General features: G+C 48.0%; 66 protein-coding genes, 13 tRNA genes, 1 rRNA gene and 1 pseudogene (1 of these 81 only partly in view). 8 read left to right on the top strand and 73 right to left on the bottom strand.

Features of this window, described 5'->3' with window-relative positions:
- Positions 1-25: 25 nt before the first annotated feature.
- The 40 genes from ACLIN2_RS05980 to ACLIN2_RS05785 form a co-directional block, all read right to left on the bottom strand.
- The gene (locus ACLIN2_RS05980) at positions 26-241 is read right to left on the bottom strand and encodes a WYL domain-containing protein (RefSeq protein WP_411503499.1); all 216 of its coding nucleotides are present in this window, start codon (positions 239-241) and stop codon (positions 26-28) included.
- Positions 242-341: 100 nt separating this feature from the next.
- The gene (locus ACLIN2_RS05975; RefSeq protein WP_411503498.1) at positions 342-812 is read right to left on the bottom strand and encodes an SHOCT domain-containing protein; all 471 of its coding nucleotides are present in this window, start codon (positions 810-812) and stop codon (positions 342-344) included.
- Positions 813-930: 118 nt separating this feature from the next.
- Positions 931-1,233, bottom strand: a complete 303-nt coding sequence (locus ACLIN2_RS05970; protein WP_411503497.1) for a hypothetical protein — start codon at positions 1,231-1,233, stop codon at positions 931-933.
- The gene (locus tag ACLIN2_RS05965) at positions 1,230-2,090 is read right to left on the bottom strand and encodes an N-acetylmuramoyl-L-alanine amidase (protein ID WP_411503496.1); all 861 of its coding nucleotides are present in this window, start codon (positions 2,088-2,090) and stop codon (positions 1,230-1,232) included. Before ACLIN2_RS05965 ends, ACLIN2_RS05970 begins: the two co-directional genes overlap by 4 nt.
- A gap of 1 nt (position 2,091) precedes the next feature.
- Positions 2,092-2,553 (bottom strand): phage holin family protein, encoded by a 462-nt coding sequence (locus ACLIN2_RS05960; protein WP_411503495.1) that lies wholly within the window; start codon positions 2,551-2,553, stop codon positions 2,092-2,094.
- Between the two features lie 46 nt (positions 2,554-2,599).
- Positions 2,600-3,118 carry a hypothetical protein gene (locus ACLIN2_RS05955; protein WP_411503494.1) on the bottom strand — a complete coding sequence of 173 codons (519 nt, stop codon included), beginning with the start codon at positions 3,116-3,118 and terminating at the stop codon, positions 2,600-2,602.
- 12 nt (positions 3,119-3,130) lie between these two features.
- Positions 3,131-3,745, bottom strand: coding sequence for a hypothetical protein (locus ACLIN2_RS05950; RefSeq protein WP_411503493.1), 615 nt, complete (start codon positions 3,743-3,745; stop codon positions 3,131-3,133).
- 16 nt (positions 3,746-3,761) lie between these two features.
- On the bottom strand, positions 3,762-4,313 hold the full coding sequence (locus tag ACLIN2_RS05945; protein ID WP_411503492.1) for a hypothetical protein: 552 nt from the start codon (positions 4,311-4,313) through the stop codon (positions 3,762-3,764).
- A 15-nt stretch (positions 4,314-4,328) separates the two neighbouring features.
- The gene (locus ACLIN2_RS05940) at positions 4,329-6,176 is read right to left on the bottom strand and encodes a hypothetical protein (RefSeq protein ID WP_411503491.1); all 1,848 of its coding nucleotides are present in this window, start codon (positions 6,174-6,176) and stop codon (positions 4,329-4,331) included.
- The gene (locus ACLIN2_RS05935) at positions 6,176-6,589 is read right to left on the bottom strand and encodes a hypothetical protein (protein WP_411503490.1); all 414 of its coding nucleotides are present in this window, start codon (positions 6,587-6,589) and stop codon (positions 6,176-6,178) included. The genes ACLIN2_RS05940 and ACLIN2_RS05935 overlap by 1 nt, the downstream gene beginning before the upstream one ends.
- Positions 6,590-6,601: 12 nt before the next feature.
- Positions 6,602-6,985 carry a hypothetical protein gene (locus tag ACLIN2_RS05930; RefSeq protein WP_411503489.1) on the bottom strand — a complete coding sequence of 128 codons (384 nt, stop codon included), beginning with the start codon at positions 6,983-6,985 and terminating at the stop codon, positions 6,602-6,604.
- Positions 6,986-7,042: 57 nt separating this feature from the next.
- Positions 7,043-7,894, bottom strand: coding sequence for a hypothetical protein (locus ACLIN2_RS05925; protein ID WP_411503488.1), 852 nt, complete (start codon positions 7,892-7,894; stop codon positions 7,043-7,045).
- Positions 7,894-9,075 (bottom strand): baseplate J/gp47 family protein, encoded by a 1,182-nt coding sequence (locus ACLIN2_RS05920; protein ID WP_301171021.1) that lies wholly within the window; start codon positions 9,073-9,075, stop codon positions 7,894-7,896. The genes ACLIN2_RS05925 and ACLIN2_RS05920 overlap by 1 nt, the downstream gene beginning before the upstream one ends.
- Positions 9,068-9,427, bottom strand: coding sequence for a DUF2634 domain-containing protein (locus ACLIN2_RS05915; RefSeq protein WP_411503487.1), 360 nt, complete (start codon positions 9,425-9,427; stop codon positions 9,068-9,070). Before ACLIN2_RS05915 ends, ACLIN2_RS05920 begins: the two co-directional genes overlap by 8 nt.
- Entirely contained in the window at positions 9,427-9,804 is a 378-nt protein-coding gene (locus ACLIN2_RS05910; RefSeq protein ID WP_411503486.1) for a Gp138 family membrane-puncturing spike protein, read from the bottom strand. Before ACLIN2_RS05910 ends, ACLIN2_RS05915 begins: the two co-directional genes overlap by 1 nt.
- Complete coding sequence (locus tag ACLIN2_RS05905; RefSeq protein WP_411503485.1) at positions 9,801-10,595, bottom strand: phage protein; 795 nt, start codon at positions 10,593-10,595, stop codon at positions 9,801-9,803. The genes ACLIN2_RS05910 and ACLIN2_RS05905 overlap by 4 nt, the downstream gene beginning before the upstream one ends.
- Positions 10,585-10,908: a phage baseplate plug family protein gene (locus ACLIN2_RS05900; RefSeq protein ID WP_328203502.1), complete on the bottom strand. Its 324-nt coding sequence runs from the start codon at positions 10,906-10,908 to the stop codon at positions 10,585-10,587. Before ACLIN2_RS05900 ends, ACLIN2_RS05905 begins: the two co-directional genes overlap by 11 nt.
- An 8-nt stretch (positions 10,909-10,916) precedes the next feature.
- Complete coding sequence (locus ACLIN2_RS05895) at positions 10,917-11,408, bottom strand: phage baseplate protein (RefSeq protein ID WP_411503484.1); 492 nt, start codon at positions 11,406-11,408, stop codon at positions 10,917-10,919.
- Complete coding sequence (locus ACLIN2_RS05890; RefSeq protein ID WP_411503483.1) at positions 11,408-13,276, bottom strand: phage tail tape measure protein; 1,869 nt, start codon at positions 13,274-13,276, stop codon at positions 11,408-11,410. The genes ACLIN2_RS05895 and ACLIN2_RS05890 overlap by 1 nt, the downstream gene beginning before the upstream one ends.
- A gap of 47 nt (positions 13,277-13,323) precedes the next feature.
- Positions 13,324-13,518 carry a hypothetical protein gene (locus ACLIN2_RS05885; protein WP_411503482.1) on the bottom strand — a complete coding sequence of 65 codons (195 nt, stop codon included), beginning with the start codon at positions 13,516-13,518 and terminating at the stop codon, positions 13,324-13,326.
- Complete coding sequence (locus ACLIN2_RS05880) at positions 13,487-13,792, bottom strand: hypothetical protein (RefSeq protein WP_411503481.1); 306 nt, start codon at positions 13,790-13,792, stop codon at positions 13,487-13,489. The genes ACLIN2_RS05885 and ACLIN2_RS05880 overlap by 32 nt, the downstream gene beginning before the upstream one ends.
- Before the next feature lie 27 nt (positions 13,793-13,819).
- Positions 13,820-14,215 (bottom strand): phage structural protein, encoded by a 396-nt coding sequence (locus ACLIN2_RS05875; RefSeq protein ID WP_411503480.1) that lies wholly within the window; start codon positions 14,213-14,215, stop codon positions 13,820-13,822.
- Positions 14,216-14,228: 13 nt separating this feature from the next.
- The gene (locus ACLIN2_RS05870) at positions 14,229-15,233 is read right to left on the bottom strand and encodes a DUF3383 family protein (protein ID WP_411503479.1); all 1,005 of its coding nucleotides are present in this window, start codon (positions 15,231-15,233) and stop codon (positions 14,229-14,231) included.
- A complete protein-coding gene (locus ACLIN2_RS05865; protein WP_411503478.1) occupies positions 15,223-15,714 on the bottom strand; it encodes a phage neck terminator protein in 492 nt (163 codons plus the stop codon). Before ACLIN2_RS05865 ends, ACLIN2_RS05870 begins: the two co-directional genes overlap by 11 nt.
- Positions 15,701-16,048, bottom strand: a complete 348-nt coding sequence (locus ACLIN2_RS05860; RefSeq protein WP_411503477.1) for a hypothetical protein — start codon at positions 16,046-16,048, stop codon at positions 15,701-15,703. Before ACLIN2_RS05860 ends, ACLIN2_RS05865 begins: the two co-directional genes overlap by 14 nt.
- On the bottom strand, positions 16,045-16,524 hold the full coding sequence (locus ACLIN2_RS05855) for a hypothetical protein (RefSeq protein ID WP_411503476.1): 480 nt from the start codon (positions 16,522-16,524) through the stop codon (positions 16,045-16,047). The genes ACLIN2_RS05860 and ACLIN2_RS05855 overlap by 4 nt, the downstream gene beginning before the upstream one ends.
- Positions 16,524-17,072, bottom strand: a complete 549-nt coding sequence (locus tag ACLIN2_RS05850) for a phage gp6-like head-tail connector protein (RefSeq protein ID WP_411503475.1) — start codon at positions 17,070-17,072, stop codon at positions 16,524-16,526. The genes ACLIN2_RS05855 and ACLIN2_RS05850 overlap by 1 nt, the downstream gene beginning before the upstream one ends.
- Positions 17,073-17,084: 12 nt before the next feature.
- A complete protein-coding gene (locus ACLIN2_RS05845; RefSeq protein WP_411503474.1) occupies positions 17,085-17,402 on the bottom strand; it encodes a head fiber protein in 318 nt (105 codons plus the stop codon).
- A gap of 12 nt (positions 17,403-17,414) precedes the next feature.
- Entirely contained in the window at positions 17,415-18,626 is a 1,212-nt protein-coding gene (locus ACLIN2_RS05840; protein WP_411503473.1) for a phage major capsid protein, read from the bottom strand.
- A gap of 45 nt (positions 18,627-18,671) precedes the next feature.
- Positions 18,672-19,271 (bottom strand): HK97 family phage prohead protease, encoded by a 600-nt coding sequence (locus ACLIN2_RS05835; RefSeq protein WP_411503472.1) that lies wholly within the window; start codon positions 19,269-19,271, stop codon positions 18,672-18,674.
- Entirely contained in the window at positions 19,264-20,559 is a 1,296-nt protein-coding gene (locus ACLIN2_RS05830) for a phage portal protein (RefSeq protein WP_411503471.1), read from the bottom strand. Before ACLIN2_RS05830 ends, ACLIN2_RS05835 begins: the two co-directional genes overlap by 8 nt.
- Before the next feature lie 17 nt (positions 20,560-20,576).
- Positions 20,577-22,337 carry a terminase large subunit gene (locus ACLIN2_RS05825; RefSeq protein WP_411503470.1) on the bottom strand — a complete coding sequence of 587 codons (1,761 nt, stop codon included), beginning with the start codon at positions 22,335-22,337 and terminating at the stop codon, positions 20,577-20,579.
- Positions 22,330-22,953 carry a terminase gene (locus tag ACLIN2_RS05820; RefSeq protein ID WP_411503469.1) on the bottom strand — a complete coding sequence of 208 codons (624 nt, stop codon included), beginning with the start codon at positions 22,951-22,953 and terminating at the stop codon, positions 22,330-22,332. The genes ACLIN2_RS05825 and ACLIN2_RS05820 overlap by 8 nt, the downstream gene beginning before the upstream one ends.
- 70 nt (positions 22,954-23,023) lie before the next feature.
- A complete protein-coding gene (locus tag ACLIN2_RS05815) occupies positions 23,024-23,344 on the bottom strand; it encodes a hypothetical protein (RefSeq protein ID WP_411503468.1) in 321 nt (106 codons plus the stop codon).
- Positions 23,331-23,690: an HNH endonuclease signature motif containing protein gene (locus ACLIN2_RS05810; RefSeq protein WP_411503467.1), complete on the bottom strand. Its 360-nt coding sequence runs from the start codon at positions 23,688-23,690 to the stop codon at positions 23,331-23,333. Before ACLIN2_RS05810 ends, ACLIN2_RS05815 begins: the two co-directional genes overlap by 14 nt.
- Positions 23,691-23,718: 28 nt before the next feature.
- Positions 23,719-24,318, bottom strand: a complete 600-nt coding sequence (locus tag ACLIN2_RS05805; protein ID WP_411503466.1) for a tyrosine-type recombinase/integrase — start codon at positions 24,316-24,318, stop codon at positions 23,719-23,721.
- A 169-nt stretch (positions 24,319-24,487) separates the two neighbouring features.
- Positions 24,488-25,033: a sigma factor-like helix-turn-helix DNA-binding protein gene (locus tag ACLIN2_RS05800; protein WP_411503465.1), complete on the bottom strand. Its 546-nt coding sequence runs from the start codon at positions 25,031-25,033 to the stop codon at positions 24,488-24,490.
- Positions 25,034-25,327: 294 nt separating this feature from the next.
- Complete coding sequence (locus ACLIN2_RS05795) at positions 25,328-25,534, bottom strand: XtrA/YqaO family protein (protein WP_411503464.1); 207 nt, start codon at positions 25,532-25,534, stop codon at positions 25,328-25,330.
- 607 nt (positions 25,535-26,141) lie between these two features.
- Positions 26,142-26,408: a hypothetical protein gene (locus ACLIN2_RS05790; RefSeq protein WP_411503463.1), complete on the bottom strand. Its 267-nt coding sequence runs from the start codon at positions 26,406-26,408 to the stop codon at positions 26,142-26,144.
- Between the two features lie 442 nt (positions 26,409-26,850).
- Entirely contained in the window at positions 26,851-27,663 is an 813-nt protein-coding gene (locus ACLIN2_RS05785) for a DNA adenine methylase (RefSeq protein ID WP_411504514.1), read from the bottom strand.
- Between the two features lie 109 nt (positions 27,664-27,772).
- On the opposite strand from ACLIN2_RS05785, the gene ACLIN2_RS05780 reads away from it, so the two are divergent.
- The gene (locus ACLIN2_RS05780; RefSeq protein WP_411503462.1) at positions 27,773-27,991 is read left to right on the top strand and encodes a hypothetical protein; all 219 of its coding nucleotides are present in this window, start codon (positions 27,773-27,775) and stop codon (positions 27,989-27,991) included.
- Positions 27,992-28,533: 542 nt separating this feature from the next.
- Here ACLIN2_RS05780 and ACLIN2_RS05775 read toward each other — a convergent pair.
- The 7 genes from ACLIN2_RS05775 to ACLIN2_RS05745 form a co-directional block, all read right to left on the bottom strand.
- Entirely contained in the window at positions 28,534-29,307 is a 774-nt protein-coding gene (locus tag ACLIN2_RS05775; RefSeq protein WP_411503461.1) for a DnaA ATPase domain-containing protein, read from the bottom strand.
- Positions 29,225-30,124 carry a DnaD domain-containing protein gene (locus ACLIN2_RS05770; RefSeq protein ID WP_411503460.1) on the bottom strand — a complete coding sequence of 300 codons (900 nt, stop codon included), beginning with the start codon at positions 30,122-30,124 and terminating at the stop codon, positions 29,225-29,227. The genes ACLIN2_RS05775 and ACLIN2_RS05770 overlap by 83 nt, the downstream gene beginning before the upstream one ends.
- A 453-nt stretch (positions 30,125-30,577) precedes the next feature.
- Positions 30,578-30,880 carry a hypothetical protein gene (locus ACLIN2_RS05765; protein WP_411503459.1) on the bottom strand — a complete coding sequence of 101 codons (303 nt, stop codon included), beginning with the start codon at positions 30,878-30,880 and terminating at the stop codon, positions 30,578-30,580.
- A gap of 13 nt (positions 30,881-30,893) precedes the next feature.
- On the bottom strand, positions 30,894-31,496 hold the full coding sequence (locus tag ACLIN2_RS05760; RefSeq protein ID WP_411503458.1) for a hypothetical protein: 603 nt from the start codon (positions 31,494-31,496) through the stop codon (positions 30,894-30,896).
- Positions 31,497-31,586: 90 nt separating this feature from the next.
- Positions 31,587-31,895 (bottom strand): hypothetical protein, encoded by a 309-nt coding sequence (locus ACLIN2_RS05755; RefSeq protein WP_411503457.1) that lies wholly within the window; start codon positions 31,893-31,895, stop codon positions 31,587-31,589.
- Positions 31,896-31,948: 53 nt separating this feature from the next.
- A complete protein-coding gene (locus ACLIN2_RS05750) occupies positions 31,949-32,176 on the bottom strand; it encodes a hypothetical protein (protein WP_411503456.1) in 228 nt (75 codons plus the stop codon).
- 76 nt (positions 32,177-32,252) lie between these two features.
- Positions 32,253-32,498, bottom strand: coding sequence for a helix-turn-helix transcriptional regulator (locus tag ACLIN2_RS05745; protein ID WP_411503455.1), 246 nt, complete (start codon positions 32,496-32,498; stop codon positions 32,253-32,255).
- A 150-nt stretch (positions 32,499-32,648) separates the two neighbouring features.
- On the opposite strand from ACLIN2_RS05745, the gene ACLIN2_RS05740 reads away from it, so the two are divergent.
- The 5 genes from ACLIN2_RS05740 (at position 32,649) to ACLIN2_RS05720 (ending at position 37,812) form a co-directional block, all read left to right on the top strand.
- Positions 32,649-33,230, top strand: a complete 582-nt coding sequence (locus tag ACLIN2_RS05740) for a helix-turn-helix domain-containing protein (RefSeq protein WP_411503454.1) — start codon at positions 32,649-32,651, stop codon at positions 33,228-33,230.
- Positions 33,230-33,787: an ImmA/IrrE family metallo-endopeptidase gene (locus ACLIN2_RS05735; RefSeq protein ID WP_411503453.1), complete on the top strand. Its 558-nt coding sequence runs from the start codon at positions 33,230-33,232 to the stop codon at positions 33,785-33,787. Before ACLIN2_RS05740 ends, ACLIN2_RS05735 begins: the two co-directional genes overlap by 1 nt.
- 22 nt (positions 33,788-33,809) lie before the next feature.
- Positions 33,810-35,048 carry a hypothetical protein gene (locus ACLIN2_RS05730; RefSeq protein WP_411503452.1) on the top strand — a complete coding sequence of 413 codons (1,239 nt, stop codon included), beginning with the start codon at positions 33,810-33,812 and terminating at the stop codon, positions 35,046-35,048.
- 318 nt (positions 35,049-35,366) lie between these two features.
- Positions 35,367-36,140: a hypothetical protein gene (locus tag ACLIN2_RS05725; RefSeq protein WP_411503451.1), complete on the top strand. Its 774-nt coding sequence runs from the start codon at positions 35,367-35,369 to the stop codon at positions 36,138-36,140.
- A 109-nt stretch (positions 36,141-36,249) separates the two neighbouring features.
- Positions 36,250-37,812, top strand: coding sequence for a recombinase family protein (locus tag ACLIN2_RS05720; RefSeq protein WP_411503450.1), 1,563 nt, complete (start codon positions 36,250-36,252; stop codon positions 37,810-37,812).
- Here the strand turns inward: ACLIN2_RS05720 and yhbH are convergent.
- The 5 genes from yhbH to trmL form a co-directional block, all read right to left on the bottom strand.
- A complete protein-coding gene (yhbH, locus tag ACLIN2_RS05715) occupies positions 37,809-38,867 on the bottom strand; it encodes a sporulation protein YhbH (RefSeq protein WP_411503449.1) in 1,059 nt (352 codons plus the stop codon). The genes ACLIN2_RS05720 and yhbH overlap by 4 nt on opposite strands.
- 79 nt (positions 38,868-38,946) lie before the next feature.
- Entirely contained in the window at positions 38,947-40,845 is a 1,899-nt protein-coding gene (locus ACLIN2_RS05710; RefSeq protein WP_411503448.1) for a PrkA family serine protein kinase, read from the bottom strand.
- A gap of 512 nt (positions 40,846-41,357) precedes the next feature.
- Positions 41,358-41,852 (bottom strand): hypothetical protein, encoded by a 495-nt coding sequence (locus ACLIN2_RS05705; protein WP_411503447.1) that lies wholly within the window; start codon positions 41,850-41,852, stop codon positions 41,358-41,360.
- A 155-nt stretch (positions 41,853-42,007) separates the two neighbouring features.
- Positions 42,008-42,733, bottom strand: a complete 726-nt coding sequence (locus tag ACLIN2_RS05700; RefSeq protein ID WP_411503446.1) for an HAD family hydrolase — start codon at positions 42,731-42,733, stop codon at positions 42,008-42,010.
- Positions 42,734-42,795: 62 nt separating this feature from the next.
- Positions 42,796-43,266: a tRNA (uridine(34)/cytosine(34)/5-carboxymethylaminomethyluridine(34)-2'-O)-methyltransferase TrmL gene (gene trmL / locus ACLIN2_RS05695; protein WP_092266496.1), complete on the bottom strand. Its 471-nt coding sequence runs from the start codon at positions 43,264-43,266 to the stop codon at positions 42,796-42,798.
- A 158-nt stretch (positions 43,267-43,424) separates the two neighbouring features.
- Between trmL and ACLIN2_RS05690 the strand changes: the two genes are divergently transcribed.
- On the top strand, positions 43,425-44,129 hold the full coding sequence (locus tag ACLIN2_RS05690; protein WP_411504513.1) for a hypothetical protein: 705 nt from the start codon (positions 43,425-43,427) through the stop codon (positions 44,127-44,129).
- Positions 44,130-44,143: 14 nt separating this feature from the next.
- On the opposite strand, the gene ACLIN2_RS05685 is transcribed toward ACLIN2_RS05690, so the two are convergent.
- The 4 genes from ACLIN2_RS05685 to rnhA form a co-directional block, all read right to left on the bottom strand.
- Positions 44,144-45,121, bottom strand: a complete 978-nt coding sequence (locus ACLIN2_RS05685) for an amidase domain-containing protein (protein WP_411503445.1) — start codon at positions 45,119-45,121, stop codon at positions 44,144-44,146.
- Positions 45,122-45,251: 130 nt separating this feature from the next.
- Complete coding sequence (locus ACLIN2_RS05680; RefSeq protein WP_411503444.1) at positions 45,252-45,803, bottom strand: methylated-DNA--[protein]-cysteine S-methyltransferase; 552 nt, start codon at positions 45,801-45,803, stop codon at positions 45,252-45,254.
- A 51-nt stretch (positions 45,804-45,854) separates the two neighbouring features.
- Complete coding sequence (gene queG / locus ACLIN2_RS05675; protein ID WP_411503443.1) at positions 45,855-47,018, bottom strand: tRNA epoxyqueuosine(34) reductase QueG; 1,164 nt, start codon at positions 47,016-47,018, stop codon at positions 45,855-45,857.
- Complete coding sequence (gene rnhA / locus ACLIN2_RS05670; RefSeq protein ID WP_092266500.1) at positions 47,015-47,455, bottom strand: ribonuclease HI; 441 nt, start codon at positions 47,453-47,455, stop codon at positions 47,015-47,017. The genes queG and rnhA overlap by 4 nt, the downstream gene beginning before the upstream one ends.
- Positions 47,456-47,612: 157 nt before the next feature.
- On the opposite strand from rnhA, the gene ACLIN2_RS05665 reads away from it, so the two are divergent.
- Positions 47,613-48,284, top strand: a complete 672-nt coding sequence (locus ACLIN2_RS05665) for a B3/B4 domain-containing protein (protein ID WP_092266501.1) — start codon at positions 47,613-47,615, stop codon at positions 48,282-48,284.
- A 16-nt stretch (positions 48,285-48,300) separates the two neighbouring features.
- Here the strand turns inward: ACLIN2_RS05665 and ACLIN2_RS05660 are convergent, their stop codons facing one another.
- The 17 genes and pseudogenes from ACLIN2_RS05660 to ACLIN2_RS05580 form a co-directional block, all read right to left on the bottom strand.
- On the bottom strand, positions 48,301-49,629 hold the full coding sequence (locus ACLIN2_RS05660) for a purine/pyrimidine permease (protein WP_411503442.1): 1,329 nt from the start codon (positions 49,627-49,629) through the stop codon (positions 48,301-48,303).
- A gap of 320 nt (positions 49,630-49,949) precedes the next feature.
- Positions 49,950-50,547: pseudogene (locus tag ACLIN2_RS05655) on the bottom strand (NAD(P)/FAD-dependent oxidoreductase); the annotation flags it as partial.
- The gene (locus tag ACLIN2_RS05650; protein WP_411503441.1) at positions 50,529-50,855 is read right to left on the bottom strand and encodes a hypothetical protein; all 327 of its coding nucleotides are present in this window, start codon (positions 50,853-50,855) and stop codon (positions 50,529-50,531) included. The gene ACLIN2_RS05650 and the pseudogene ACLIN2_RS05655, both read right to left, overlap by 19 nt.
- Before the next feature lie 289 nt (positions 50,856-51,144).
- A tRNA-Leu gene (locus ACLIN2_RS05645) sits at positions 51,145-51,226 on the bottom strand.
- 8 nt (positions 51,227-51,234) lie between these two features.
- Positions 51,235-51,308: transfer RNA gene (locus tag ACLIN2_RS05640), tRNA-Cys, on the bottom strand.
- Between the two features lie 31 nt (positions 51,309-51,339).
- A tRNA-Gly gene (locus tag ACLIN2_RS05635) sits at positions 51,340-51,415 on the bottom strand.
- A gap of 7 nt (positions 51,416-51,422) precedes the next feature.
- Positions 51,423-51,497 (bottom strand) — tRNA-Gln (locus ACLIN2_RS05630).
- Positions 51,498-51,524: 27 nt separating this feature from the next.
- Positions 51,525-51,600: transfer RNA gene (locus tag ACLIN2_RS05625), tRNA-His, on the bottom strand.
- A gap of 24 nt (positions 51,601-51,624) precedes the next feature.
- Positions 51,625-51,698, bottom strand: a tRNA-Trp gene (locus tag ACLIN2_RS05620).
- A gap of 7 nt (positions 51,699-51,705) precedes the next feature.
- A tRNA-Phe gene (locus ACLIN2_RS05615) sits at positions 51,706-51,778 on the bottom strand.
- Positions 51,779-51,812: 34 nt separating this feature from the next.
- Positions 51,813-51,889 (bottom strand) — tRNA-Asp (locus ACLIN2_RS05610).
- Between the two features lie 15 nt (positions 51,890-51,904).
- A tRNA-Met gene (locus tag ACLIN2_RS05605) sits at positions 51,905-51,981 on the bottom strand.
- Positions 51,982-51,990: 9 nt separating this feature from the next.
- Positions 51,991-52,066: transfer RNA gene (locus ACLIN2_RS05600), tRNA-Val, on the bottom strand.
- A gap of 48 nt (positions 52,067-52,114) precedes the next feature.
- Positions 52,115-52,191 (bottom strand) — tRNA-Glu (locus ACLIN2_RS05595).
- A gap of 4 nt (positions 52,192-52,195) precedes the next feature.
- Positions 52,196-52,288, bottom strand: a tRNA-Ser gene (locus tag ACLIN2_RS05590).
- Positions 52,289-52,291: 3 nt separating this feature from the next.
- Positions 52,292-52,367, bottom strand: a tRNA-Asn gene (locus ACLIN2_RS05585).
- Between the two features lie 52 nt (positions 52,368-52,419).
- Positions 52,420-53,191, bottom strand: a 23S ribosomal RNA gene (locus tag ACLIN2_RS05580); it runs 2,155 nt beyond the window's last position.

Raw genomic sequence — 53,191 nt, 5'->3', positions numbered from 1 at the left:
CACGCGCAGGACCTTTCTCTCGATATCAGACAGCACGGTCGTTCACCACCGGCGCAACAGCGAGAATGTTGTCGATGACAAAAACCCTCGGCGCTTTACGTGTGAGACAATATGCTTTCAGGTAATCTCCTATAACCTCCAGTGGTCGCAAGTTCCGTATTGTTGTCTTGCCATCCCGTCCCAAATAAATGATCTGAATGTGTTGTTTATGCTCTATGGCGCGTTGTAGTTTCTTTACCACGTCGTTCGCCTCCGAATAAGAACGTTTGTTCTGTATTATACGCGAACATTATAAGAACATGCAAATAAAAAATGCCCCACATATTGTGGAGCATCAGAATTCAAATACCGAGAATTTGTTTCTTCTTTGCGTTGAATTCCTCTTCAGAAATGATGTTCTTATCTCGCAAAGCAGCCAGCTTTTCTAGCTGATCCAATGAGTCGTCGGATGCCGCAGCCTCCTGCTGTGCCGAGGAGTCTGCATTACTCATCAAGTCGTAGATGATATCCTTTGCCTTCTTGAAGGAGTCAAGCTGCTTCTTATTGATGACGATGGAGTTTTCGTCCTTGGCAGCATCAAATGCGCCACCCTTGGATTCTTTACCGCCAGAGAAGGAGAATTGAATGAAGCCGTTTAGAAACATGCTTGGTTCCTTGAGTTGAATGGCGGAAACTGATTTTATAGTGATTTCCTTATCGTACAATCGCGAGGATTTTGCAAGGAACGAGCTTTGCCGAGAAATGAGGATGCGATTGGGATAGATGATAAGGCTTCCGTTGACACCCTGTGCTTCAAATATGGATTCAGACATTGGTAAGACACCTCCTATACTGAATCTATCGGACTAGGACTGCCTCGTCAATATTTTCCAAAGAATAAAAAAATGCCCTCCTCAGAACATATCCAAAGGAGGGCATTTTGGTATCTCGTTAATTCGTATTTTTACGAATATAGGCATACCCAGCTTTCACCAACCAAGACCACGCGCGTTTTCCACCAATCAGAGTAAAACCGGCGCGGATCCTTGCTGGCAAACGTTCATAGCAATCAATCATGTACTGTTGCTTTTGCTCCAGGTATATTAATGCCTGTGGGAATCGGGCGTCGATCTCTTTCATAAATTTTTTCAAACGTGGGAGTAAATCAGCAAGCATGAACAGCGCAACAAAAAGGAGTAGAGCAATCAGAGCACCCCACTCCTGAAAGAACATCATCAATTGATCAACCATCATTTACAACCACATCCTTTCGATAGCCTCACTGTTTTGGTTGTCTGATCCCATTCAACCTGCAGGTCGAGTGCAGCTGCGATCTCCCGGGCAGGAGCATACGAGACACCGTCATCGATCGTCTCCGTCAGATCATGCCCATTGACCGTCACTTGCTTGGTAGCAGCATGATATACTGGCGCGACTCCGAGCGCTTCTGATACGGCCCGAACAGGCAAGTGGGATACCTTGTCCTGGAGATAACCTTGCGCTGGCAGACGCACGCCATTGATCATGACGAAAACCTTCTCCACAGGTTTATTCTCAGGCTGTGGATTAACATTAAGCAGACGCTGTACATCGTCTTTGAACTTTTCCCATGCTTGAGCAGCTGTCAAGCCGGTGTATTTCCGTGCGAAGTCGTCAGCCACAAAGTAGGCCGGGCAGTTTTTTCCGGTAATATCGAAATGCCGCCACAGGCTATCCACGCCCCAGCCGTATCGCTTCAAGATGTCAGCCGCAAGTTCGAGCGTGTTCTGGTACATCTTTTGAAAGTCTCCGTCCGAATTGACGCACATTTCAATTCCAATTGTGCAGTTGTTCGGGTAAGAGCTCAGTCTATTGAGCGCGTCAGGCTTGTACGATTTCGCGCCGACATGGTAGCCCATCTCGTTTTCCGGAAGGCACCGGACAATCTGCTTGTCGTCTACACAGTAATGGGCGCTTGCCTCTGTGGTTGGGTTGTTGAAGTAATTCCGGTTGGCTGCAGCGTTTGCCCCCTTCCCCTCGTTTGCTGTCCAGTGGATGACAAGGCCCCTTGGAGTGATCCGGGTACCAGGACGAGCCGTTTTGTTGGTGATGAGCATATCGATGATCTGCACGCTATTTCTCCCCTTTCTGCTTCATGGATCGATCGGCCTTCGCTTTGATTTCTGAACTGACAAAATCGATTACGGACTTCGGGACGTACCATCCAGCTCGATGGGCATTCGCGGTCATGCTGTTCCAGGTGTGATAGATCAGCCCAAAGGTTACTCCATAGAAAAGGAAGCCAGGCGTACCCATGACCCGATCCAGCATATTAGCAAACGCTGGAAAAGCGATGATGAAAAGCGTTCGCGGAATTCGCCTTAGCCCGTAATCAGATGAGTATGTCTCGTCTTTCTTTGATGCTGCAATTCCTGTTCCCCAGTCTGCCGCAATGAACAAGATCATTACCGTCAAAATGTCGCCTCGCTCAGATCCGTAAAGATATCGGAAGAGTGGTGCCAATAGTACTCCAATGGAGGCCGCGAACGCATTCGCTGGTGTCCAGAGATTTTCAAGACTTTGTAAGAATTTCATGTTTAATCTGCCTCCTCATCCCCCTCGGGATAAATAAAAAGCTCCGCTAGGCGCGGAGCTGACTGTCAGTCTTTTTGTGAAGAAGTGAATCTCCTCGATATCGAAGGCGTAGCAGGCTTGACCTGGCTAAATTGGCTGGTGTCACCTGCCCATCAACACCAGGGCACAGATCAATACCAGCTGCTGCAAACATCCTGTCTACGGTCTCACTGCAGTTCATTCGGTTTGGTGCATCACGGATCGGCAGGCCTGTCATCAAATACAGACCGTTGGTAATTGTATGCCAGAAGTCGTATGGCGTGCCGATATGCTCTTGGAAAAACGTATCCATCGCTTCAATTTGCCAGCCCTCAAATTCCCCACAATACCGGTAAACATCAACCTGCCAAGTCGGGTAGTTGTTGTGGCTTCTCCGCAACGGGAAGCGCCAGTCCGTTTCGACGATATGATCCTCATCCAGGACGATCGCTACATGACTGTAAGGCGAATCAGTAACATGCTCGATCAAGCGCGCAAGTGGCGACCGGCCCCGAACAAAAAGAAGGTCAAAGCGCTTTAGTTCCATGCGCTCGACCCCCTACCAGATAATAGCGTCGACTTCTTCTTTTGTTTCGGCTGCTTCCACTTCTGCTTTTAACAGCCAATACTTACCGATCTGTTGCTGTTTGTGCTGGCCTGCTTCAAGAACAACCTCGATGAACTGCTCGCGTGTGAGTGTGACGATCCCGGCATCTTCTGTTCGCCACTGTACTTCTGGAATCTCCGGTTTCAAAAGCAGAAGTGTACTCTGCTGGTTGAAATTTGCCTGGTCTTCTTCGTTAAATCTGAAGGTATGACTGGTTGTTGCAGATGTAAAGCCTGCGTAAATGGCTTTGAAGCATTCCGTGTTCAGGAAGTCGATCTTCGCTTGCTTCACTTCCTCAAGTGGCGCGGTTGGCGGTGTCAGGTCCCAGATGATTGCCGATGTTTCAGGATCAACGCGGTACCGATACTGACTGAACTTGTCCGCATCTTGACCGTATTCAAGCTGTAGAAATCCAACGGTCGAAGGTACACGCTCAGCCAAAGCTGCATATGCTTGGAAGTCCTGCTCTTGAGTGGTTTCGACCACCGCTCCCATTCTTTCACCTGTGTCCACCAAAACGTTGCCAGTCAGTTTATCGAAATAGATTTTTCGCCCGATTTGATTCATGATAGAATCCTCCTTTTTATTCAAATGCGATCCAGATATAATCATTCGGCGTAGAAGAAACCCATAAATCAAAACCATCGTCGTAGATAGCATGAGCTGTGCTTCCTATGACTTGGTTCCCCAAACCAATTTTCCCAACAGCCAAAGTATTGTGTCCCATCTCGGATAAATCGAACCAAGCGCTAACATAATAATTTGAGTCGCTTGATCCAAAATAGAGGGAAGCAATTACGTACCGTGGTCTGAAGGAAAGTCCGCGAACAGATAGCTTATTACTATTTGCAGCCGTTCTGCCTTTTGCCCACCTTCTCCCGTTATACGCCCCGACTTTATCCGCGAGAGACTGTACGCTCTCCGCAGCTGCTGCGCTCTGTCCCTTTGCTGTCAAATTCGCCGCTAGGGACGTCTTGGCCGCGACCAGTTTCGTGATCACTTGCGCGACCGAATCACTCGACGTGGCCGGCGCACCGACGACAGAAACGAGGTCAGCCTTTTGGTTAATGGCCTCCATCGTCTGCAGCTCACGGATCACGTCCTTGACGTTAGCGCTGTTTGGTAATTGTGCCATATGTTGACCTCCTTTCTATTCGTAAGCTTCATAGGACATGATCTTACTTCCGATACCTGTGTTACATGAAAATCCGTCACTTGTTATCGTGAACGGTTGACTCGCGACTCCTGCTCCTGTCGATCTCAATGTAACAGAATGGAGACTATCTACATTTGCTTGCGTCCCTCCGGATGGGATCATGTCCCGATGATACGTTTTTTGACGAACCTCCGTGCCTTCCGAGATACGAACGATGATGGCGCGAGGATTAAATCCTAGTCCCGTTACTACGCCGACGCCATTTAAGTCGGTTGTTACCGCCCCCGATTTGAACATCTTATATCCGACTGGATCAGGATTTGCTCCGACTCCGTATGCTGTCCAGACGATAGGCGCAGTCAGCGCAATCGACCCATTACTATTCGTAATAACAAAACTATCGTCGGTTGGCTTTGTCATTACTCTTGGCCCGTTTGAGATAGAACTAGATGACCTCCATCCACCTGCTGCAGTTCCTGCCTGCGGATAATCCCCCGAGACTGATACAACGTCATCTCCCTGCGCATGTAGCATGATGTATTTCGGCACGAATCCGATGCCTGAGACAGTCGCAGTTCCGCCCGCTGGGATATTCGCAGAGATAGTTCCACTCGCAACTCTGTTGTAGGAGTCTGGAGGAGGATCAGGAAGCTCTCCCTCGCCGTATGCGATCCACTCGAAAACGTCTCCGTTCGATCCACCGATCCCGATAGTAAATCCATCGTCGGTAATCGTCTCAATCAATCCTAGGGGTCCGGTCCCTACTCTCGCCGCTAGATCTGTTGCTGCTGTAGTCGAAAATCCGGTTTTTGCGGAATAAGCCATAAAGTACAGACTTGCGCTAGTCCCCTGCGTAACGTCTTTTGCTAGAATTGAGATTGGTCTAAATCCTAGACCTGTAACAGTGATCGATCCATTCGCGCCTGTAGCGCGTCCCTTTTTCACTTTATTAAACAGATTCGGAGTTTCGCCTTTTCCGTATGCGAACCATTCATAGGCCCCGGAGTTTGCGTTCGATTCGTCCCAGATTGGCAGCTGGAATCCTGTATCTGCTACATATGCGTTTCCTGTCGTTTTAAAATTCACCGGGGTGTTGATACCGCCGTACGACAATTTGATTTGCGCTCCGTCTGCAAGTGATGCGTCGTATACTAGAAAGAAAAAAGGATCGAATGACGGTTGCGTTACGACAATACGCTCCGGTTTAAATTCCAGACCCTCAACCTTGATGTAGTAGCTGTTTTTAGTCGTATCATCCGATTTCGCAAACGGAAGAGCTGACATTACAGCATTTGTTTTACCGCTTGCAACTTTGTTGTAAATGTCGGGAAGATCGGGGAGATCGCCGAGTCCGAGCGCGAACCACTTCATATTCAATCCGCTGGACCACACGGTTCCAGATGTTGAAATAGTCAACGTGCCATTTGAATATGTTAGTCCTTGTATGGTAGAAACTGCCCCACTCGACCTACAGATATTTGGTAACGTCCCATTTTTAGACCAGATCAAGTAGTTACTGTCATTTAGTGAGCAGATGAAGATCAGCGGATTAAACGGGACATTAGGGACGGGATATGTTCCGGGTGAGGCTGCTGTAGTGAATGTCCCTGTCGCAACCTTGTTATAATCGATCCCGAAGTCCGCAAGCGCGAGCTGAATCTCTCCCCAGCTGCTTTCCGGAGTCAGTTTCAACCGATCGTCTTTCGCTTTAATTGCAATCGCCACTGCAGTTTTTACGTCGCTGGCGTTTATATCCGCAGCATTGACGATATCGATCAAAGCTTTTTTGTCTGCGCCGTTAAGTCCTTTTCCCAATCCATGGTCCTGTAAAATTTCACTCATCATGCGCTTGGCACCTCGCTCACTACGTCACCGTCTGCATCGTAGACAATGGTAACTGTGACTGTGTAATCCGATGTGATGCCATCCGCTTTGTAGTACGCCCTGGTGTCCGTCTGGTAATTACCGTTTGCGTCTGGGTTTGATAGAGTGGACTTCATATAGAGCGTGTTATCAGCAACGCGGCGATACTCAACGATGGTGAATACACCATTTGCATCCTTGTTGCTTTTCGTCTTTTTGTAATTAGATAGCTTTTCTGCGTTACGAGCACTTTGCTCGCGCAGCAGTGCATCATTGTTGATTAACCTCTCAAACAACGGGTTAAAAACATTTGCATGTGCCGGATCAGTGATTTCCAACTTTCGCAGATCGGTACTAAAATCCTTTGGCTCATGAATTGGTTGATTTGCCACTATTTACACCCCCTAAAACTGTTCATCCCAGTCGATTTCAAGCCGCGTCTCGTCATCCTTCGGTTTCGGTTTGAAGTGCTTGAGTGCAACAAGATCGCCATCAGAATCGTACAATCCGCATGCAGAGACGTTCTGCCCATTGCCTTCGGGAAAATCTAAAATCCCCACTAGCCGGAGGGTAGTAGGGATCGGATGAAAAGTGCTGTCGATGTTCTTTTTCAGAAATTCGCCAGAGACTTGATTTACAGTGTCATCTGGATTCGTTGGATTCCCTGCTAGATCGTGTCCCCCGTTACCAAATCCGATTTGCGTGATCCGTGGCAACGTGATTTCGCCAGCATGCGCCCTCGCAAACTTTTCTCTAGCCTTTTTGGTGGTTACAACGTATTGAACCATCGCTGCCAGCTCCCTTCTTAATGACTCGTATCTGAACTTCATGTTTTGGCTCTATTTTCATGCCGTAACCTCCCTGATTTCGACCTGGTGAACAATGAATTCTTTCCTTCCATCCAAAAGCGTTGAACCATCCAGCAAGTAAATGCCATCCAACCGGCCCTGATTCAAAGTCGTCACGGCAGTAGTCGTGGCGTTCGTCACCGTTTGAGAAACGGTGATCGGGTTGCTGAATGATTGCTTGACCCGCTGCGGCACTTGATGCGAGATGATGATGGGGTTGCTTATCAGCTCTGGTATTTCCCAATAGACGTGTACGCCGCCAGCAGTAATACGCTTAGCTACAGTCTTGATCTGACGCATGGTCTCGATCCGCTTTTCCAGCGTTTCTCGTGGATCATATTTGAATCCACCATCGAGTAACCTTTCGCCAGCCAGAGAGTATACTCCGTTCAGGTAGATGGGGTCGTCAACGTAATCCTCGTATTCTTTTTCGATCAGATCCTCAAGCCCACTGAAGCGTAGAGCAATGGCTGCAGGTTCATAATCATAACTGGATAAATACCAAGTCTCCCTCGCGCCGAGGAAAGCCTCCCCCATCAGCACCTCCATCACTTCGTTGATCGTCTCGATGTCACCAGCTGATAGGTTGGCCTTGATCTTGGTCTTGATCAGTTTTCTGTAATCGATGTCTGTGCTGCTGCCGCGTGGCTGCCCTACGTTTCTACCGATGCGATCGAGCGACGCGCCAACGGCCAAATCAATGTCCCGATATTGCTCGATCTTCTCAAGTGTACGACGCACTTCTTCCACCTGAAGGGAAACGATGCTGAATAGCTTCCCGATATTGCCGCTGGTTGACTTCTGATAGTTGCTTGTCAGCCGCTTTAGAGTGTCACTGAGAAAACCCATCAGCTCACCGTCACTTTCTCCCAGCTTGTTTTGGGAACACTTTTAGCCGGGGTGATGACGTTGGAAGTACCCATATTTTCGGGATCTATACCTATGCGAAGGTCCATATCAGTGATGCCAGGGACTTGCTGAATGGCGCTGATAATTTTCGTGTAGACGACTTTTTGACCAGCCCCTTTTTTACCAAGGCCAAGGCCGTTGTATTCCGCTCCATCCTGGTCTCCCCCGCCAATATACTTGATGATCTCTGCCCGGACCAGATCATATCCGTTGGTTGGGAAATCTGAGTCCGTCGTCAATGTCACACTTACGTATATGTCGGTGATGGTAGGGCGGGAAAAACCAATGACATGCTCATTCCCCTTGGAATCGACGACGGTCACCTCGTTGTCGCCAAAGGAACGGACGCCGCCCGATTTTGTCTTAAAAATCGCCGTGGCAATCACTTGATCGTCGCCACCGAGCACCAAAGGAGCGACAGATTTAGGAGGAATGCCGTTCACCGTCGCCAAAGTCGTATTTTCATCAACCGTACAATCCAACACGCCGGTCAATGCCAAAAGCGTGGCCTCGATGCTCTCGGTAGTGCTGCTGCCCCCAGTAGCTAGAGAACGATCATATCGGTCCCGAAACTCTGTATCCGTCTCGTTCTCCCTGCCGCCTTCCGTTTTCGCTGCATTCGTGATGGTAATCTGAAAGGTCAGTGGGTTTACTAGGTCTGTGATTTCTCCTGCTGGTACGTTTCCGGACGATCCAGCCACGACAGCTACGATCGGGATATCAATATGACCATCTGCGCCGATCAACGCATCCTTCTGTGTTTCAAACATGATGTTTTTCTTGGTTTTTACACGTTGCCCTTTCGGGATAGTCCTGCCTGGATCGCCTGTGACGGTGATGACACCTTTCGCTTTCTCTTTTAACCGTTTTTTGATTCCAATGTACTTTCCAACATAGCCCAACGTGTTCCCGGATGCGGTGTCCACATAGGCGCTGTTGTAGACGTTCTCCAGCTGCTGCCACAGCAAGCTGAGTCCCCATGCGAAAAGTCGAAGGATAATGCCTAACGGCGACCGCTCGGAGGTGTTGACCTTTTCCCCGAAAGCCTCCCTTGCCTTTGCTTCCAGCTCGCTGAAAATCTCAGCAAATCGCTTTCGCTTGAATCCTTTTTCATCAAGCATCGATCGTCACCGCCTCATCGATCGATTCACCGGTATCCGCTGTTGCTTGAAAGCGAATTTCGATGGTTCTGTTCTTCAGATCGATTGTAAATTCGATTGATTCTACTGTTTTGATGCGAGGTTCTTGAAATAGCCCCTGTCGGATCTGCTCGCGCATTTCCTCTTCCGATTGTTTTTTATCCAAAAATGCACGGAATATGATGCCCATTTTCGGATTTAGGAACCATTCACCCTGGTTTGTCCCAAGGGCTAGTTCGGCGCATTGGGCTACCTCTTCTGCGCCATCAATCATGATTAATTCGCCGTTTTCATCAAAAGCCAGATCGCCGTCAGCCAATTTCAGCGACTGCATCAGAACACCCCCACAATCACAGCGTCGTTTCGGTCGTGGATACGTTGGCTGCTCGGTTGGGTGACTGCCCCGGTGAGCGCATCCCTCATTTGTCGGTCTGCACATACGACATACACGAGGTCTCCAGGCTCCACGATATGCTTGATTTTTTTGATCTCCCCGCTGTCAGTCTTGTACTTGTGGCTTGCGATCGGCACATTTTGGATGGGTGAAGGTGATTTGTCTGTCATCTGGAAAAGAGGCTGAACAACCGCAGTCCCTTTTCCTTCGTCACATGAAATCACTCTGCACGGGAAAGCAACGTTCATGTCAGCAAGTCGTTTTCGGACAACCGCATCAATCAGTTTGGCTAAGTCCCCAGCCGGATCTGCTGTCATGGTAGAATCGCCTCCGCTTCTGTCATAAAGTCGCCTGTACGGCTGAAGGTATGGGTACCACTGCGTACATGGATGCGGCCCTCAAAGTCTTTGCATTTCAAGTCCACGACTGAAGCCGTAGTGATCCGGTATTGCAACTGCGACTTAACGCGGTATCCTTTGAACTTCTCCTCTTCAAAATACTCAGGTGACCCGATAAGGCCGGTTGTAGAGGAAAGTGCAAAAACATCATCGGCTCCACGCCGAAGGTTGCGAATATACAGCTTTCCTTTGTTGATAAAAGCCGATGTACCGCAGTCCTTAGCTACTTTGCTAATGATATCAGTCACCTCTCCGCTGGCCGAGTAGCCTTCTTCGTAGCGATAATCCTGATTCAGCTCAAACTGCGCGATCGGCAGGCCCAATTGAGCTGCCATTTGCTTCAAAATGTAGCTCGCCAGTGTCCCTTCGGAATAAGCAATGTCCTCCACTTTTCGACTGGAAAGGTCTTGAGAGTCCAAAACATAGATACTTGTAACGGCATCCACGCCTTCCTGCTTGGTGAGCACCTTGGCTACAAATCCATGCAGGATGACACCGACGTCACCGCGATAGCCAGCATTGACCATCAGCGTATCGTTCCTCTTGATCCTGCTGATCGTGTCTTTTGATAGATTCCAGAGCTTGATTTGGCTTTCATTTGGTAGCAGGTCATTGTCGAAAGGGATGGTTCCCTCCATACCGTATTTATCCATGGAAAAGGACATGTTGTTCACCATCACCTCGACCACCCTGCCGAAGTTATTCGCCATCGGAATCACCTTCAAACACATACAAAAAGACTGTTTCCCCCAGCGTCGCCCAGGTCACTTCTTGATGGATGCCGGATTCATCGTAAGGGATGATTTCTTCCTGCGGCACCCGGTCATCCACGCAATGGGTGAAGAGAGGCACGCCGTAAACGAGTTTGTTTCCTGTTACCAAGATCTCTCCCTCTCGTTCTAAATCCACCGTAAAGAAGTCATACTCGCTGTTGTAATGGACTTCAAACGTAAAAACCGCATCGCTCAGAGAAATTTCAAAGCGATACGGTATCAGGTCTTTTTCGATCTCCACATATTCCATGTCATCACCTACTCATCTGCCCAAGGTGTGCCTGCCTTGAATTTGACTTTCTCCACCTTCTCATTCTCCTTGCCCTTTTTCTGCTTCTTTTGCTTCCGGCCAGAGCTGATAACAGGAGCAGCTGCTGCTTTGATCGGAGTGGGTAGCGTCTCCACGTAGGATGATTTTGCAATCTGGATCTCTTTGAGCGAAAGCGAGAAGGAAAAACCGTTTGATACTCGATAATCGTGCTTGGTGGACAAGGAGATGATGAGGCCGGTGAATAGATTCCTTCCTTGGAAAGTGGCGATTTCACCTTTCCCCATGATCGCTTTTAATTTATCACGGATCTGGGAAGCATCGTCTCCGACAATATAGCCGCTTACGTCCAGTGTGTTTGGCCGTCTCTGGACGTGATCTGTGATATCGACACCTTCCTCAACCGGCTGATCCGTTGCATCCACCTCATATCGAGGATCTTCGCTTTCCGCAAGTACGTATATGCCGTTTATCGTTGCCATTACGCCTCATCCACCACCAATGAGACGCCCAGCCTGCGCGCGGCGCTCTCGATAATCTCTTGCAACGTTGGTTTCAGCTTCTCAGCTACCGATGCACCCACTTGTTTGACATCAGCGTCCCCTGTAACGTGAAGGGATAGAGCGATCTCCATTCGCATTGTTCCACCAGCAGATGCTGATCCTGGTGCTGCGGAAACAGATGCAGGTGCCAGCTTAGCGGCTGGAGTCTCATGTGGCGCAGTAACGTCATCAGCCAGCTGCGTAGATGCCTGCGATACCCTAGCCTGCGTACCCTCAATCCCCTGTGCCAATCCCTCACCTGTGAAGAAGCCGATTTCAGCCATGACTCGCGAAGGAGAATGGATGCCAAGGATACTTTTGATCTTGTCAGTGATTCCATCTCCAATGCTCTTGATCTTGTCCATAAGAGCTGTTGCCATCGAGCTTATCCCGTTGATCATTCCTTGGATAAGGTTTTTGCCAATATCAAAGAGGTTAATCCCCGAGAAAAACTGCACGATGCTGTTAAATAGATTCGTTGTCCAATTCACAAAGTCGGTCCATACCTGGGATAACCACGGGCCGATCGTTCCCCAGTTCTTAAAAATCAGGATAACGCCAGCGATTGCTGCACCGACAAGTAAGGCAAGGCCAATTATCGGTAAGAAAGGAGCCATCATTGCCCACCCAGCGACAGCAGATGCCCACATTGCTGGAACCATTGCGCCTATTATGACTGCAGCTATCCCGCCAATTGCTGGTCCTAAAATATCGATATGCTGTGTAAAGAATCCGACCCCCTGGGACACAGCCAAAAGTAATGGCAATAAAAACTGGCCCAATGGGATAAGCAGCCCCGTCTCAATCTGCCTTCCTAGTAACGCAAGTGCTTGCCCAGGCGAGTCTATTTTTGCCTTATTCAGCTTCTCCATGGTGTCTTTGGTCATATCAAATTGTTTCTGGGCAGTACCCATAGCAGCAATGACTGGTGCTTCTAAGTCCTCAAATTGAGTTCCCATCAGAGCCACACCGACTGTATTTCGCTGGACCGGATCTTCAATGGCAGAGATCATCTGCATGATCTGCGTGAATGCTTGCTTTGCTTGCGGACCGCCTGAAGCAAAGGTTTGCATCATCTTTTCAGCATCTAACCCGAGCATTTGAAAGGCTTCAATTGATGTTTTCGACCCATCTTTCGCCCGGATATTGAACTCTTTGACAGCATCACCCACTTTATCCAAGTTGAATGCGCCGTTTTGTGATCCGGCAGCCAACGTGTCAAACATTTCGTCCGCTGTAAAGCCGAGCGACTTAAACTGGTTTGCGTATTCATTCGCGGTGTCCAGTAACTCGCCTGACTTATCAAGACCTTTTTGTTGTCCCTGGGCCAACAGACTGAATGAATTCTCGCTGGTAATGCCAAACTGTTTCATCATTGTATCAGCGGTTTTCACTGACTCGGTAACATCATGACCAAACGAATCCCGTAGTAGCAGGGCATTACGAGTCGTGTTTTCTAATTCTTTCCCTTGTTGCTGGGTTATTTGAGTGGTAACGGCAATGGCATTCCCAAGGTCGCTCCAATCTTCTCCAAAGTTCTGGTTGTATAATTCCTTTGCAACTTCTCTCGTAGCGATCATCTGCTCATCAGTAGCATCGGTTGCCATCTTTACTTGAGACATTGCTTGCTCGAACTGCGAGGCTGCATGGACGGCAGCAATGCCAAAGCCCGCTAGTGCCGTATACGCCGCCAAGCCAAGGCCAATGACGCTTGCTTTTAAGTCATCAACTTGGTTATCAGCGTCTTGTAGACCTCGATCAGAGACTCGAAAACCTACTGCAAACATCAAATTGCTGATGACACCCACTTACTTCACCATCCTTCCAACAACAAAAGAGCGCCCAACATGGACGCTCACTTTCCGTTCTTCTTTTGTGCATTTTCTTGTTGCTTGATGTGGATGTCCAGTGCTGCATTGGCTTCGGCAATATCATCGTCATCCATCTTGTCCAGATCGGAGTACGAGATATGCATGTCCGATAGAAGCAAGCGCCAGTACCGCCAGTTTTTCTTGGCTCTATCCTTCGCTTCCCTCTTGCTGATTGCCATCCTCGTCACCATCCTGGTCTTGGCCAGAGATAAACGCGTATGCCGCGTTAATCACTTCTTTATATTCAGAGTAGTTGTTGAAGTCATCAATTTTCATTTTCGGATCTACAACGACATGCTTCAGAATCTCTTCTGCAAGGCGCTCTTCCATTACCACACCATACTTATTTTTGCTGCTGTCATTGATTTTGGATACGGTACGCACTCCTGGATGTTGGAAGATATATTTCCCACCGGATTTAGTGCTGAAGTTTTTCTGCTTGAATGCGTTCATGATTTATCGTCTCCTTTTGTATTTTTCCTACTTCATATCCAGATCAAGGCACTGGATCTCGTATTCCCGATCCGCTACCTCATTTCCATAGGTACGGGTAGCAGGCTTATTGACATAAGCCTCTGTTGCAGTAGTCGTCTCTTTCGGAGTGCCGGAGTAGATGACGCTAACCGGAACAAGACGGCCTGTGTTGGCCAGGTTGTCCAAGTAGGCAACATGTGGGCTGCTTGGAAGCAACGTCACCTTGATGGTGCCGAGAGGATTGTTTACTTTGGTACGGGCGACATCGCCTTGCGCACCGACTTTTGTCTCAAAGTTGTTCTCGGACTTTTCGATCTCGACCATATCTTCACTGAAGCCAGTCAGATAGGTACCCCCGACGATGACGGCGACGTCCTTCGGATCATAAGTAGAAGTTGACATGCCTTATTCCTCCTTACAGAATGATGGTCCCTTTTACTTTGGCTGCATGGATTGCACCGCCCAGCTCAAACTCAAAGGTTCCATCGTTGTATTCGCGTTTTTCACGGTCCGCTGGGTCAACCTGCGAGCGAGGCTTGAATTGAGTGCTGAATTGCGCGATTCCTTCGTCGTCCCGAGCGATCATGCCGTTCAGATCCGCTCGCTTCAGGATGGTGCGCACCTCAGCTTCAAGCTGTGCAATGCCGGTGTTGTCATAACGGATTTTCGGGGAACGATTCAGTAGCTTTTGGATAGCGTATTGAATGCTGAACACCAGGTAATCACGCGAGTGGATAATGTCGATGTATTCCCCGGAAACCGTTTTTCCCTCGCTGGTGACGTCGTCTCCCGCTTTTGTCACATAGGTGTTTGCACCAAGAGCGTGAATAGCGTTCAATTCCGTGGTGTCGATATCCATCGACTCGATACCCTTCAACGTTTTGAACTTCCAGGTAAGGCCACCTGGTTCAGTAGACGCAGCTGCACCTAGCCATGCCGCTTCTGGATAGTTATCCGTGGTTGTATGGTACAAAGCAGTTGTACGGGTATATTTTTTTGCCTTGATTGTAGCAAGATCATCCTTGCTGGATGTGCTAACGAAATATTGCCGCGAGTTGTCCTGTTCGACGGCATCAGCAATGGTTGTAATATCCGCCACAAGACCGATAGTTGCCATTAAGAAATACCAGTCTTTTGCGAAAACCTTAGACATAAAGTCAGCCCATGTCTCTCCTTCTGTTTTCCGTAGCATGACAGCAAACTCAGATGGAGAATTATCCCCCTGATTCAGCAGCGAGAACGCCGCTTTATAGACCTCTGTGTCCTCATCGAAGTCTGATTTTAGGGCTTCCAGGTCGTAATAGGTCTTGTAATCAGCCCCTGTATCGCTGGTTCCAATGATCAAAGTCTTGCCAAAACCAAGTTTTGGTGTAGGCCGCTGAATGTCAATCGTTACTGTAACATCGCTTTTAACCGCCAAATCCTTCCACTCCCTTCACGTTCGCTCTTTCTATTGCGATAAACTCACGTTCCGTCACATCTAAAGTACGGAATGTCACCTCAAATCCTTGCCGTCGTTCCCACTCGTCGGCGAGCAATACGTCGCGGTTTTCTATGGTTCCGATTTCTGAAACGATCACATTGACTCGATCTTTCAGCAGATCCCGCCCTTCACGTTTCAACCAATCCCGTGCGAGTAACGCATTTTCAACGCTAGTTGCCTTATTTTCGGCGAAAGACAAAAAAGAGACGGTAAAAGAAACCGTCCCTTCATGCCGGAGTATATCGCCTTCCAGATATTCGCATGGAAAGCCGCTTGCATCCTCAAAGTCAGTAAAGTCATAGGTGAAAAAAGATTGCTCCGGCATTTCTCCTCCACCATTCATTTCGATAACTGGTACAGAGAGGAAAGCAGCTAACTCCTGAACGATTGCCGACCTAATGGCTTTAAACGGTACCACGGGCGACCACCTTCTTTAGCATGTATTTATTGACATCGCTGTAGTCTCGTTCCTCCGGGACGTGGACGGTATATTGTTTTCCTTGGTATTCGATCAGATCCCCTGCGCGATGCTTGCTCGTGGTGTACAAGGTTCGGTCCTCCTCTGTATACCTACCGCCTTCTTTTTGCTGCATGCTTGCGCTCACCGGCTGAATGTGGCCCCGGTAGAGCGTCCTTTCTTGCTTTGCTGGTACCCAAACGCCAACCTCGTTATATTTGCCTGTGCCTGGCCCGATGAGATAATACGAGTTGTGGTATCGGGACAGTAAAGAGGCAAACCGAAATTGAATCATGTCGTGCCTCCTTTTTGAACAACCTTGTACGTGAGTGAATCACGCAGGTCTTTGTCCCGAAGCAAGATTTTCTTACTACCAGGCTTTAAGGCTTTATAGGTCGGAGAAAGTGGCGGTTGACGGATGGAATCAAACCGTTTGAGTGTTCGTTCCAAGCCAATTTCACCGATATCTCGTAACAAATCGCCAACCGTCTCCACTGACTCTGCAATGGCTTGTACTCCCGCTTTGACTCGCTTCTTTAAAGGGGCAGTCGCACGTTTCTTTCCGACGCCAATAAAGCTACGTGCTGGAATTTTCATTTTGACCGATCCGTACTCATGGACACCCGCGATCATAGCCAACTCCGCATCGCCTTGCATCCCGATGTGTACCTCTTTCTCTGCCAGTTCTTCCAGCTTTGCTCGAATTTCCGGAATCCGGCTGATCTCGGATACCGTAACGTTGGCCCGCCTTGCCCTTGTCCTTCTTGACACTACACCCACCTACCCACGTAAGGAGTCAACAGCGCTGCCACTGGCGCAGGTAATGACTGGGTGTCTTCTTCATATGAGACTGAAATGTCTCCAACCCTTTCCGATTTGGCACCCGGATTACGCCCTAGCATTTGTACATACAGGAGGCAAGCAAGCTCGATGCTCTCTGGTAAGGTGCGTGGCTCTGCCCCGGTTGCTTCATCGGGCAGGACATAACCACCTACATAGGAAACAAAAATATTCTGCTCCCCCACGGGCCAGCCCTTTGCTCGAAACAGCCTCCCCTCCCCGATCTCCTCATAATCTCCAAGAAGGTGATCCGTCCGAACTTCCTCAACTTGATGGATCGGATAATTTCTGAGGTTCAGGTAAGGGGAAGAATGTCCGCTTATCCTTTCTGTATAACGTTGCTTACGGAAGGTCCGTTTGCAGTGATGCTCGATGGCTTGAGTGGCCGCAACAATCAACAAAAGCAAGGTTTCATCCATACTTGTATCTTCCACTGGTATCTGCATGACTCGTTTCATGCGATCAAGAGAGGCAAGCATATTACTCGCCCCCTATGCCATGATTCCCGCTGCACGTAGCTTCGCCAGCAGGTGATTAAAGTCTGTCACCAAACCCTCTATGTCGGTGGCTGTACTGTCCGCTTGCGCTGCTGCTTTTTTTGCAGTCAGCTTTCCATTTAGAGCTTTGGATGTATCCGCTCCAAGTTTAGCAAGGGTAACGGTCCCATCAGCAATATCTGTTGGACCTCCCCCAAACTCAATTGGAACCCCATTTTTTAAAATCTGACCTTCGCCTACAATTTCAAGAATCCCACCGATTACATTCCGATCCCCGTTATCGGTGATATAATTTTTGGTTTGATGGCCCATGGCAATCTCTCCTTATCCGTTCACTGGTACATTTGTCAGGATCACAATAGCGTCCTCGTTCGCAGGCTTGCCGTCAAAACGTTGAATAACACGCGTCAGAGTTGTGTCGTTGTCAAATGCATCTCCGCCAACATCCGTGGTTTTTGCCTCCAGGGACTTGCGATCAAAGAAGAAATACCCAGCTTCGAAATTACCAAAAGCAATTTTTGTTTTTTGCTCGGTAGTACCTTCGTTTTTGATTTCATCAAACACTTCCACCGGGTAGCTGAACAGTGTGAACACGTCCGCTTTGCTTGGATCAGGAACCAAGACACTCTTACCATCAGCGTATTTCATGTCCGCCAGTGCTTCGGTTGCGGCGGTATTCATGATCCATTTGGCACCGTTTCGATAGCCTTTATCGACCATGTTTTTCAGCTTCCGCAAGGTCTTGATATCCAGCGTTGTGCACGGTAACGTGCGGTATTTATCTGTTACAAAAATACCTTCGCAAGAATCATCGCCACCGATTCCGTAGAATACTTCGTCGTTTTCCGTGTTCAATGAAATTTCTGTATACCAATCGCGCAATTCTTCCGTGATATCCACCGCGCTGTCGGCCATCAGCTCGTTCGTTGCTTCAAAGATGCCCGCATATTTGTGGACCTTGTACTTTACTTCTTCGTATTGCGGTGTATTTACTTTGCCAATAGGCTGCTTTTCATCGACATTCGTCATTCGCAAGTTAGTGCCGCGTCGTTTTGCCCGACTACCAGACAGAGTGCCAACTGTCTTCACACCGACCAAGTTTCGAATGGATTGTTTTGTTTGCTTCTGCTTGATAATCTCTTTGGAAATGTCCTCCGGTACGAGGACACCGCCTGCAGCCTTATCTCCTTCTGACATCGAGCGCGCCTGTTGTTGCATTTGCTTGAACGCGCGTTTTTCATCGTCAGTCAACTCTGCATCCTTGCCATGTTTGAGGTACTTGTCAAATGCGCTACGATGTTCTTTTTTCATATCGACCTCTTGACCAGGATCGTCTTCTTGGGCGGCAGCAGGAACCGTAGTTGCAGGCGTGTCAGCTTCCCGGAGCTCCTGCAGAAGATCAATTTGTTTACGCAGGTTTTTAGCTGCATCAGTAGCAGAACGAGCTTCTTCCAGCTTATTTTCAGCAGTAAGGCTTCTTGCTTCCTCTAACTTTGCCGCCAGTAGTTGGCGTAGCTCGCGTTCTTTTTCGTCCATGGATAGATTCCTCCTCAAATTTTGGCAATAAAAAATCGACTGTCATCAGCCCAAGCTGAGTAAGTCGATCTCAAGTAATATCTTTTCTTTTTCGAGTTTTCGCTGTTCTTTTGTTGTGATCCCCATATGATCTATGCTCCGCTGGGAAACTTCACTGTCTGGATAAGCCGGGAATGGGGTAGGTGATACCTCTCGCAAATCAATATCGATCAGCGTTCGTTCGTATACATCCTCCTCCTTGAGATACGTGAATGCATCTTGTCTGACACTAAAGCCAAAGCTTACGCCGTCCACGTCACCACGCTGGATCGATTCAGATGCATCGCGCCCCCACGTATTGTTAGGTAAATCACACTCGAAACGCAGCCCAACGTTGTCTTCCCACAGACGCAAGGTTTGGTTTTTGGTAGAGCCTAACACAAAGTCGCTTCGATGATTCCAAAGTGCTTTGATCACATTCTCGGAGAGGCTACGAGCAAAAGCACCTTTCGCTACCTTTTCGTAAAACTCTCCCCAAATCAACTGACTACGCTGATTAAACTTAACCACGTACCCGGAAATGGTATTTGTTGTTGATCCATCATCGCCTGAGCTACGAAATTCAATACTCTCAACTGGTAGAAACCGAACTTCCTTTTTATCCACCACTGTCACCCCCTTTCGGTGCCTCTTTTCCAAGGCCAGCTTTCAGCATTTGGTACTGATCCATCTTATCCAGGCTTACAAAGTTCAAACTTATGAAGTGCTTGTCTCCCAACTCACCAAGGCCGTCCCGCTCATCAAGCTCCAGGACATCGTTCAGGGAATATGCTCCCATTTCAACCATCGTCTTGAGCCATTGAGCACGACTAAGACTGTCCCCGCGTAATTCACTTGTTAGGTTGAACTTGACGTAATACCTCTTCCTCTCTAGCTCCGTGAAGAGTTTATAGGTCAGTTCCTGCTCCCAGTTGGTGATTATCGGTTGCAAGGTGTTTTTCACATATTCCAAAGACTGATGTTCGATGTTTGAGAAAGTCGCCTTATCAAGCAGCCCTAGCTTGTGTGGTGGAATCTTGTAGATTTTCGCTACCTCGCTGATGCCAAATTTATGCGTCTCAATAAATTGAGCGTCATCAAGGTTCATTCCCAAACTTTGGTATTCCATCCCGGCATCTAAAATCGCGATACGGTGTACGTTGCTTAGCCCAGAGTTGACTTTTTGCCACTCATCTCGTGCTTTGTCCTTTGCTGGCTTGTCCAAGCTTCCAGGAACCTTTAAAATGCCTCTGGTCGTCGTCCCATTCGCATAGAATGATCCGAGAAACTTTTTCTGTGCCTGCTGCACACCAATTTCCTCACGGATAACCGAAATCGGCGTGATTCCTTTAAGGCCACCCTTACTGATCGCTTTGATATGCAGGATATCGGGTGGACGTATTTTCCTTTGCTCTCCATTGGGGAGTGCTGTTACGTACCAAACATCGCCTGTGGCCGGTTCAAGGTGCACATCCGTTTGGGATGGATCGAGAGGCCATAGAGCTTTCGGTTGTCCGTTGTATGGGCCACTCTCATGCCATTCAATATTTGCGTAGGCGTTGCCCCAAGCTACCAGATGCACTTGCAGTAACTCCTTGAAGGTGTAGGCGCTCATATAGGGATTGGGGCGTATTCCTAGCAGCTTTGCTACCGGATGATTTACATCCTTCTCCAGCCCCTCGCCACGCTTCTTGAAAACTTGAATAGGCAGCTTCCCAATGTCTCCTCCAAGAATCGAAGCGCAGGTATACACGTTACTGTTTAGAAGTGCCGACGAACTAGTGACCTTTATCCCGCTGGATGTCTTAGCTCCTCCTCCCAGGAAGTCCAAAAACCATTGCTTGGGATTCAGTAGATTTGATAGGTCACTAGACCGCTGTTGCCACCATCGCCGGAAATAACTTTTGCGTCTCATGCTTCTTCACCTCCTCCCTAGAACGAAAAATCATCACTCATGATGTGGCTGTTCAGGTCTACTGTTCGATGCGACATAACCAGTTTGTGACAATCGATTACGGCGTCTACCGGGTCGATCCGTTTGGTCTTTGCAGTCGGGTCCTTATCGATCTTGATTTCACCAAAGCTATTGCTGACCGTCTTCGCATTTGCCATACTCCAGGTAAGCAATTTGTTTCGCTTGTCGTAGATGACGTTCCCCGCTTCTACTTCAAGCCTGAAATCCACCGTTGCATCATTGAGACTCTTTGCGCTCTGCGTTATCTCAACGCAATCCACACCAAACTCTTCCAGGTCAGACAAAAAGGCATCCGCATTATGTGGGTCATATGCGATGCCTTTGAGCTTCAAGTTGTATTTGGCTATCAATTCACGATAGTATCGAATGATATATTTATAATCCGTTTTGACTCCCCCCAGCGTTTCCGTTGGTGTCAGAAGCCCTTCCATGATCCACATATCATATGGCGCATGATCTGTTTTTACATGTTCCGCGACACGCTTGCCTGGTATGAAACTGTGTGAATGAATGTAGTATTTTTGGCAGGCACCCTCATTCAGAGGAAATTCCAAAGCACCAGAGGTAAGGTCGCCGCCGGAAGATAAGTCAAAAGCGAGGTAACACTCGCGCCCCGTCATGTCCTCAATCGTTGTATCGGATTCGCAAGCCTTCCAGTGTTCCATGTTCATGTACTGGTTGTCTGCATACATAACCCAGCGATTCAGTGATTTGGTCAAGAAGTTGCGCAACTCCCCGCCTTGCATCTGCTTTGCCTTTACCGCATCCGCACGCAGGCTTACCAGTGTCTCAGGTGTCCATAGAGGATTTGCCTTGGGCCAATTTTCCTCGTCCCAAATGTCGTCCTCTTTATCCAGTTCGCAAATGAAAACAAACTGCGTCTCATCTTGGTGAGCACCAGACAACACCATTTTGCAATATTCGTACAGCTCATAACATGGGCCGTTAATATCGAAACCAGCTGTCGTGATGACCGAAATAAGACACTGTTTGAGTTTCTTCGTCCCGTCAGCGAGCAGCTTGTACATCTGATTGTCTTTGTGCAGATGGTACTCGTCCACACTGGCGAAGTATGGCCTGAATCCGTCTATCGATTTTGTATCCCTGCCCAGCGCCCTAATCTCGCCGTTCGTTACTTTACATTCGATCTTTGCTGCATATTCCTTAACAACGAATAGCCCAGCATCGTACTTGGTACCACTCAGTTCCTCATCTGCATTAATGAACTTGATACATTCTTTTAAGACGATACGCGCCTGCAGCTCCTTGGTGGCCGTACAGTACACCTGAGGATAGTTGTATCCGTCAAAATTCCCGTAATATAAGGCAGGGACTGCATTCCCTAATGACTTCCCGTTCTGCCTCGCTACCTGGACATATGAGGTACGAAACCGCCTGTACCCTTCTTCTGTTACCCAACCGTTCCAGCTGCCGAAGATAAAGTCTTGAAATCCCCACAATTCAAGTGGTTGTGCTTCCTCTCCTTCTGCAATCGTGAGTGACTCAGCAAATTCGATGATCTCATGCGCCTTATCTGGGTTCCAAAAGTAGGGAAACTCTTTGGTGCCCTGCCTGTTTAAATCGTTCAGGTGTCTCTCACACGCTTGACGTTGCGTCTGTCCCGCTAGGATTTCACCATTTACGACTGCAAGAGCGTAAGCGGTCACCCTGTCACACTCTTGAACGGTGTTATACGGGTATCTCTGTGCGCTAACCACTTCTACCCGCTCCAAACTTTCCAAATTTGCTGGTTGGCTTCTCGTCCTTCTTCTGCTTTGGTACACTCTTGACTTTCGACAACGGATTTAAGAAGAGACGGTCCTGCATTTTAATCAACATGTCCATTTTCTTATTGATTGCCGTCTCTACTTTCAGTATCCCTTCTACTGATGCCAGCTGAGAGAGATACATTTGAGCCTTCAAACCGAACACTTTCACATCCTCATCGTTCGCTTCTGCCTTTTCGTAAATTGCCTCAAAATATCGCTCAAAAACTTCCCCATCAATGGAAATTTTTTCGATTTTTTGATACTGGTTAAGCAACTTTTCATACTCAGAATAGGTCCGACAATACATCGCTAACAGTCCAACGTCAGAGCTGGTTAGTAACTCCACATTTTCAGCAGCTGCCGCTTTGTATTCCTTCAAACATTGCTTCCAATGAGCAAAGGCGACCACATCATTTTTCACGAATGCCGGGGGTTTAAGCTTGTCCAACTCACTTTTCCCTAGCTTGATTTCATTCTCTTGCCTATGCTGAATTTGTGCTTTAGTTAATCGGTTCGGATTCCCCTCCGCGAGGTGCAGAGAAGTTGGCTTTGCATTCCGTCCCATCGGGTTCACCTCCCAGATTCTCCGAAAATTTCATAAAACGAATTTTTACGCGATTAAGGGGGCACGCGGTCTACTGCATGTTTGCCCTAGATTTCAAAGGGTGGGGGGTATCCCAGCCTTTTTCAACTTGGATAGCGTCTGGTATGACTGCTGTCAAAGCTGCCTTCATCACTTGATGAGCAGCATGTTCGGGCATGCCCTCATGTGCTGTCTTTACGATTGCCTCCATCAAGTTATTCGTGAGAGACGTATACCATGAAGCAATTTCAACTTTAACAGTTAGATCGCCTACGGCTGTGCTTATCCTTGGCTTACAACATTTATCGCAGATGATTTTAGGCCCAGCCTTCATCACGCACCCACAACCAATGCATTGATTAGCTTCGTCCATTCCCAAACCCTCCATCTTCTTTAGCTGTCTTCCTGCTATGGCAAGAGGAACAAAGCCCCTGCCAGTTCTTCTCATCCCAAAACAAAACCACATTACCCTTATGAGGAGTGATGTGGTCAACAACCGTTGCTGCTGTTACTTTCCCTTTATCCCAGCAAACCTTGCACAACGGATTCTCGCGGAGATATCTCGCCCTCGCTTTTCTCCACCTCGCGTCATATCCTCGTTGTGCTGCCGTTCCCCGCTCCTGGTTGTATTGTTGGGCTTGGTTCTTGTGATCCTCACAATACCCCTCATCTGTCAGCTTTGAACATCCCCGCTTCCGACAAAACTTTTTCAACGCCACCCTACCTTCACCACCTGCACTTCCTTCGTTACAAGCGAACGGTCCTGTAGACTTCGTTCAATGCATCCTGTGTGATGCCGATGTAGTCCAACGTGATCCGTTTATCCGAGTGATTGAAGATTTGCATCAGATATTCCAGCGGCACACCAGCAAGATAAGCATGGTACCCAAAGCTTTTTCGCATGGAATGGCACCCAATCCTGTCCTCAATTCCAATCTGTCTTGCCACTCGGTTCAATATTGCCCAAGCATGCTGCCTTGAGATTGGCTTGTAGTTACCATCCTTGTCCCGCTTTTGGCTGGAGAACAATGGTCTGTCTAACTCAACTACATCCAACTCTGCCAGATATTCAGAAATGGCATTGCGTATATCCTCGCTAAACTCAATGAGCTTCTTTTTCCGTTTCGTTCTCTTCTGCGTCTTCTGCTCGATCAATTCGTATTGTTTGACCGGTCTGCCCCGCTTATCAATTACATCTCGAATGTTCATGAGTAAGATATCGCTGATCCGTAGGCCACTGTTCAGACCGAGAACGAAAAGAAGCTTGTCCCGCTTTTTCTGATGACCAAGCAGAATTTTCATCGTCTTGATCTGTTGTCGATCTCGAAATGGTTGTACGGTTTCCACTTTGTTCACCCCTCTCGTTTCGTCAGATTTTTCGACCTCTTCACAAGCGAGATAAAATTGCTTTTCAGCGCTTGGCGCTATTGGTCTGAATCACAATCTTACAGAATCTCTTTGAATCAAATTTTTCTGTTCACTTATTAGTGGCATTTGGCAGACAAAAAAATAAGCCTTATCCAACTTTTTTGGATAGGCTGTATTCCGGTTTTTTTAAGTTCAGCTTCTTTGAGATTTTCTCTTGAGCACGTCGAATGTAGGTGTCCACTGTTCCTCGGGATAACCCAAGCATTCTTGCAATGTCATATTGTGAAAATCCTTGACCATGCGCCATCACATAACAATCTTTTTCCCGATCCGTAAGACAAGATAGTGCCTCTCCGATTAATTCGCGCTGGCTATCAGTGATATTGGAAGGTCCACCGGCGACCGTTCGATTTACGTATGATTGCAATATAATTGGGTCCATAGTGACAGTTCTTTGGTAAACAGCCAACCTTTCAATCCCTCTTTTATTGCCTGGCCGCTTTCCTGTCTCCATCCAGGTAATCACATAATCAAGATCACCGATCATGTCGGAGTAATAACCCATCAAAGAAGCATCCGCTTCATCAGATCCCGTTACTACAGCAGCCGACAACTTGCTGTATTTGTATCGAAGTTTATTTCTTGTCTGTTTGTATTCTTCCAACAACTCTTCCATGGTTGACCATTCACTCATGCTAATCCCCCTCGGGTTTTTATTTATCTGCGGCTTCCCCGATCTTTTAAGAACTGGCGTGGTCCAACATCACCCATAAGGCGTCGAAACTCATCAGTTGTAAACTGCTCCGCGTTCCTGCATTTCTCCGGTTTGATGCTTGCCTTCTTGTTCCGTTGCGTCTTCGCATGAAGGATATCCCTTACCCTTGCCACTCGCTTATCCCCCTTTTGGACAAAACAAAAAGGGCGCCAGAACACACCCTTGCATAGGTGTGAATCTGACGCCCTCCCGTATCTCGGTATCAGGCTTGTATTAAAATAATTCGCTTTCGCGGTAATCAACCTTGGAAATCTTTCCCTGGCTTGATTTTACCACGGTTTCTCCATGTTCTACCAGTGAAACTTGCTTTACTTTCCCCTGTCGGGGATCTACTAGGATCATGCAAGGCTCCTTACCAACTGGTATAGTGATTGTCATGGATTCAATGTCAAATTGAAGTTCTTTTGTGCGTGTGCTCATCTTTCGTTCCCCCTCGTCTTTGCCCATGGTATAATGTGGTTATTCCGAACACACATTTGCTCCCAACTGGGGGCTTTTCTTTTTAGGAGGATCATGCATGTATCAAATTAATATTCTTCCGGATGACGCAAAGGCTTATCTGGTTATTGGGACTATCATTATCTTGTATATTGTCGGAAAAGCTATATTCAGGAAATAATGACAGCCAGTTTTACTCCCGTAATGTTTTGTTAATTACCAGATATTCCGCTGGTCAGTTTGCCAATCCAATTACCGACGATATCGGGGTTGTCCAAAATGTAGAGGGCAATGTATGCATAAGCAGCCCAACTCGCCAAGATGAGAAATAAAACGAATGAAAAAAAAATCCAGAAAAACCGCTGTAGCCGACGCATTCTTTTGTCCCGTTCTTCAAAGAAAATGCCTCTACTTTTCATTAATCCAGATGCACCCCTTTCTACAATTACCGAAGTGTTAAGCTGCCCAATGATAGATCAGCGCTCCCAGCCCAACAGCAGCTCCAACCACAATTCCGACTACGGTCCAAATCAGAATGACCGCTCCGTTTACACCTGCAGAGTACATTTGAAGCCTCCCATTTTTCGATTTACAGAACGTCTCTACCGATAAGCAAAACCGAGCTTTCTTCGCTTTGGAAGTCTGTAAGTATTTCCAGGATTGAAACCTCTTCGCCGTCATCTGTGGCTCCACGACTGAATGAAACAAGGGCGTAATCCCTATCAACTTCACGAATTTCTTCCTGCAGCGTTCCATCGTCCTCTGCTACGTATTTTGCATAAGTTGCAATGGCATCCTGTTGGGTCTCAGCTTTCAACAACGCGTAATATGGCGTATGGATTTCAAAGAATCTCATCGTTCTTTCCTCCCTAACTATTATGAAAAGTAAATGTTTACATTTTTTTTCGCTTCAAGTAGTTTGTTAATAAAAAGGAGTAATTTTATGAACGCTATCCAGCTTTTCGACGTGATCATCCAAGAGGCAAGTAACCGTCGTATTAAGATATGGTTCCATTATGCTCAAAGCTGTTACTGCTTAAGTACAATCGTTTCAGAGGCAGGATGGGTTGGAGATAACTTGTATTTTATTTATGGTCCTTCTAATTCCCGAATGTTCTTGGACAACCATAAACAATGCATAGTAGACACGCTTGAAGAGAGTGCTAGTGTTTATAAAATTTTTCCCTCATCCAGTGAAGGAACATATCATGTGACGGAGCAAATTGACATCTACTGTTAGACAGTTCCGAGCATCCACTTCCCAATGGAACTGGCAGTTGATCAGCATACACATTGTGTTAAATCCCCGGCAGCGAGAAGATTGTTTGCTGTCCATGTTCTGCCGCTATTGGATTGATCCAAATTACTTCCGTTCTTCTTACCCCAGCCTCTGCGGTTACGCCTATAGTCTTGCGTTCCCATTTCCGCAGCTTTTCATCGTACAGTCGATGAGCGTAACCGGATATGATTGCTGGACCCGTATGCTTTTCCAAAACCTCTAGGAGCTCTACATGATCGTCTACTGTCATTTCATGCTTGTACATTGGGCCGCGTCTGGTATCTAACAGGTAAGGCGGATCGCAGTAAATCAACACATTGGGACGTCGATGCCTTGCTATCACCTTCACAGCTGATTGTTTCTCAATCTGCACCCCACTAAGGCGCTCTGCTGCAGCAATGATTTTATCCGGCAAGGTCGTCCATTCAATTGCGGGTGAGGATGGACGTGCTGCAAAGTCGATTACATGACGCCAATCCGTTTTTCGAGTGGTTTTTACCCATCTGGCCATCCAACATCTCGCCAAGAATCTGCGAGCTCTCTCTAAGTCGTCATCTGTGTATTCATAAGCACGGTTATATTCCTCTCGGGAGTACGGTGTCCAACGTACCAAGTCAGCCAGATCCGCTTTCCTATCCCGAATGACCTCAAACAGATTAACTATGTCATCGTCCAGGTCGTTCACTGTTTCAATTGGAGACCGCGGCTTGTTAAATAGGACTGCGCCGCTACCGAAGTAAGGTTCAAGATATGTCTCGTGCGCTGGCATGTTTTCAATAATCCATTGCGCGGTATTCCATTTGCTGCCTGGATAGTGCAGGATTCGTGGCATTTTCACCCCGAAAGCCTCCCTTCTGGATGCCTATTTAACATAATTGAGCTTGTGTGCCCACTTTTTTGTCCCACTCCCCTGCGGTATGATTGGGCAAAGGAGTGATCGTATGGAAAAGTCTTTTTATTATTCAGTCCCCTGGTCAGAGATCAGTTACCTGAAAGAAACTCTGACCTCTATGGAAATACCATTCGTTATCGAACAGACCTCAGAAAAGCTGTCGCTTGAAGAAGGTGAGGTCGCGATTGTCTTCCCAGACATGCACGTTCGAGTCTACAACCATGTTCGCGAGCTTTTTGGTGGACACGGGCTACGATACCCTCAGTAGCCCCAGTTCCTCCAACTCCTCACGGATTACTTGTTTTTGCCATTCCAGCCATTGTTCAGATGTCACGCTATTTCCCCCCAATTCACTGGCTGCTCATACTGAGCTAATCTCTGTTTTAATCCCACGACCTCTTCTCGCAGCTCAGTGCAAATCTCCAGCATGGTCAAAAACTCATTCTTTGCCCGAACACCGTCATTTGCCCATGTTAGCGCATGTTCTAATGCATCCCGTTCGTTCATTAAGCGCTGAGCTTGCTCCGCACATATCCCTTCCGGTGATTCTTGAAACAAAAGTGATCTAAGGGTTTGTAGTTCCATATTAGACAATCGCTTCCAAGGCTGACTCACTTTTAACCTCAACTCCCTTTCTGACTAAAACCATTACGTCTACATCAAAAACTTCTGCGCACGTCTTGCATTTGCGGTATAACACACCTTTGTGCAAAGCTAGAGTAAAGCATCCCTGTCCGCAATTTCCGCATCTGCCGGATCGTTTTTCTGCAGGCGCTTCGCGAATATCCGCCTTTTTTCTACCTCTTGCCATCAACCAGTAGCTCCGCCATGAATGCGATAATTAAGCTCCATCCCATTCAAAATCACGGTATAGTCGCGAGCCATTTCGTAGATCCGAGAACCAATCGCCTTATCGATCTTGCACAGCTCGTCCACTTCACGCTCAGATGAAACCAGCAGAGGTAAATTGTTGAGATACCGAAAATTAACGATTGCGAACAGCTGCTCAAGCTGAAACTCAGTAGGCTTTGCCCTGCCTTTATACAGATCGTCAATGAACAGTACCGGGGCATTCTGAAGCTTTTGAATTCGGTCATCAAGATGATCAAGGTTGTCCTTCAATTCGTTAAATCCCTCAACCCATGGGAAGTAAGTGACTCCTACTCCTTGGCTGATCAGACAATTACTTACGGCCATCAAGAGGTGCGTTTTCCCTGCTCCCGGTTCACCCAAAAGAGCAATACTATTGTGCCGTGATTCTCGATTGTCCTGAAAATTTCTGTAGTATGTAACGGCGCAATTGTAAGCATCCACTATCGGCTGAGGCATACCATCCAGCCTGAAATTCTTGAAACCAAGCTTTTGAAAAGCAGGCGTGATATGACTTGATTTAAACAGGCGTTCGATTTTCCGTCTTTCACGACATTCGCAATATCGCCAGTATTCGTATCCATCATCACCCGAAACCAGATACCCCTCTTTATCTTTGCATCGAGGGCAATCAAACTTTTTCTGGTCCGCTTGATCCTCCAGGTTTGTTGATCCAGCCTGTCCGACCATTCGTGATCGAAGCTGATGGAACATTTGGATCAGCTCCTCTTCTGACTGCACTGCCTTTTTCACGCTTGGTTTCACCTCTTTCCCGCTGATTATCAACTTCAATCTGGTATGCATTCACCTGGGCAAGCGTCCGAAGACCTCGCTTCGTCCAGTCATTGAGAACAGTCGTAACGTACTTCCATTTCGGTGCCCCATTCATAACAGCCACTTTAATGGCCTCTGTGATGATCTCATGTGGCTGATCAAAGTGATTTTCTTCAATCCACTTTGAAATGTCTTCTGCGATAAACGGAGACACGACTCCAATTTCCTGCTGGTAGATGAAAAATGGATCAGGTTTACTCGCGCGCTTATCCTCTTCATCATCAGCTTTTATCTCTGTAGTAATCTCTGTAGTAATCTCTGGTATTGCTTTGCCCACATTGGGCTCTCCATCTACCCGATCTGGGCTCTCCATCTGCCCAACTTGGGCTGTCGATTGCGAATTTTCACAATCGATTTGCCCAGATTGGGCTCTCGTCAACTCGTCCAGCTTTTCATAATCGATGGAATACCAGGTTGTCTTGTCGATCTTGCTCTGATTATAGTTACCAGTTAAAATCACGCCGCCTTTCTCCAGTTTCTCAACTATGCGGCGAATCGTATTATATCCCCAGAAAGGAAACTGCTCCTGCCACTTCTGGATCGTGTTGTACACCCATTTTCTCCCGTCGATATTGTGAGCACTTCTTTCTAGCCAGTAGTGGAGCTGCTGGAGGAAGATCGATTCATTCAGCCCAATTACCTTTGCCAGTGAAGGCAAAACGAAAAGAGGCTGATCATCTAGTAGTAACTTGCTCATTTTCCTTTACACCCTCCTCCGCTTGAATTTTGTTTGGATTTCCGCTAATCTATTTGTAATAATCTTTTGCTAAGGCTCCGCGCGGCTACGCGGGGTCTTTTTAATTTCCTAACTGCGCACCGCTCCCTCCTCTCGTCACGAGACCACTGACAGCCCTACCCTCATCTGCCAGCACTACAGCCCTTCAACTGCCCGTACAGACCTCGTCATATGTATAGATGGTATCGACCACCCGTGGATGACCCAGTGCATTCTCTGGAGCTTCCACGCGGAGCCGAGGCCACGCGTTACTGCTTGTCCACTTATCAAACAATGTGGTATGATTTCATTAGCCTATTAATCGCCTCTCGTTACCGCGAGAGGTTTTTTCATTTATCAGGAACTTGCGAATCTCCCAGCCCTTGCAAAGAGTGCCCCGATACCTTCCATCCTTTATCAGCCTATATGGATGCTTCACGCTATCCCCTCCTGGTAACGCGCTTCCTTCACTACCTTTGCTGTTTCTCGCATCTTCACCGCATCGAATGTCGTAGCCCATATCTGACGACGATCCGCTGTGTCTTCCAGAGCTTGCACTATCAGCTGTAGATGTTCTTCTTCAAGCCCATTCAAAAAACCAACAGTGTGTCTTGAATTCATGAGTTTTTTGAGTGCAGCTTTATAGTTTTCCGCCAATTGTTCATCCCCGCGTTTTCTGACCAAGCGTTCTTTTTCAGTCAAAGCTTGTACCGCATAACCATACTGTTTCAATGTCATGAATTTTCCCTCCTTATCGAACCACTAAGACTGGTGCAAGTTCATCAATCCTCGGCATTGCTACCTGCTCGGTCAGAGCTTCGACGTTCCACATCTGCCCGATCTCCCGCATTTCTGCTCTGTCTTCACGATCTGCTGCATAGAGATATGACTTTATGGCTGGGATCACATCGGCTACCTCTTTGATGTGGTGCTTAGCTTCTGTTGTCAGCTGGTAGGTCCCTCTCATCGCTGCTCGATTTGAAACTGGCTCATCATCAATCAGCTCTTCTACTGCTGCTAGTGCCTGCCTAAGTTGTCTGCGCAGATTATGTAGTGTTTCCGAGACGTTTTGGTTCAGAGCTGGATCAACGGGCACTAGGCCCAGTGGATCGAGACCATACGCGTGTGACAGAAGATCGCATCCTTCGTACCACTCAAGCGCTATGCACCACTCTGCTGCAAGGGCAATGTCCGGTTCGATATCCCCGCATTCAACTTTGGAAACTTTTTTGGGATCTATTCGAAGACGTTCAGCGACTTGAATTTGTGTTCTCATATTCGGATCTGAATTATTCACCCGATAATGTCGCAAGTATTCTCCGAAATTTCTCATGGAAAACGCTCTGTTCGCCATGTGTTCTCTCTCCTTTCAGTTTTCAACGGAAGGTAAAATATGGATGTGCTCATCTTTCAACTCCCTCGGATCCCTGAGGGGGCATCCCTTTTACAAATACCGAAGTTCAATTGCTTTCAGCACCATTCTGGTGTTGTTTGGGTCCAGATAGTCCATTTGACCGAGGTCAACTTTGTTCGCATCATTGAACAGATGAAGAGCAAGAGCTAACATGAATTTTTCACTGTCAGACCAAGGCTTTGCTTCCTTTTTTAGAGCTTGGACCTTTACCCGCTCTGCATCTAGATCAAAGTATTTCGTGTTGAAGTAACGCTGGAGCTTAGAGTGGTTTTGAAACAAGAAGATCATGCCGCGCCAGTGACGGCTTCGGAGTAGTTCTTGAGGAATTGATACTGCCATAGATTCCACCTCCGTTATGTGGGCTTGTCCATCAAGACACCGGTTTCCCGGTGTTACGCAGAATCGTTTTCTCGCGATGCTTCAGCTTTTGCCACGTGAATCAGTGCAGCGATCCGAGCTTTCTTAAATCTTTGAACCTCCGGCAAAGAGTCGTTTTCAATCCACCAGCGCTCCTGCTCGTCCGGGGTCATAAACGGAAGTGCCGAGCGAATCTTGATAGTTGTGTTGCCGATTTGTGTTTCAAATGTTGGGCGCTTCAACGTATCGCGATCTTGTTCCATACCCACATCACCCCTTGTTCTATGGGTATGCGGTTGGTGAAGTGGGACAACCTTATTCATTTTGGATCAGCTCCTTTCAGGCTGGTTTTTGCCTTGTTGTTTCGACATTCAAAACACTTGGGTTAAAAAAAATTTCTCCTAATGGCTCTTTAAGATAATCAGAGATTTTCTTCATTGTTTCTGCCCTCGGGCAATATCGGCCAGTTTCAATTTGAGAGAGTGATGTGCGCTCCATGCCAATGGCATCTGCAAGCTCTTGCTGGGTTATTTTTTTCCGTTTTCTAATGCTTGCGATGTTATTACCCAAAACAGCCTTGCTCAAGATATTCACCTCCATATGTTTTGAAGTTCTAAACAAATGATAACTCTGCCTGTTTATAATGTCAACACATGTTTTGTAATCCGAAACATCTTTTCTGTAGTTATTGTGTTTTGTAGCGCGCAACATTTAAAATAGAGTCAGGTGATATATATGAAAGATACCGTTGAGTTTGGGCTGAAAATTAAGGAACTCAGACTTAAAAACGACTACTCCCTACGCGATTTAGCAGCAAGATCAGGAGTGAGTTATTCTTTTATCAGCTCTATTGAAAAGGGAAGATTTAGTCCTTCTAGAGAAACTGTCGTTTCATTAGCTGAAGCACTAAAAGGCGCTAACAAGGACGATTTATTATTACTCGCAGGATTTGCACCAGATAATATTGATGAAGTTACTACAAGATGGGACGAAAACACTCTAAAACGTCTTACTGAAGAGAAAATCATCCCCTACGGTCTTGTCCTTCAGCACTTGCCTAGAAACGTGCAAAAAGAGATTTTTGATGATGTACCTGAAAACGAATATGATGGCCCTAGTCTCTTGCACCCAGTATTAATTAAAATTCTCAAAGAATTATCTTTAGATGATCTCCAAGTATTGAATCAAATGAAAAAATATCCAGTCTTCTTCAATGACCTGGCTTCCGACCCTGCAAAACTCAAAAAAGTTATTAAAATGTGGGAGTTCATACAATCAGATATTGAAAACGACAACGATGAGGAGCCAGAAGATTGATGGTGAAACTCGCAAATGTTCTCCCTTACCAGTACAGCTACAACATGATGGAGGAACGCGCGAATAACGTCCTCAACAAGTTCAACTACAAGTATCCGGATCAGATCGACATCCAAGAGATTTGCGCATACTACAAGATCAAAATAAAACCCTCTCCGGAACAAAACCTGACGTACTCTGTTTGTACTGGTTTTCGGAAAGGGTTTATTTATATACCTAAAGGTACCAATTATATCAAGTACAAGGAATTGCTAGGAGAAGAATTCGCGCATCTTTACCTCCATACAATCAGTCAGATGCAAACGACCAAGGAGATACACGCTCATCAAGAGCGGCAGGCCAAGAACTTCTCTGCATACCTATTCATGCCTATGAACATGCTGCAGGAAGTTGTCGTTTCATATGACCAACCTGTGGACATCACAAGTATGGCAAACGAGTTTCTTGTGTCTGAAGAGTTTGTGTATTATCGCTTATCCTTGATCTTCCCGGAGAAGGCGGATGCTGTTGCGCGGTCAAAGGGTGGGTTTGGATATATTAAGTGGTTGGAAAAATAAAAAATGAATACAGGGGGAAATCATGAGCTTTACTGACTTAGATGAGCAACAACAAGCCAACTTGTTGTTCTTTTTAGATAAATCAGATGGTCACGAATTAAACAAAATGAAACTGAAGTACGAAGTAAAAGCTGGTAGATCTTTAAAGGACTTTAGACAAAATGTTTTGGATCAATTGATGACTGGATGTATTCCCTTTGATGAATTCATGCTTTGGTTACCCAATCTTCACCTTGAAGGAAATAATATGCTATTTATTTACCATCCCAAGGATTCACTATTCTTTGAACAGAACCCTATGGACAAAGTGTATCAAAAAGCCCTTAGTGCAAAAGAACACTTATATAATATTCGTGCGGGCGATTTAAATAAAACAACACTTGTTCAAGTTATACAAGATACAGATAAGCAACAGATTGTTTTTTCCTTTGCGTCACCTGCTCAAATTGAAGTAAAAGAACAGGAAAGCGAAATAAATTCTGTCGTTCTGAAGGATGATGTTTATTTATCATACGTAATTATGGATTACTCACTTCGTCATTTCGTTCTTTTGATGCACCCAACGGAAAACTTGGTCTCAATAAGAGGCGAACAAAAAAAGAAGGATTGGGATGACCTGCACTGGATCCTAATTAAAGATTTCCGAACCATTGTTTGCGATTTTGAACTTGTTAAACCTGATTGGCTCTTTGATGCCTTGCATACAATGACTGAAGAATATTTTCATCACAACAATCCCATAATTTCAGATAAGGTAGCTGCATTTGAGGAACGTCGATTAAATAACTTTGTAAAAGGGTTTCTTAAAACGGATCCTGCCTTTGTAAGAGATATTGGCTATGCATCACGAATTAGGAAAGCATTAGTTCGAACTTTTGAAAATGAACTTATAACTGCCTACGGTGCGAAAGATTCGTCACTAGATTTTGATATTTTTTCTCACAAATCCGACAAAGGAACAACCGAATTCAAAACTAATTCGCGAGGTAAAGCATTGATTTTCGCGGAATGTGGCGACATTTTACGTTTAATGCGGGAAAATGGAGAGATTGCAGCTCTTGGCATTAACTATAAATTCGAAGATAATGGAGTTAAGAAGCCCTTTCCTTATTTAATTTCGATAAGTGGAAGATATTACTCACTTAAACGCACCACCACTGCTAGTACTGCAAAGGAGGTTGTTGACGGTGTTTTACGAAAGCTTAATTGCTATAAACAAAAAGTACAACCTTCCCTTGCCAGTGCTGCAGAAAATGAGTGAAGAGTTGTCCTCTATTAGACCAAACGATATCATTTCCCCGAGATCGTTATCTCGGACAGTGCATTTACCTAAGCAAACTGTTGAAGATATTCTCATGAATCTGTCGTATGACTCTTTTTTGGGAGTTAAATATATGATCTTCTGTAACAATCCAGACGAAGATATGGTTCACGCACACGAATTTCTAAGAAAGAAAGACCTATCTGTCTTTATTATGGAAAATGGAAGTAAATGTCCTTTGTGTAATGCTCAATTAAACCTTGAGGATATTAGGGTTGCCTTTCTAATGAAAGAGCAACCCTGGTCATAGGATGAATTATGAATTTCGAAGACACTATTTCTTATAATCGATATATTAATGAGGCACCTGATAATCAAGTTTGGAGACCGATGCATAGTTCTGCTGAGTTAAGTGAATTCCAGCAGCTGATTGACGCTGTGGAAATATCATTCGAATCTAACAGCAAAAAGGAAAAAGGCGATGCTCTAGAATCCCTAATGACGTTTGTGTATGATCGATTCGAATCGGCAGTGGTTCGTCCTAACGTGATTCAAGGAGATAACCAAATTGACCATTTGATTGAATTTGTAGACGCTACCACGCCCGCCTTTATTCATAATTATATCGGTCTGAGAATTATTGGCGAGTCAAAGAACCATAAAAAATCCATTGATGTCCGCGAAGTCGCAGACCTTGCTGAGTTACTTCGATCTAAACGAGCAAAATTAGGAGTGTTTTCTTCTGCAAAATCATTTAGCAAAGGAAAGCAGAATAATTATTGGCAATTTGCTGAAGGTAAGCGACGTAAATTAGCCTTGGCACGTAACGAATTTGTCATCGGCTTTACTCTAGATGAAATTAAGACTTTAACTACGAAAAACTTCTATACGTTGCTTCGGCAAAAGTACTTCAATTTGATTGATGAAATTAATGATGACTACACTGACTATTTAGATGACAGTATTAGCTCATCCTATCCTAGAAGACTACTTTCAGGGATAGAGCAACTTCGCAAAAATGGCATTTTGACTGAAGACCAGTCTCAGGATGCTCAAAGAAGACTAACAGAGAAATATGGAATTGAAGAATAATTTAGTATAGCCAAATCCTCGTTGAATTGGCTATATTTTTACTTTTTAATAAGAACGTACGTACCCTTCCTTTCAAAAGACCTTGGTACAATCAGAAAGAGGTGATCAAATGAGCCGCCCCAGTCACTTAGATGTGTTTGTATATCTTAGAAAAAGCAGAAAAGATGTAGAAGAGGAACGAAAAGCTCAGGAGAACAGTTCCCCATTTGATACATTGGCGAAACATCGCCGCGAGCTGCTGGAGCTGATCAGACGCGAGGGACATAACGTCATTGGGATATTTGAGGAGGTCGTATCTGGAGAGTACCTCTCAGAGCGACCAGAAGCCCAGGAGATGCTACGGCAGATTGAAGAAGGAATCGTTGAAGGAGTCGTAGTAATGGACCTGGATCGTCTTGGTCGCGGGGACATGATTGATGCTGGTACTATTTTCAGAGCTTTTAAGTTCTCCGAAACCTTTATCATTACACCGTCAGAGGTTATCGATTGTAACGCCGAAGGAGCCGAGCTGCTCTTTGGGGTCAAATCTATCATCGCCCGTGAAGAATTGAAACAAATCAATAAACGCCTGCAGGGCGGGAGAAGACGTTCTGCCAAGGATGGGAAATCTATCACCCGAAAACCTCCCTACGGGTATACTCGGGATGAAAACCTCAAGCTAATTCCGGATCCAGATGAAGCCCCTATTATTCAAAAGATATTTGAAATGATTGCAGGTGGTCATGGACGTCAAGCTGTTGTAAAACACTTGGACTCCCTTGGCATAAAACCACCTGAGGGCGACTTGTGGGAGCAATCTACTATATCGCACATTATCAAAAACGAGGTTTACTTGGGCCATATCATCTGGGGCAAAGAGAAACACCTGAAACGGAATGGTAAACGGGTTAAGAAAAAGGTACCTCCTGAGTTGTGGATAAGACATGAAGGTGCCCATGAAGCTCTAATTACACAAGAACAGTTTGATGAAGCCAATACAGCTCTTCGTGACAGATGGAGAGCACCAACCAAAGAAGGCGTGGGTTTGAGTAACCCCTTAGCTGGTATCATCAAGTGCGGGGTATGCGAGAGGGCCTTATATATGACCCGTACAGCAGATAGGCCCAACCCTCAGCTCCGTTGTATTAATCCCAGGTGCCAAGGTGTGCAGAAAGGCGTGTTACTGCCCCTTGTCGAGCATCGTATTCTGCAAGCTCTTGAGATCCTTGCATGGAAATCTACCCTCTCTGAACAAGAAGTGGCTGCGTCGATGACATCTGAACAAGAAGATATAGTCGTAATAAGGCAGAAACAGATTGATCATCTCAACAAAGAGCTTGCCGAGCTAAACTCTATGAGAGAGACAGCATTTGAAATGTTGGAGAAAAAGATATACAGCGAGGAAGTTTTTCTCCAGCGAAATAAAAGCATTTCGGATAAGATCAAGGAAGCCGAAGCCCAAGCTTCCCGTCTTCAAAGTGAGATCGACGAGGAGCTGCATAGAAGAAAGCACCAACAGACGATCGTTCCAAAAGTCCGTGCTGTTTTAGAGAATTATTATAGTATGGATGATCAAGAACAAAAAAATCACCTTCTCAAGTCGATCATCGAGAAGGTGCTCTTCATCCGGAAGAAAGAATGGTCGAAAAAAGATCAATTTGAAATTGAAGTCATCCCAAGGTTCCCGATTTAGGCGGGGGCCTTTTGTGTGTATCCTAGACATGTGTACTGATTCACCTCTCCGTAGCCAAACATGTTGCAGCGATCCATGAGCTCCTTCACCAGCTTGACGCAGCGCTCATTGTCAGAGGTGAGGTTGTCGCCGTCAGAAAAGTGGAATGGGTAAATGTTGTACTGGGATGGCGGGTAGCGACTATCGATGATCTCCAGCGCTTTTTTGTAGGCGGAGGAACAAATCGTTCCCCCGCTCTCGCCTTTGGAGAAAAAGGTATCTTCCGTCACTTCCTTTGCGTCCGTATGATGGGCGATGAAGACGATCTCGACCTTCTCATACTTCGTGCGCAGGAAGCGGACCATCCAGAAGAAAAAGCTGCGAGCAATATACTTCTCGAATACCCCCATAGATCCTGAGGTATCCATCATCGCGATGATGACCGCATTGGAGTGGGGTTTGATGATTTCCTCCCACGTTTTAAACCGCAAGTCGTCATCTGTGATGCCCAGTTCCAGATCGTTGTAGCCTGCCAGCCCGTTGCGGCGGATAGCGGCGATCAGCGTCCGCTTCTTATCGATGTTGCCCATCAAGCCCTTTTTGCGAACATCGTTAAACCGGGTTTCCTCAATCACGATCTGGTCTTCGTCTTTCTTTTGCAGGTTGGGCAGCTCCAGCTCGGCGAACAGCATTTCCTGCAGTTCTTCCACGCTGATTTCTGCCTCATAATAGTCCACACCAGGCTGATCTCCTGCGCCCTGCCCTTTCCCTGGCCCCTGCGCTGGATCACCGTCCTTGGCGACCACATCTCCTACCTTGCTGTTGCCTTTACCTTGACCGCCGTGCTTCCCTTTTTGGAAGTTGAAACGCAACCGGTACTCATCCAGGGAGCGAATGGGGATCTTGATAACTTCCCGACCGTTCGACATGATGATGTTTTCTTCGCTGACGAGATCAGGCAAGTTTTTCTTGATCGCTTCTTTCACTTTTTCCTGGTGTCGATTTTGGTCCTGGTACCCTTTGCGGTGCAGCGACCAGTCTTCCCGGGAGACAATGAACGATTTTGCATCTTCCATGCCGTCTCCTCCTAGCAACTGGCGCACTCTGCGCCGAATTTGACGTGCACGATCATGCCATGGCCGTGTTCTCGTATCGTTATCGATTCAGCAGGCTGCCGACGTAGCGCAAGAGCTCGTTGGCGCACATTGGGCAGTAATGATGCTCTTCGATGAGGCGCTTTGTCACTTCGTTGATCTTTTTCAGCTGATGCTCATCCGGCGTTTTGTTGGAGGTCGTAATTTTCACGACGTCCTTGAGGTCGGCAAACAGCTTCTTCTCGATCGCTTCCCGCAGACGATCATGCGTGCTGTAGTCAAATCGCTTTCCTTTGCGCGCATAAGCCGAAATGCGGATGAGGATCTCTTCCCGGAACGCACGCTTGGCATTTTCAGAAATGCCGATTTGCTCCTCGATGGAACGCATCAGGCGCTCATCTGGATCCATTTCCTCACCAGTAACGGGGTCCCGAATTTTGTTCATGTTGCAATAGGCTTCGACGTTATCCAGGTAATTGTCCATGAGCGTTTTGGCAGACTCCTCATAGCTGTATACGAAGGCCTTTTGCACTTCTTTTTTCGCGAGCTCGTCGTATTCCTTACGTGCGCTGGAGATGAAGTTCATGTACCGCTCCCGCTGCTCTTTGGTGATGGAAGGATGCTGGTCAAAGCCTTCCTTGAGCGCGCGCAGGATATCCAATGCATTGATGCACTCCGTGTCGCGGCGTATCAATGCACTGGAGATGCGGTTAATGACGTAACGGGGGTCGATTCCCGCCATTCCTTCATCTGCATGCTCGTTTCGCAATTCCTCGAGATCGGCGCCTTTGAAGCCCTCTACCGACTCGCCATCGTAGAGCCGCATCTTTTTCAGCAGATCGGCACCCTGTTTTTTCGAATCCTTCAATCGGGTAAGAATGGAAAAAATAGCAGCGGAACGCAGTGCATGCGGCGCTATGTGCACATGTCCCAGATCGGACTGTTTGATAAGCTTGGAATAAATTTTTTCCTCATCGCTCACCCGCAGGTTGTACGGCATCGGCATCACGATGATCCGGGACTGCAAGGCTTCGTTTTTCTTGTTCGCGATAAACGACTTGTACTCGGATTCATTCGTATGGGCGACAATAAGCTCATCAGCAGAAATGAGCGCAAACCGTCCTGCCTTGAAGTTGCCTTCCTGTGTGAGGGACAGCAGGTGCCAGAGGAATTTTTCATCGCACTTCAGCATTTCCTGGAATTCCATCAGACCGCGGTTGGCCTTGTTTAACTCACCATCGAAACGATAGGCGCGCGGGTCGGACTCGGAGCCGTATTTCGTGATCGTCGAAAAGTCGATGCTTCCCGTCAAATCCGCGATGTCCTGAGATTTCGGGTCAGAAGGGCTGAACGTACCGATCCCGACGCGGTTGGCTTCCGAAAAGAGAATCCGGCAAACCGGGAAATCCTCGATGCATCCACCGTATTCCGATTCCAGACGCATCCGGTTGTACGGGGTAAGCTCTCCCTCGATTTTAATGCCAAGCTCTTCTTCCACCTCAGCGCGTAGTTCATGCGGAATGAGATGCAGCGGCTCTTCTTGCATCGGGCAGCCTTCCAGCGCATAGATGGCTCCCGCTTCGGTACGGGAATACTCCTCCAGTCCCCGCTTCAACATGGTCACCAACGTCGATTTACCACCGCTGACTGGGCCCATCAGCAGCAAAATCCGTTTGCGAACATCCAGACGGCGGGCAGCAGAGTGGAAATATTCTTCTACCAATCGCTCCACAGAACGGTCCAAACCAAAAATTTCACGGCTGAAAAATTGATACGAACGGCTGCCATCCTCATTCTCTTCCACACCGGCACTCTTGATCATGTTGTAGACGCGTGAATGTGCCGTTTGGGCGATCTGCGGATTTTTGCGAACCAGCTCCAAATATTCAGCGAACGTTCCTCTCCACATCAGGTTCTCTTCTCGGGCCCGGTGCTCGGATATACGTTTTAAAATGTCCATGCTCGACACTCCTCCCTCATAAGCCCCTCTCTCTTCCCCAACGACAATGTACTCTCATGTATATGTCTGCCTGCGGTCACGCATTCGCGTGGCACCCGTTTTCTTCGGTTTGGAGCAGGCTCGTAAAGCCTTTACATATGTGTATGCGAGACATCTGCACAAGTTTCAGCAATCTTGCCACAAAAAATTAAGGAGGTGTAGGGAAACTTGTCCTTTTCCTCCTCCAATTTGCCATTGACAGCCCTGCTAATCCGTTTGCAAAGTGGGCAGGCTACGCTATAATGGGAGTAGTTTGTTCACGAAAGGAGCAGTCGAACATGGGTGCGTTTATCGTAGCAGTTGTTTTTGCAGCTTTTCTTTTCTTCATTCTGACGGCTGGATACAACGAAGACAAAACCTGGAACCTGTAAGGATAGACAGAGGCGATCAGCTCGTTTTACGGCTTCTCGCTCCCAGGAAAAAAAAGCAGACTGCCTCCATCAGGCAATCTGCTTTTTTGTTCCAGTATGCGGTTATACTTTCTTTGCCGCCTTTTTCTCAGCCTTTTTCTCTGCCTTGCTCGCTTTGATTTCTTCCTTCAACTGCTTCGCCGTTTTGCCGCTTGCTTCGATTCCCAGCTTTTCTGCTTTCGTCGACTGCTTGGACAGTCCCGCTTCCTTCTTCGCTGCTTTAGCCGCTTGAATCGCCGCTTTTCCTTCCTCTTTGGTCTTCCCTGTGAGATCGACTCCCCACTTCGCAGCTTTTGCTTCCCGTTTGGCCGTCTTTAGCGTTTTCTTTTCCGCCTGCTTGGCTGCCAGCTCAGCCTTGATCTCTGTGGCCGTTTTGCCAGCTGCCTCTACACCCAGCTTCTCCGCCTTTACCTGCAGCTTTTCCAGACGCTGCTCGGCTTTTTGCTCCTTTGTCGCCTTCGTTCCATGTGTGGAGGTGGTATCACCTTCCGCATTGACAATGGATACACCACTCACCAATAAGCTGCACAGTACAATGGAAGAAATCAGTTTCTTCATGGGATGCTCCCCTTCCTTTTGCCCAATCGGGTTATGTACAAGTCCAGCCTACCTTACGTCTTTGGGAAAAGTATGGGATTGGTGTAAATCCATCGTGATTTCGTCCAAAACAAAAGCAGGCTTGTCCTCTGCGACAGCCTGCTAGCTCTTCGTCTTTAGCGTGCAAATATACCTGTACCTGCTTCAATCGCTTGGTACAGCTCCTCCAGCGATCCTCTCTGATCCACCGGATATTGCGGTTCTCCGCGGTCCTCCATCCAGTTGGTGACCAGAAACGTCTTCATTCCCAGCTTGGATGCGACCATGTCTTCCTGCATGTGGTTGCCGACCATGACGCATTCGGTTGGCTCCACGCCGAGCTTCTCACAGATTTCCGCAAAATAACTCGGGTTTGGCTTGGTGGAGTGCATGTCCTCATACACGGTGACCAGCTCAAATTCATCCGCCGTCATCCCGATCCAAGCAAGCCGGTGGTAGATCGCCTCTCGAGGGAACACCGGATTGGTTGCGACCGCGACTCGGAAGCCTTGATTTTTCGCTGCTTCCACGATCTTTTTTGCCCAAGGAGATGGGTACGTCAGGTGGGACAAGGTCGGGAACACATCGCGGTAAAAGGAGTCAAACAACGGCCACACCTCTTCGCGCTTCCAGTCGCTGTGCGCCGTAAAGTACTCGATAAATACCTGTTCATTCGTCTTGTCAGGCTCCTGGCTCACGATCATCGCTTTGGTCGCGTCCCAGATCAGCGAGAGGAGCTTTTGTGTATCAAATTGATCGCCGACATGACGACCGACTTCCTTCAAATAGCTTTTGACAAATGGGTCCGTCTGCATTTCCAAAAGTGTGCCGTCGAGGTCAAACAGGATCGTATTCACAGTCATTTTCCTTTTCTCTCCCTTGTTTATGGTCGGTCTGCGTGCCCTGCTCCGGTATCTGTGTCGTGTTATTTGAGCCCTGGGAAGCCTAGCTGGCGCAGGCCTTCAAACAGGACGATAGCCGCGCAGTTGGACAAATTGACAGAACGGGTAGCACCACTCATCGGAATCCGTATGGTCTGCTCACGGTAGCGGTCTGTCAGCTCTGGAGGAAGACCCGTCGTTTCTTTTCCCAAAATGATGTAGTCCCCATCGCGAAAGGAAACGTCCGAATAAAGCGTTTCTCCCCATGTCTCCACGAAGTAGAAGGTTCCCGCATCCGGCCCCTGCGACTCTGCAAAAGCTTCAAAGCTATCGTGATAATGGATGTTTACTGCGTGCCAATAATCCAGGCCAGCACGTTTCAAATAACGATCATCGGTAGAAAAACCAAGCGGGTGAATCAGATGCAAATGTGCGCCTGTCGCTGCGCAGGAACGGGCAATATTTCCCGTGTTCGCAGGGATGAGCGGCTCATGCAATACGATGTGTAACGGCATACCGGCAAATCTCCTCATGTCCCGAACTAAAAATCAAACCAAGCTCTATTATACATAAAGAAACATAGCCATGACCACCTAGCAGCTGCTGTAACAAAAAGTCACCCTCTTGCATCTAAAAGAAAATCGATGAAAAGGGTGTGGTCATCGTGTTCGAAATGGAAAGCAAATGGCTTCGTTCATGGACCTATGTTTTCTGTCTGCTGCTGCTCGCAGCCGCATCTGGCTGGAAGTGGCACCACTTTGCTATGTTTCCCCCTCTGGAAACCTGGAGCATGCTGTTCGGTTATTTCGCTTTTTTCCTGATCGGTGCGACCTTGTTGATCGGTCCACTATGTACCTGGCTGCCTGCCAGATGGGCCCCCACGTTGCTGTCTATCCGCCGCGATGTGGGGATCTTTGCCGGACTGACTGGGCTTCTTCACGTCGCTTTGGTGCTTGTCCTTTTTCAGGGAGAACCTCGGTTGTTGATCATCTCTGATAGCCAAGCTCCCAAAGCAGATGGCTGGCTCGGCCTGTTCTTTCTCTCCTCTGCGGAAAACGGTTCTTGGGAGTGGCCCGTCCCGAACTGGTCATTAGCTGGAGTAGCCAATTACCTGGGAGCTTGTGCACTTCTTATCCTTTTCGTACTCTGGGTGAGCTCCTATCTCCCCGCCAAAAAATGGTTGGGCACAGCTGCCTGGAAGCGGCTGCATCTCTCTAATCCTTTATTATTCTTGCTTGTTTTGTTTCACGGATTAATCTACGTGCAGACCATCAAAGGAGAGCCGCATTCTTTCGCCGATCTTCTGTGGCTCGCTGTCCTCGTCTGGCTCGCTCGGAGCCTGAGCTTTCTGACTGCGATCTTGCGACGAAAACGGTAACGGCACTCCCCTGCTTACACCCCTCTAATATGAAAAAACGCATAACGCATATTGGGTGTATAGGCTGTAGAATCCTCATACGCCCAGTATCGCATGCTGCTGTCGGTTGTATGCGCATTGACGAGCGGCATATTGTTGGCATCCTTGGCAACGACGATCGTATTGTGCTGAAAACGTCCATCGCCATCGAAGTCATAGCAAATAATATCGCCCGGCTCCAGCTGGTCCGGAGATGATTTTGTCACGGCCCGCATCGGTGCAGCTCCTGATTTGAGCATCAGGTACAAAGCATGGGCAACCGACCAGCTGTAGCTCCACTCGCCGCCTTTTCCCATCCGAATCCACCAGCCTCTCCCTTTCTCCTTGGAAAAGAGCATGGGAATTCCCCCAGCGTACAGACATTGCGAAATAAAGTTCGTGCAATCGTCAGTAAAATGCGGGTAGGCTGGGTTTGGCGAGTTCCAATACCGCTCCGCATACGCCACTGCATTCCACGGATTGTATCCGCCTGCCCCATGCACGACAAGCAACGGCTGGGAAACAGCGTCCTCCACCATCGAGGAGGCCCCTTCTGCTTCCTCCTCCCCTTGCAAAGCGTCGAACGGTACTTTCGCGTCACCGTCCCACTCCGTATGAGAATCGATGCGCCAGCTCGCTGCTTCTTTTTGCAAACGAATCCGATGGACAAAGCGGCTGGCTTCTGACAGTGAATGCTCTCCCATTCCATAGTGGCGTTTTCCGCTCCAGGAGAGCAAAATGTCCATGGACTGCTCCGTTTCCATCCAACATAAAGGTACCAGCCTTCCCTGAATGGACTGTGTCTTTCCCCCGCGCCCCACCAGCTGCACGTGCTCTCGCCTCATGCGTTCCCATTCATTCTTTGTTCCCTGCCCCTGGTTGGAATAGTAAGGCAGCAAACGCTGATACTCGCCATCCAGCCACGCCTTCTGCACGCTATCAAAATAGCTTCGGATAAACTGTCGCCAGTCCACTCGCCTCTCCTCCTTCACCAGCCACCATTGGACTTTGCCTGCCGTCTGCTCAATGAAGAATATGTCAAAGTCGACTCGTTCAGAAGAAAAAGAAAAGCTATCCGTTGGAGTCGGATAGCTTGGCCACCCGTCAGAAGCGGATAGCTTGATCTAGTGTAGTCTGTATGTGCAGCGGAACGCCTTCGAGGGCTAGCAAATGCTCCTTGATCGGCAATCCTCCTCCGTAGCCAACCAGTGCACCATTCGATCCGATCACACGGTGGCAAGGAATGATGATCGGAATCGGGTTGCGATTGTTCGCTCCTCCGATCGCTCGTACAGCCTTCGCTGCCCCGATCGCCAAAGCAATGTCCTTATAGGATCTCGTCTCCCCATAGGGAATATCGGCAAGCGCGTTCCAAACGGATTTCTGAAACGGCGTCCCATATAAAACGATCGGCAAGTCAAAGACCTTTCTTTCCCCGGCAAAATACTCCTCCAGCTGCTTTTTAGCTGCTGCATTGCGCTCGTCATCGCGCACGGGAGTTACACCTAAAAACGTCTTTTTGCACCAACGCGTAAGCTGTGCGATCCCATCCTGCTCTACTTCAAACTGGATATGGCACAGCCCTTCTTCGGTAGAAGCAAGCAACAACGGTCCAATCGGTGAGTCCATGATGGTATACCCCAATCCATTTGCCATCCAACGTTCCTCCCATACCCGTTTTCCTTGTTCTTTTCTACACACGTCTGACTAGTGACTGCTTGCCGATTGCTCCGGGAGCATCGCCAGTCCTTTTTGCACCTCTGCTAGTACGGCAGCGTCACTCTCACGCTCGATCGCCTTCATCAAAGCCAATCGTGCCTCATCTCCGCCGATTTTCCCTAGTGCCCATCCAGCCGTTCCCCGAATGACGGGACGCGGGTCGTTCTCCAACAAGCGAGCCAGATGCGGAACGGCCGTCTTGTCCTTGAAATGAGCAAGCGCCAATATCGCATTTCGCTGAATTGGCTTTTTCCCCCTCCAGGATGACGAGGAAAGGCCCAATTTTTCCTTGAACTCTTTATTGCTCATGTCCAGTAAAGGCAGCAGGAGCGGCTTGGCGATCTCGGGATCTGGCTGAAATTCTGCATGATGGGTATTGTTGAGGCGGCGATTTTTCGGACACACCGTCTGGCACGTATCGCATCCGTAAAGCCGGTTGCCTATTTTTCCGCGGAATTCATCAGGAATGAAATCCTTTACTTGTGTCAAATACGCGACACATCGCTGGGCGTCCAGCTGTCCACCCTGTACCAGCGCACCGGTCGGACAGGCATCCACACAAATATTACAATCTCCGCAGCCTTCCTCTACTGGCTGATCCGCGGGCAGGGGCAGATTGGTGACCAGCTCCCCCAAATACACCCACGAACCGAATTCCTCCGTAATCAAAGCGCAGTTCTTGCCTACAAACCCAAGTCCTGCTCGCTCTGCAACCGCTCGATCCGAAAGCGCCCCCGTATCTACCATCGACTCGATCTTTACTCCCGGCTCGAGCTCGGTAATAAAGGCACTCAGCTTGGCTAGCTTGTCGCGCAAAACATGGTGGTAATCGGTGCCCCATGCCGCTCTGCACAAGATCCCGCGATAGGCCCCGGGCTCTGACTTCGGTGGATTTTCCAGCTTGGAAGGATACGCCAACGCAATAGAAATCAAGGAGCGCGCCCCTTCAACGAGCAAGCCTGGCTCTGTGCGTTTATCCAGATCCGGTTCCTCAAAGCCTGATTCGTACCCTTTTTCCCGATGGACAATTAGCCTTTCTTTCAGCTCCAGAAAGGGATCAGCACTCGCAAAACCAATTTTGTCGATCCCGATCTGTGCGGCATAATCGATGATGGACTGCTTCGTTTGTTCCCAGTACTGCTGATTGCTCACAGCTGCTTGATCGCTCCTGTCGCGAGCTCATCGCATCGATTATTCCACTTGTTGTCCGCATGTCCCTTTACTTTTACGTACTGCACTTTATGCGTATCCATCAATCGAAGCAGCTCTTTCCACAAATCCTGATTCTCCACCTGCTGTCCCTTGCTGTTCTTCCAGCCGTTTTTCAGCCAGCCTTTGTACCAGCCCTGCAAAAAGCAGTTGACCAGGTAGGCGCTATCGCTGTACAAGGTCACCTGACAAGGCTCCTTCAAAACAGAAAGCGCCTCGATCGCAGCCTTCAGCTCCATCCGGTTGTTGGTCGTATTCGGTTCTGCACCGGACATCTCCTTGATATGCTGTCCGTACATCAATACGGCTCCCCAGCCGCCAGGACCTGGGTTGCCTGAACAAGCTCCGTCTGTATAAATCTGTACTTCTCGTGTCGTCATCGTCAGGGGATTCCTCCTTCTATTCTTTTTCCACTCTATATCGAAAAGGCATGACTTGTTTTATCTAGTGCTTTTTCTATTGTAACGAAGGTTAGTCGCTTCCACAAAAAAAATTTGTTATACTACCAAAAATAGGTTCGAAAAGGAGTGACACATGATGAAAGTACAGCTGGACGCCACTGTGTCCGAACGCCTCCCTCGCCTTTCCCTGGGCATTCTCCACTACAGCGGTGCTTCCGTCAGCGACTCTCCCAAAATGCTTCAAGGACGCATCAACTACTTTGTCGAAGGGCTTCGCCTGGAGCACGATGTGTCCAAACTGACTGAAATCGAAGGCATCCGGGAATGGCGTGCTGCTTTTAAACAAGCGGGGATCGACCCGTCTCGGTACCGCCCCTCTTCAGAAGCCCTGCTCCGCCGACTTCTCCAGGGAAATGCCTTCTTCTGGATCAACAGCGCAGTGGATATCAATAATTTCTTCTCCGTCCACCACGCTCTTCCTTTTGGCATCTATGACCAGGACCAGCTCGTGGGTGATGTAGTATTTCGAATCGGACGCGCGGATGACATTTATGAAGGCTTGAACGGACGCGAGGTCAATATGGAAGGCAAGCTGCTGCTCGCGGACGAAAACGGGGCATTCGGCAGCCCGATCGTCGATTCCAAGCGCACCAGTGTTACTGAAAGCAGCCGCAATCTCATGCAGGTCATTTTCTTTCACGAGCAGGTCTCTGCACAAAAGCAGGATGAGATACTCGGCTCAGTAGGCAGAATGTTTACAGAGATAAACGGTGGCGAAGTTACTAGCTCCTACCTCCTGCATTCCTAAAAAGAAAGACGGCCCGTCAAGCTGCGTGGTCGTCTTTCTTTTGCGTTTCTCCTTTTTGGCGGAAAACGACGTGCTCCAGAAGCAGACAAACAATTACCCCGAGCAGTAAGCCATTCCCGAATAAAAAGCTGACAAGTGCCGGCAAGTGCTGCCAGGCTGTTGCCGGCACGAACATGACGCCAATCCCCACCAGCAGCGAGCTTCCGCCAACCATAATGGTTCGATCGTCCATTTTGACGTTCACGTAATCCTTCAGTCCAAAGCCGAGCAGCTGTGTGTAGGAAATAAACATCGCGGCATACGCGACCGGTGTAGGCAGAGCTGCCAAAAAATGAGCCACATACGGGAACAAGCCGATCGCCATGATCCCGATCATCGCCAGCATGAAAGGCAGTCGAGCTGCCATTCTCGTCGTCTGGATGACAGCAGCTGCCAGGGAGAGCGGAATCATCCCCACTACGCCACCCAATCCGGAAAGCACATGAGAGACGCCTGTAAAGACCCCACCGCGATTGTATTGCTGCTCAGTCGGCACCGTATCTGTGGCTTTCCCCATAACAACCATGCTTGTCACCAGATTCGTCAACAGGACAAAGCCTGTCAGCATACTCGTCAGAACGACACCCCAATCCCAGCGAGGAGCTCCCCAGAAAAAGAGCGATGGCCACGCAATCACTTGCTCTGCCGTGCGAACAGGCTCTGTCCAGCCCATGACGGCATATAGCACCCAGCCAATGACCATTCCAAACAGGACGGCAAAGCTGGAAAACCTCTTCGTACGCATGACCAAAACCACCAATGCCACAATTGCGACGGAAACGATCGCAACGTGCGGGATCACCTCTTTGGAATGCTGAAATCCGATCCCGAGCATCCCTGCCAGGATATTGCTGCATAGCGAGACGGCGAGCAAGATCATATACGTTCCCGAAACGAGCGGAGTAAACCATCTCTGCAGCTTCCCAATCCATCCCATCAAACCGAAGACCATAAACAGCAGCCCAGCCATGCCTAGGCCAATTTGAAAGGACTGACCGATCTCACGCGGCTGCAGCCCCACACTGGTTCCTATTTGTGCCAAAATAATAACGATTCCCCACCACAGCCCTGCTGGTCCTTCCAGCATCGGATAGCGGTGGCCGATCCATACTTGCAGTAGGGATGCCAATCCGATAAAGAACATCGTTTGCTGCATCAGATTGCCAATCTCATCCGCCTGCAGTCCATAGACGTCTCCGATCATCAGCGGAACCGCCACACTGCTGGAGACCGCGACAATCATCCATTGGAGTGCCGACAATATCGTTGTGCCAACTGGCGGTTTATCATGCAAACCGTACTTCATTTGAAACCACCTCTTTTTCCCTTACTGACAAAAACCCCCACGTATTCCCTATTCCCGAAAAGACTGAGCTATTCAAAGACGATTGTAATTTTACCAACCTGATTATTTGCAAGTTGGCGCTAGACATATGAAAGTATACAATACCGCTTTGAATATAACCATCTGGTTTCCTCGCAAATATGCAGACCCATCATACCCCTGCATCAGAGCCTGCTGCATAAAGGGCAATTTCCTATCCATGCGACTTTCATAAGAAAAAGGCTCATACGTCACGATTGCGTGATTTACGAGCCTTTCCTTTATTCTTTCCGATTCCTCGCCTATTTCATCATCTGCTTGATTAACTCGCGGTTCCGGCTTTGGAAAATATCGTTGTGGGAAGAAAAAATTCCACCTTTTTGCGCTTCCGGCTGAATAAATAATTTCGCTTGGTTTACAGCATTCGCGGCATCTTGGAAAGCTCCAGCCATCAAGTGAACTTTTCCCTCATACTTCAGGACATCACCCGCTGCGTAAATGCCCGGCACAGAGGTCGTGCTAGTGGCTAGACCCGATAAAACGATCTTCGCTCAATTCGAGCTTCACTTTGCTATTTTCCAATAAAGATCTGTCGCGCTCATAGCCATGATTAATGATCACTTCGTCAATGTAGAGCTCCTGCACTTCCCCTGTCACGTGGTTGGTCAGCTCAACTCTCTCAATCTTCTCATGATCAGCAGAAGCAATCAGCCTGGTAATGGAGGTATCCAAAAAGCATTTTACTGAGCTGTTGATGAGCTGTTTTACCTGCGCTTCGTGCCCCGATAAAGTGTCTTTCCGATAAGTGAGGTATACTTGATGAGCGAGCGGTTCAAGCTCATTTGCCCAATCAACCGCCGAGTTTCCTCCACCAGAAATGATTATAGTCTTATCTTTAAAACACATCTCGATATTTGCTCAAATAACGCTTGCTCTCCATCGTTGCTTTGGTTGCGGACACAGACGAACAGTTCCTCTAGTGCACAACGAAACAGCATTTCTGTCTGAAAGGCGGAAATCCCGCCCGGCTCACGAGACACCTTCCACAGGAGCTCCAGAAGCTCCGTCAGACGTGGGCTATGCCCGGGTACAAGCTCAAAATGCGATTTTGGGAGACAGAACCCTCCTGGCTCTGGTGCACAGATTCGATACAGCACGAGCAAGTACTCCCATCTGCTGTCGCCAAGTACATGCCGATCCAATTGCATATGCGCGCCACCGTGCACCACATTCCCCAGGGCAAGCGTATAGAGCGTTCCATTAAAAACAAACTCTGTGGATGCAGCAAAGATACGCTATAGTGATAATCATTATCACTAATTGACCTGTTCATGTCCATTTGCTAGTCATCCCTCTATTCATCTTACTTATGATGAGATTGATAATCAATATTAATCTTACTATTCACGTACTTATGACCGAACTAGTCATGTCACAAAGACAAATAAAAAAACCCTGAAATCAATAAAATTGATGTTCAGAGCTTTCTTATATGTATGGTGCCGGTGAAGGGACTTGAACCCCCACGGTTTCCCTCACGATTTTGAGTCGCGCGCGTCTGCCATTCCGCCACACCGGCAAATCATATGGAGGAGGCACCCGGATTTGAACCGGGGATAAGGGTTTTGCAGACCCGTGCCTTACCCCTTGGCTATGCCTCCATGTTCTAAGCATTCGATTTGATGAAGCTTATGGAGCGGACGAAGGGTCTCGAACCCTCGACCTTCGCCTTGGCAAGGCGACGCTCTACCAATTGAGCTACGTCCGCATATAAATGGCTGGGGTACTAGGATTTGAACCTAGGAATGACGGAGTCAAAGTCCGTTGCCTTACCGCTTGGCTATACCCCAATAAGTAATCCCCAACTTTGAAAAGAATGGGGCGATCGATGGGACTTGAACCCACGAGTGCCGGAGCCACAATCCGGTGCGTTAACCCCTTCGCCACGACCGCCATGTATCATGCTTCATTCAAAAGTGGCAGGGGCAGTAGGAATCGAACCCACACCAAAGGTTTTGGAGACCTTCGTTCTACCTTTAAACTATGCCCCTACAAAGGTGGCTCGGGACGGAATCGAACCGCCGACACGAGGATTTTCAGTCCTCTGCTCTACCGACTGAGCTACCGAGCCTTATGTATTCAATCGCCATTTCTTTGAAAGAAAATGGCGGAGCTGACGGGACTCGAACCCGCGACCTCCGGTGTGACAGACCGGCGTGAACTCCAACTTCACCACAGCTCCATAAAGGAGAAAATTTGGTTGCGGGAGCAGGATTTGAACCTGCGACCTTCGGGTTATGAGCCCGACGAGCTACCGAGCTGCTCCATCCCGCGACGATATTATGGTGGAGGCTGACGGGATCGAACCGCCGACCCTCTGCTTGTAAGGCAGATGCTCTCCCAGCTGAGCTAAGCCTCCACGTTTCCCCGACACATGTCGGGCCCTACAGAGTAGGAATGTTTTGTATGGTGACCCGTAGGGGATTCGAACCCCTGTATGACAGCGTGAAAGGCTGCTGTGTTAAACCGCTTCACCAACGGGCCAATATGGCGGATGGAGTGGGATTTGAACCCACGAGACGGGTCGACCCCGCCTACACGATTTCCAATCGTGCTCCTTCGGCCGCTCGGACATCCATCCATATGGCTCCTCGGGACGGACTCGAACCGCCGACCGATCGGTTAACAGCCGATTGCTCTACCAACTGAGCTACCGAGGAACGTTTGAAGGATTCATACCTTCAAAACTGGATCTGCATGTTTGCTAAGAGTGTGGATAAGTCCTCGACCGATTAGTATTCGTCAGCTCCACGTGTTACCACGCTTCCACACCGAACCTATCAACCTCATCGTCTATGAGGGGTCTTACCAGCTTGCGCTGTGGGAAGTCTCATCTTGGAGGGGGCTTCACGCTTAGATGCTTTCAGCGCTTATCCCGTCCGCACATAGCTACCCAGCTGTGCCACTGGCGTGACAACTGGTGCACCAGCGGTGCGTCCATCCCGGTCCTCTCGTACTAAGGACAGCTCTCCTCAAACTTCCTACGCCCGCGACAGATAGGGACCGAACTGTCTCACGACGTTCTGAACCCAGCTCGCGTACCGCTTTAATGGGCGAACAGCCCAACCCTTGGGACCTACTTCAGCCCCAGGATGCGATGAGCCGACATCGAGGTGCCAAACCTCCCCGTCGATGTGGACTCTTGGGGGAGATAAGCCTGTTATCCCCAGGGTAGCTTTTATCCGTTGAGCGATGGCCCTTCCATGCGGAACCACCGGATCACTAAGCCCGACTTTCGTCCCTGCTCGACTTGTAGGTCTCGCAGTCAAGCTCCCTTCTGCCTTTACACTCTACGAATGATTTCCGACCATTCTGAGGGAACCTTTGGGCGCCTCCGTTACCTTTTGGGAGGCGACCGCCCCAGTCAAACTGCCCACCTGGCATGGTCCTCTCGCCCGATAAGGGCGACGAGTTAGAAACTCCGTACATCAAGGGTGGTATCCCACCGACAGCTCCACAGAGGCTGGCGCCCCTGCTTCTCAGC

The sequence above is a fragment of the Brevibacillus centrosporus genome, assembly GCF_046622605.1.
In the GTDB taxonomy this organism is placed as follows: domain Bacteria; phylum Bacillota; class Bacilli; order Brevibacillales; family Brevibacillaceae; genus Brevibacillus; species Brevibacillus centrosporus.
The sequence above is the reverse complement of the archived record's forward strand: the minus strand, read 5'-3'. Positions and strand labels throughout refer to the sequence as shown.

Bases quoted from the DNA above. Each gene is read 5' to 3' on its own strand.
- ACLIN2_RS05940 (WP_411503491.1), bottom strand. From the start codon at position 6,176: ATGAGTGAAATTTTACAGGACCATGGATTGGGAAAAGGACTTAACGGC.
- ACLIN2_RS05925 (WP_411503488.1), bottom strand. From the start codon at position 7,894: ATGGGTTTTCTCAGTGACACTCTAAAGCGGCTGACAAGCAACTATCAG.
- ACLIN2_RS05830 (WP_411503471.1), bottom strand. From the start codon at position 20,559: ATGAGACGCAAAAGTTATTTCCGGCGATGGTGGCAACAGCGGTCTAGT.
- ACLIN2_RS05900 (WP_328203502.1), bottom strand. From the start codon at position 10,908: ATGGAATATGTGGAGATCGAAAAAGACCTGATACCGTATCGCTTTGAA.
- ACLIN2_RS05660 (WP_411503442.1), bottom strand. From the start codon at position 49,629: ATGAAGTACGGTTTGCATGATAAACCGCCAGTTGGCACAACGATATTG.
- ACLIN2_RS05795 (WP_411503464.1), bottom strand. From the start codon at position 25,534: ATGAGCACACGCACAAAAGAACTTCAATTTGACATTGAATCCATGACA.
- ACLIN2_RS05730 (WP_411503452.1), top strand. From the start codon at position 33,810: ATGAGCTTTACTGACTTAGATGAGCAACAACAAGCCAACTTGTTGTTC.
- ACLIN2_RS05845 (WP_411503474.1), bottom strand. From the start codon at position 17,402: ATGGGCCATCAAACCAAAAATTATATCACCGATAACGGGGATCGGAAT.
- trmL (WP_092266496.1), bottom strand. From the start codon at position 43,266: ATGCCGTTACACATCGTATTGCATGAGCCGCTCATCCCTGCGAACACG.
- ACLIN2_RS05780 (WP_411503462.1), top strand. From the start codon at position 27,773: ATGGAAAAGTCTTTTTATTATTCAGTCCCCTGGTCAGAGATCAGTTAC.
- ACLIN2_RS05945 (WP_411503492.1), bottom strand. From the start codon at position 4,313: ATGGCACAATTACCAAACAGCGCTAACGTCAAGGACGTGATCCGTGAG.
- ACLIN2_RS05840 (WP_411503473.1), bottom strand. From the start codon at position 18,626: ATGGACGAAAAAGAACGCGAGCTACGCCAACTACTGGCGGCAAAGTTA.
- ACLIN2_RS05650 (WP_411503441.1), bottom strand. From the start codon at position 50,855: ATGCAATTGGATCGGCATGTACTTGGCGACAGCAGATGGGAGTACTTG.
- ACLIN2_RS05820 (WP_411503469.1), bottom strand. From the start codon at position 22,953: ATGGGACGGAATGCAAAGCCAACTTCTCTGCACCTCGCGGAGGGGAAT.
- ACLIN2_RS05690 (WP_411504513.1), top strand. From the start codon at position 43,425: ATGGAAAGCAAATGGCTTCGTTCATGGACCTATGTTTTCTGTCTGCTG.
- ACLIN2_RS05905 (WP_411503485.1), bottom strand. From the start codon at position 10,595: ATGGCGAATAACTTCGGCAGGGTGGTCGAGGTGATGGTGAACAACATG.
- ACLIN2_RS05800 (WP_411503465.1), bottom strand. From the start codon at position 25,033: ATGAGTGAATGGTCAACCATGGAAGAGTTGTTGGAAGAATACAAACAG.
- ACLIN2_RS05740 (WP_411503454.1), top strand. From the start codon at position 32,649: ATGAAAGATACCGTTGAGTTTGGGCTGAAAATTAAGGAACTCAGACTT.
- ACLIN2_RS05920 (WP_301171021.1), bottom strand. From the start codon at position 9,075: ATGCTTGATGAAAAAGGATTCAAGCGAAAGCGATTTGCTGAGATTTTC.
- ACLIN2_RS05720 (WP_411503450.1), top strand. From the start codon at position 36,250: ATGAGCCGCCCCAGTCACTTAGATGTGTTTGTATATCTTAGAAAAAGC.
- ACLIN2_RS05955 (WP_411503494.1), bottom strand. From the start codon at position 3,118: ATGGAACTAAAGCGCTTTGACCTTCTTTTTGTTCGGGGCCGGTCGCCA.
- ACLIN2_RS05880 (WP_411503481.1), bottom strand. From the start codon at position 13,792: ATGAACGCATTCAAGCAGAAAAACTTCAGCACTAAATCCGGTGGGAAA.
- ACLIN2_RS05665 (WP_092266501.1), top strand. From the start codon at position 47,613: ATGAAAGTACAGCTGGACGCCACTGTGTCCGAACGCCTCCCTCGCCTT.
- ACLIN2_RS05760 (WP_411503458.1), bottom strand. From the start codon at position 31,496: ATGGCGAACAGAGCGTTTTCCATGAGAAATTTCGGAGAATACTTGCGA.
- ACLIN2_RS05860 (WP_411503477.1), bottom strand. From the start codon at position 16,048: ATGATTCAATTTCGGTTTGCCTCTTTACTGTCCCGATACCACAACTCG.
- ACLIN2_RS05950 (WP_411503493.1), bottom strand. From the start codon at position 3,745: ATGAATCAAATCGGGCGAAAAATCTATTTCGATAAACTGACTGGCAAC.
- ACLIN2_RS05765 (WP_411503459.1), bottom strand. From the start codon at position 30,880: ATGACATTGAAACAGTATGGTTATGCGGTACAAGCTTTGACTGAAAAA.
- ACLIN2_RS05705 (WP_411503447.1), bottom strand. From the start codon at position 41,852: ATGAAGAAACTGATTTCTTCCATTGTACTGTGCAGCTTATTGGTGAGT.
- ACLIN2_RS05790 (WP_411503463.1), bottom strand. From the start codon at position 26,408: ATGAGATTCTTTGAAATCCATACGCCATATTACGCGTTGTTGAAAGCT.
- ACLIN2_RS05850 (WP_411503475.1), bottom strand. From the start codon at position 17,072: ATGCTTGCCTCTCTTGATCGCATGAAACGAGTCATGCAGATACCAGTG.
- rnhA (WP_092266500.1), bottom strand. From the start codon at position 47,455: ATGACGACACGAGAAGTACAGATTTATACAGACGGAGCTTGTTCAGGC.
- ACLIN2_RS05750 (WP_411503456.1), bottom strand. From the start codon at position 32,176: ATGGAACAAGATCGCGATACGTTGAAGCGCCCAACATTTGAAACACAA.
- ACLIN2_RS05700 (WP_411503446.1), bottom strand. From the start codon at position 42,733: ATGACTGTGAATACGATCCTGTTTGACCTCGACGGCACACTTTTGGAA.
- ACLIN2_RS05970 (WP_411503497.1), bottom strand. From the start codon at position 1,233: ATGATGGTTGATCAATTGATGATGTTCTTTCAGGAGTGGGGTGCTCTG.
- ACLIN2_RS05725 (WP_411503451.1), top strand. From the start codon at position 35,367: ATGAATTTCGAAGACACTATTTCTTATAATCGATATATTAATGAGGCA.
- ACLIN2_RS05895 (WP_411503484.1), bottom strand. From the start codon at position 11,408: ATGGCAACGATAAACGGCATATACGTACTTGCGGAAAGCGAAGATCCT.
- ACLIN2_RS05975 (WP_411503498.1), bottom strand. From the start codon at position 812: ATGTCTGAATCCATATTTGAAGCACAGGGTGTCAACGGAAGCCTTATC.
- ACLIN2_RS05755 (WP_411503457.1), bottom strand. From the start codon at position 31,895: ATGGCAGTATCAATTCCTCAAGAACTACTCCGAAGCCGTCACTGGCGC.
- ACLIN2_RS05775 (WP_411503461.1), bottom strand. From the start codon at position 29,307: ATGTTCCATCAGCTTCGATCACGAATGGTCGGACAGGCTGGATCAACA.
- ACLIN2_RS05910 (WP_411503486.1), bottom strand. From the start codon at position 9,804: ATGACAGCAGATCCGGCTGGGGACTTAGCCAAACTGATTGATGCGGTT.
- ACLIN2_RS05680 (WP_411503444.1), bottom strand. From the start codon at position 45,803: ATGGCAAATGGATTGGGGTATACCATCATGGACTCACCGATTGGACCG.
- ACLIN2_RS05915 (WP_411503487.1), bottom strand. From the start codon at position 9,427: ATGCAGTCGCTGAAATTGGCTGACGGCGATCTGGCTTTTGATGAAAAC.
- ACLIN2_RS05885 (WP_411503482.1), bottom strand. From the start codon at position 13,518: ATGGCAATCAGCAAGAGGGAAGCGAAGGATAGAGCCAAGAAAAACTGG.
- ACLIN2_RS05735 (WP_411503453.1), top strand. From the start codon at position 33,230: ATGGTGAAACTCGCAAATGTTCTCCCTTACCAGTACAGCTACAACATG.
- ACLIN2_RS05710 (WP_411503448.1), bottom strand. From the start codon at position 40,845: ATGGACATTTTAAAACGTATATCCGAGCACCGGGCCCGAGAAGAGAAC.
- ACLIN2_RS05785 (WP_411504514.1), bottom strand. From the start codon at position 27,663: ATGCCACGAATCCTGCACTATCCAGGCAGCAAATGGAATACCGCGCAA.
- ACLIN2_RS05875 (WP_411503480.1), bottom strand. From the start codon at position 14,215: ATGTCAACTTCTACTTATGATCCGAAGGACGTCGCCGTCATCGTCGGG.
- yhbH (WP_411503449.1), bottom strand. From the start codon at position 38,867: ATGGAAGATGCAAAATCGTTCATTGTCTCCCGGGAAGACTGGTCGCTG.
- ACLIN2_RS05960 (WP_411503495.1), bottom strand. From the start codon at position 2,553: ATGAAATTCTTACAAAGTCTTGAAAATCTCTGGACACCAGCGAATGCG.
- ACLIN2_RS05770 (WP_411503460.1), bottom strand. From the start codon at position 30,124: ATGAGCAAGTTACTACTAGATGATCAGCCTCTTTTCGTTTTGCCTTCA.
- ACLIN2_RS05815 (WP_411503468.1), bottom strand. From the start codon at position 23,344: ATGGACGAAGCTAATCAATGCATTGGTTGTGGGTGCGTGATGAAGGCT.
- ACLIN2_RS05930 (WP_411503489.1), bottom strand. From the start codon at position 6,985: ATGGTTCAATACGTTGTAACCACCAAAAAGGCTAGAGAAAAGTTTGCG.